46 protein-coding genes (1 of these 46 running past the window's edge) are annotated in these 57,671 nt (G+C 45.2%); 21 read left to right on the top strand and 25 right to left on the bottom strand.

The window, feature by feature from the left end; translation table 11 throughout:
* Window positions 1-663, top strand: partial view of a 3'-5' exonuclease gene (locus JHD45_RS17110; RefSeq protein ID WP_233407898.1) — the 3' portion only. 75 nt of this gene lie to the left of the window's left edge; only the last 663 of its 738 coding nucleotides appear in the window; its start codon lies beyond the left edge, outside the window; the stop codon is at window positions 661-663.
* Window positions 664-720: 57 nt separating this feature from the next.
* Here JHD45_RS17110 and JHD45_RS17105 read toward each other — a convergent pair whose 3' ends face one another.
* The 7 genes from JHD45_RS17105 to JHD45_RS17075 all read right to left on the bottom strand — a co-directional run bounded on the left by JHD45_RS17105 (window position 721) and on the right by JHD45_RS17075 (window position 9,888).
* A complete protein-coding gene (locus JHD45_RS17105) occupies window positions 721-1,803 on the bottom strand; it encodes a LacI family DNA-binding transcriptional regulator (RefSeq protein WP_199477715.1) in 1,083 nt (360 codons plus the stop codon).
* A 168-nt stretch (window positions 1,804-1,971) separates the two neighbouring features.
* On the bottom strand, window positions 1,972-3,594 hold the full coding sequence (locus tag JHD45_RS17100; protein WP_199477714.1) for an alpha-glucosidase family protein: 1,623 nt from the start codon (window positions 3,592-3,594) through the stop codon (window positions 1,972-1,974).
* 93 nt (window positions 3,595-3,687) lie between these two features.
* Entirely contained in the window at window positions 3,688-4,788 is a 1,101-nt protein-coding gene (locus tag JHD45_RS17095; RefSeq protein WP_199477713.1) for an ABC transporter ATP-binding protein, read from the bottom strand.
* Between the two features lie 90 nt (window positions 4,789-4,878).
* On the bottom strand, window positions 4,879-6,021 hold the full coding sequence (locus JHD45_RS17090) for a carbohydrate ABC transporter permease (protein ID WP_199477712.1): 1,143 nt from the start codon (window positions 6,019-6,021) through the stop codon (window positions 4,879-4,881).
* 1 nt (window position 6,022) lies between these two features.
* Entirely contained in the window at window positions 6,023-7,033 is a 1,011-nt protein-coding gene (locus JHD45_RS17085; RefSeq protein WP_199477711.1) for a carbohydrate ABC transporter permease, read from the bottom strand.
* 106 nt (window positions 7,034-7,139) lie between these two features.
* Window positions 7,140-8,501, bottom strand: coding sequence for an ABC transporter substrate-binding protein (locus JHD45_RS17080; protein WP_199477710.1), 1,362 nt, complete (start codon window positions 8,499-8,501; stop codon window positions 7,140-7,142).
* A 415-nt stretch (window positions 8,502-8,916) separates the two neighbouring features.
* A complete protein-coding gene (locus JHD45_RS17075; RefSeq protein ID WP_199477709.1) occupies window positions 8,917-9,888 on the bottom strand; it encodes a carbohydrate kinase family protein in 972 nt (323 codons plus the stop codon).
* 282 nt (window positions 9,889-10,170) lie between these two features.
* Between JHD45_RS17075 and JHD45_RS17070 the strand changes: the two genes are divergently transcribed.
* Window positions 10,171-10,944 carry a response regulator gene (locus JHD45_RS17070; protein ID WP_199477708.1) on the top strand — a complete coding sequence of 258 codons (774 nt, stop codon included), beginning with the start codon at window positions 10,171-10,173 and terminating at the stop codon, window positions 10,942-10,944.
* Window positions 10,937-12,385, top strand: coding sequence for an ATP-binding protein (locus JHD45_RS17065; protein WP_325097333.1), 1,449 nt, complete (start codon window positions 10,937-10,939; stop codon window positions 12,383-12,385). Before JHD45_RS17070 ends, JHD45_RS17065 begins: the two co-directional genes overlap by 8 nt.
* Here JHD45_RS17065 and JHD45_RS17060 read toward each other — a convergent pair.
* The 3 genes from JHD45_RS17060 to JHD45_RS17050 are packed head-to-tail and all read right to left on the bottom strand — an operon-like array spanning window position 12,382 to window position 15,995.
* Window positions 12,382-14,067 (bottom strand): EAL domain-containing protein, encoded by a 1,686-nt coding sequence (locus JHD45_RS17060; RefSeq protein ID WP_199477706.1) that lies wholly within the window; start codon window positions 14,065-14,067, stop codon window positions 12,382-12,384. The genes JHD45_RS17065 and JHD45_RS17060 overlap by 4 nt on opposite strands.
* Before the next feature lie 25 nt (window positions 14,068-14,092).
* A complete protein-coding gene (locus JHD45_RS17055; RefSeq protein WP_199477705.1) occupies window positions 14,093-14,521 on the bottom strand; it encodes a response regulator in 429 nt (142 codons plus the stop codon).
* Complete coding sequence (locus JHD45_RS17050) at window positions 14,514-15,995, bottom strand: sensor histidine kinase (RefSeq protein ID WP_233407897.1); 1,482 nt, start codon at window positions 15,993-15,995, stop codon at window positions 14,514-14,516. Before JHD45_RS17050 ends, JHD45_RS17055 begins: the two co-directional genes overlap by 8 nt.
* A gap of 512 nt (window positions 15,996-16,507) precedes the next feature.
* Here JHD45_RS17050 and JHD45_RS17045 point away from each other — a divergent pair.
* From JHD45_RS17045 to ushA, 5 genes are all read left to right on the top strand, one after another.
* On the top strand, window positions 16,508-17,758 hold the full coding sequence (locus tag JHD45_RS17045; protein WP_199477703.1) for an ABC transporter substrate-binding protein: 1,251 nt from the start codon (window positions 16,508-16,510) through the stop codon (window positions 17,756-17,758).
* A gap of 69 nt (window positions 17,759-17,827) precedes the next feature.
* Window positions 17,828-18,751, top strand: coding sequence for a carbohydrate ABC transporter permease (locus JHD45_RS17040; RefSeq protein WP_199477702.1), 924 nt, complete (start codon window positions 17,828-17,830; stop codon window positions 18,749-18,751).
* Window positions 18,741-19,625 (top strand): carbohydrate ABC transporter permease, encoded by an 885-nt coding sequence (locus tag JHD45_RS17035; protein ID WP_067011548.1) that lies wholly within the window; start codon window positions 18,741-18,743, stop codon window positions 19,623-19,625. The genes JHD45_RS17040 and JHD45_RS17035 overlap by 11 nt, the downstream gene beginning before the upstream one ends.
* A gap of 67 nt (window positions 19,626-19,692) precedes the next feature.
* Complete coding sequence (locus tag JHD45_RS17030) at window positions 19,693-20,802, top strand: ABC transporter ATP-binding protein (protein ID WP_199477701.1); 1,110 nt, start codon at window positions 19,693-19,695, stop codon at window positions 20,800-20,802.
* A 188-nt stretch (window positions 20,803-20,990) separates the two neighbouring features.
* Window positions 20,991-22,607: a bifunctional UDP-sugar hydrolase/5'-nucleotidase UshA gene (gene ushA, locus JHD45_RS17025; protein WP_199477700.1), complete on the top strand. Its 1,617-nt coding sequence runs from the start codon at window positions 20,991-20,993 to the stop codon at window positions 22,605-22,607.
* A gap of 83 nt (window positions 22,608-22,690) precedes the next feature.
* Here the strand turns inward: ushA and rph are convergent, their stop codons facing one another.
* Window positions 22,691-23,413 carry a ribonuclease PH gene (rph, locus tag JHD45_RS17020; RefSeq protein WP_067011554.1) on the bottom strand — a complete coding sequence of 241 codons (723 nt, stop codon included), beginning with the start codon at window positions 23,411-23,413 and terminating at the stop codon, window positions 22,691-22,693.
* Between the two features lie 182 nt (window positions 23,414-23,595).
* Here rph and JHD45_RS17015 point away from each other — a divergent pair, with 182 nt between their 5' ends.
* The 5 genes from JHD45_RS17015 to JHD45_RS16995 all read left to right on the top strand — a co-directional run bounded on the left by JHD45_RS17015 (window position 23,596) and on the right by JHD45_RS16995 (window position 30,158).
* Window positions 23,596-24,462 carry a YicC/YloC family endoribonuclease gene (locus JHD45_RS17015; protein WP_199477699.1) on the top strand — a complete coding sequence of 289 codons (867 nt, stop codon included), beginning with the start codon at window positions 23,596-23,598 and terminating at the stop codon, window positions 24,460-24,462.
* Window positions 24,463-24,644: 182 nt separating this feature from the next.
* Window positions 24,645-25,181: a DUF6795 domain-containing protein gene (locus tag JHD45_RS17010; RefSeq protein WP_199477698.1), complete on the top strand. Its 537-nt coding sequence runs from the start codon at window positions 24,645-24,647 to the stop codon at window positions 25,179-25,181.
* Complete coding sequence (locus JHD45_RS17005; protein ID WP_199477697.1) at window positions 25,182-26,345, top strand: lipase family protein; 1,164 nt, start codon at window positions 25,182-25,184, stop codon at window positions 26,343-26,345. It begins immediately after the preceding gene.
* Between the two features lie 271 nt (window positions 26,346-26,616).
* The gene (locus JHD45_RS17000) at window positions 26,617-28,776 is read left to right on the top strand and encodes an ATP-binding protein (protein ID WP_199477696.1); all 2,160 of its coding nucleotides are present in this window, start codon (window positions 26,617-26,619) and stop codon (window positions 28,774-28,776) included.
* Window positions 28,776-30,158, top strand: a complete 1,383-nt coding sequence (locus JHD45_RS16995) for a hypothetical protein (RefSeq protein ID WP_199477695.1) — start codon at window positions 28,776-28,778, stop codon at window positions 30,156-30,158. Before JHD45_RS17000 ends, JHD45_RS16995 begins: the two co-directional genes overlap by 1 nt.
* Here JHD45_RS16995 and JHD45_RS16990 read toward each other — a convergent pair.
* Both JHD45_RS16990 and JHD45_RS16985 read right to left on the bottom strand, forming a co-directional pair.
* Window positions 30,129-31,673 (bottom strand): DNA cytosine methyltransferase, encoded by a 1,545-nt coding sequence (locus JHD45_RS16990; protein WP_199477694.1) that lies wholly within the window; start codon window positions 31,671-31,673, stop codon window positions 30,129-30,131. The two genes, JHD45_RS16995 and JHD45_RS16990, sit on opposite strands and share 30 nt — an antisense overlap.
* Window positions 31,674-31,837: 164 nt before the next feature.
* Entirely contained in the window at window positions 31,838-32,137 is a 300-nt protein-coding gene (locus JHD45_RS16985; protein WP_199477693.1) for a hypothetical protein, read from the bottom strand.
* Window positions 32,138-32,633: 496 nt separating this feature from the next.
* Between JHD45_RS16985 and JHD45_RS16980 the strand changes: the two genes are divergently transcribed.
* Window positions 32,634-32,993, top strand: coding sequence for a hypothetical protein (locus JHD45_RS16980; protein WP_199477692.1), 360 nt, complete (start codon window positions 32,634-32,636; stop codon window positions 32,991-32,993).
* A 586-nt stretch (window positions 32,994-33,579) separates the two neighbouring features.
* On the top strand, window positions 33,580-34,668 hold the full coding sequence (locus tag JHD45_RS16975) for a methyl-accepting chemotaxis protein (RefSeq protein ID WP_325097332.1): 1,089 nt from the start codon (window positions 33,580-33,582) through the stop codon (window positions 34,666-34,668).
* Between the two features lie 91 nt (window positions 34,669-34,759).
* On the opposite strand, the gene JHD45_RS16970 is transcribed toward JHD45_RS16975, so the two are convergent.
* Window positions 34,760-35,623, bottom strand: a complete 864-nt coding sequence (locus tag JHD45_RS16970; RefSeq protein ID WP_233407896.1) for an AraC family transcriptional regulator — start codon at window positions 35,621-35,623, stop codon at window positions 34,760-34,762.
* Between the two features lie 36 nt (window positions 35,624-35,659).
* Here JHD45_RS16970 and JHD45_RS16965 point away from each other — a divergent pair, with 36 nt between their 5' ends.
* Window positions 35,660-36,862, top strand: coding sequence for an MFS transporter (locus tag JHD45_RS16965; RefSeq protein WP_199477690.1), 1,203 nt, complete (start codon window positions 35,660-35,662; stop codon window positions 36,860-36,862).
* Window positions 36,863-36,882: 20 nt separating this feature from the next.
* On the opposite strand, the gene JHD45_RS16960 is transcribed toward JHD45_RS16965, so the two are convergent.
* Window positions 36,883-37,743, bottom strand: coding sequence for an AraC family transcriptional regulator (locus JHD45_RS16960; protein ID WP_325097331.1), 861 nt, complete (start codon window positions 37,741-37,743; stop codon window positions 36,883-36,885).
* 240 nt (window positions 37,744-37,983) lie between these two features.
* Here JHD45_RS16960 and JHD45_RS16955 point away from each other — a divergent pair, with 240 nt between their 5' ends.
* On the top strand, window positions 37,984-39,996 hold the full coding sequence (locus JHD45_RS16955) for an LTA synthase family protein (protein WP_199477688.1): 2,013 nt from the start codon (window positions 37,984-37,986) through the stop codon (window positions 39,994-39,996).
* A 144-nt stretch (window positions 39,997-40,140) separates the two neighbouring features.
* On the opposite strand, the gene JHD45_RS16950 is transcribed toward JHD45_RS16955, so the two are convergent.
* From JHD45_RS16950 to JHD45_RS16940, 3 genes are all read right to left on the bottom strand, one after another.
* Window positions 40,141-41,772: a methyl-accepting chemotaxis protein gene (locus JHD45_RS16950; RefSeq protein ID WP_199477687.1), complete on the bottom strand. Its 1,632-nt coding sequence runs from the start codon at window positions 41,770-41,772 to the stop codon at window positions 40,141-40,143.
* A gap of 127 nt (window positions 41,773-41,899) precedes the next feature.
* Window positions 41,900-43,735 (bottom strand): sensor histidine kinase, encoded by a 1,836-nt coding sequence (locus JHD45_RS16945; protein WP_199477686.1) that lies wholly within the window; start codon window positions 43,733-43,735, stop codon window positions 41,900-41,902.
* 30 nt (window positions 43,736-43,765) lie between these two features.
* Window positions 43,766-45,979 (bottom strand): EAL domain-containing protein, encoded by a 2,214-nt coding sequence (locus JHD45_RS16940; RefSeq protein WP_199477685.1) that lies wholly within the window; start codon window positions 45,977-45,979, stop codon window positions 43,766-43,768.
* 449 nt (window positions 45,980-46,428) lie between these two features.
* Here JHD45_RS16940 and gmk point away from each other — a divergent pair, with 449 nt between their 5' ends.
* The 4 genes from gmk (at window position 46,429) to JHD45_RS16920 (ending at window position 50,025) form a co-directional block, all read left to right on the top strand.
* The gene (gmk, locus tag JHD45_RS16935) at window positions 46,429-47,052 is read left to right on the top strand and encodes a guanylate kinase (protein WP_199477684.1); all 624 of its coding nucleotides are present in this window, start codon (window positions 46,429-46,431) and stop codon (window positions 47,050-47,052) included.
* A gap of 58 nt (window positions 47,053-47,110) precedes the next feature.
* Entirely contained in the window at window positions 47,111-47,335 is a 225-nt protein-coding gene (gene rpoZ, locus JHD45_RS16930; protein WP_199477683.1) for a DNA-directed RNA polymerase subunit omega, read from the top strand.
* A 62-nt stretch (window positions 47,336-47,397) separates the two neighbouring features.
* Window positions 47,398-49,512 (top strand): RelA/SpoT family protein, encoded by a 2,115-nt coding sequence (locus JHD45_RS16925; RefSeq protein WP_199477682.1) that lies wholly within the window; start codon window positions 47,398-47,400, stop codon window positions 49,510-49,512.
* Window positions 49,513-49,638: 126 nt separating this feature from the next.
* Window positions 49,639-50,025, top strand: coding sequence for a RidA family protein (locus JHD45_RS16920; protein ID WP_199477681.1), 387 nt, complete (start codon window positions 49,639-49,641; stop codon window positions 50,023-50,025).
* 116 nt (window positions 50,026-50,141) lie between these two features.
* Here the strand turns inward: JHD45_RS16920 and JHD45_RS16915 are convergent, their stop codons facing one another.
* The 7 genes from JHD45_RS16915 to arnB are packed head-to-tail and all read right to left on the bottom strand — an operon-like array spanning window position 50,142 to window position 57,535.
* On the bottom strand, window positions 50,142-50,540 hold the full coding sequence (locus JHD45_RS16915) for an EamA family transporter (protein ID WP_199477680.1): 399 nt from the start codon (window positions 50,538-50,540) through the stop codon (window positions 50,142-50,144).
* Window positions 50,537-50,860 carry an SMR family transporter gene (locus tag JHD45_RS16910; RefSeq protein WP_199477679.1) on the bottom strand — a complete coding sequence of 108 codons (324 nt, stop codon included), beginning with the start codon at window positions 50,858-50,860 and terminating at the stop codon, window positions 50,537-50,539. Before JHD45_RS16910 ends, JHD45_RS16915 begins: the two co-directional genes overlap by 4 nt.
* Window positions 50,857-52,512: a lipid IV(A) 4-amino-4-deoxy-L-arabinosyltransferase gene (gene arnT, locus JHD45_RS16905; RefSeq protein ID WP_199477678.1), complete on the bottom strand. Its 1,656-nt coding sequence runs from the start codon at window positions 52,510-52,512 to the stop codon at window positions 50,857-50,859. Before arnT ends, JHD45_RS16910 begins: the two co-directional genes overlap by 4 nt.
* The gene (gene arnD / locus JHD45_RS16900; RefSeq protein ID WP_199477677.1) at window positions 52,493-53,410 is read right to left on the bottom strand and encodes a 4-deoxy-4-formamido-L-arabinose-phosphoundecaprenol deformylase; all 918 of its coding nucleotides are present in this window, start codon (window positions 53,408-53,410) and stop codon (window positions 52,493-52,495) included. Before arnD ends, arnT begins: the two co-directional genes overlap by 20 nt.
* 6 nt (window positions 53,411-53,416) lie before the next feature.
* Complete coding sequence (gene arnA / locus JHD45_RS16895; protein ID WP_199477676.1) at window positions 53,417-55,396, bottom strand: bifunctional UDP-4-amino-4-deoxy-L-arabinose formyltransferase/UDP-glucuronic acid oxidase ArnA; 1,980 nt, start codon at window positions 55,394-55,396, stop codon at window positions 53,417-53,419.
* 1 nt (window position 55,397) lies between these two features.
* A complete protein-coding gene (gene arnC, locus JHD45_RS16890) occupies window positions 55,398-56,384 on the bottom strand; it encodes an undecaprenyl-phosphate 4-deoxy-4-formamido-L-arabinose transferase (RefSeq protein WP_067011633.1) in 987 nt (328 codons plus the stop codon).
* Window positions 56,385-56,389: 5 nt separating this feature from the next.
* Complete coding sequence (gene arnB / locus JHD45_RS16885) at window positions 56,390-57,535, bottom strand: UDP-4-amino-4-deoxy-L-arabinose aminotransferase (protein WP_199477675.1); 1,146 nt, start codon at window positions 57,533-57,535, stop codon at window positions 56,390-56,392.
* Window positions 57,536-57,671 lie beyond the last annotated feature (136 nt).

Raw genomic sequence — 57,671 nt, 5'->3', positions numbered from 1 at the left:
CGGGACTGGGCTAAAGAGGCACCAGAAGGGCCTCTCAAACGTTACTATGAAGCTGGCACCATTCCCATGGATACACCCTTAAAAGACGTGCCTATGCTGGCTTTGGACCTAGAAACAACCGGTTTAGACTCGCATACGGATGAGATTATTAGTGTGGGCAGTGTGCCAATGGATCATCGTATTATTCGCTGTAATGGCTCGGGCTACTGGATGGCAAAACCAGAATGCTCCCTTAATCCAGAGTCAGTGACCATTCACGAAATTACGCATACAGAATTAGAAGAAGCGCCCCCGCTTCATCATATTTTCGAAAACATACTTGAGACCCTTAGCAACAAAGTGGTGGTGGTCCATTGTGTCGCCATCGAACGACAGTTTTTGTTGGAAGCCGCTCTCAAAATATACGGTTTCCCGCTGTATTTCCCTGTCCTAGATACCATGGATATCGAGCGCCGTTATCATACAAAACTCCCCTGGTGGAAACAGATTCTGGGGAAAAAGCCGTCATTACGTTTAGACGCTTGTCGCCAATATTACCATTTGCCTCGCTACAAGGCGCACCATGCATTAACGGATGCCTTATCCTCTGCGGAACTGTTACAAGCGCAGATCGCCTATCACATGGACGCAACGAACGACCCGATCTCAAAGTATTGGCTTTAGTCGCCATACGTCCTTGTTAAGACTCACTCTCGACAAGGACGCGATGAAACATAACATCTATGCGGATAACGAGCGAGCCAAGGTTTTTGGGCAACTTTCACGGATAATCAACTCCGTTTCCAACACCACATCTTTGGTTTCTCTGAGCCCCAAAAAGACTTGTGCAGCAATTCGCCCTTTCTCCACGGTTTGCTGATGCACAGTGGTAATCGAAGGATGAAAGTTCTCACTTTCGGAAATACCATCGAAGCCAACAACCTGAAGATCTTCTGGTACTCTTAAACCCATTTGCAACGCCGCCTGTACCGCCGCAATGGCAATACGATCACTCATGCATAAGAGTAGCTGAGGACGGTCCGCCATTGTCAATGCTTCGCGCGCCGCTTGATAAGCCATCTTGTGGGTATTTTGCGGAATATTCCATATGCGCTCATAAGGCACGTTTAAACCATGCTCATCGAGGGCATCAAAATAACCACGTAAACGTTGAATCGAAATCGATGCGGACACATCAAATAGCTCATCCTCTTGTGCACGACAGACACGATTCGTATCTAATAAGCTCAAACCAAGAATGGCGACACTCTTAGGACGATGAGAGAGGGCATGAACGGCAATCTCGTAAGCCCCCTTATAGTTTTCAACATTGACCGAGGTGGTGCCTGGAATAAAGCTATCCACGGTAATAATGTTTTTGTTGGGCATTAACCAAGGCGCATTACTGCATTGCTGAGGTCTATGACCATACACGACGAAGCCGTCTACCATAGACGATTGCATACGACTTTGTGCATCTTGAGGTTCGTGATCATGCACAGATAATAACAACATATTGTAGTCATTATCCTGAAACACTTCGGCCATGCCTTGCAAAAATTGATTCGCCACGGGATCTGTTAAGCTATAACTTAAATAGTCCGACAATACGATACCAACAATCCCAGTACGCCCCGTTCGTAAACTACGCGCCGCCGCATTAGGGCCAAAATACCCCATTTTCTCGCAGGCTTCGAGAATACTATCGCGAAGCTTGGCTGATAACTGATCAGGGCGATTAAAGGCATTAGAAATCGTGGCAGTCGAGACGTTTAGCGCCTTTGCCACATCCTTTAGCGTTAATTTTTTTAATTGTTTTTTCATACAACACTCTCAAGACACTGGCCTATCGTAATGCACAACCGGTTAATACCCCGGCTCATCACCTCCCATTCGCCGTCCTTCAGATAAAAAAGACGGCGCTACACAGTAAAGAGGTAAGGCACGCAAAGGTCTTATTTTATTATTGTTATTTAACATTTACCCCTTATCTTACTGAGATACCACAGCGTAATACGCTTGATACGCTGGCAAGATTAACGTATTCCCCTCTAACGAGGAAACAAAACCATGACCTTCCAGAGTCTGCTTGACTGCCACAGATAACTCACCCATCTGGGCCTGTCCCGTCATATTCAACACCACCAAAACACGTTGTCCCTCGTATTCACGAATCAGGGCAATCAAATGATCATTTTTGAGATCCGCCAACTCAAGCTCGCCATTGATCAACGTGGGCTGCTTTTGACGCCAATGAATCAACTGACGCACCTTATGTAACAAGGAATCTGGATCCGCTTCTTGCTCCGCCACACTTAACGGAAGATGGCGCTCTTCCACTGGTAACCAAGGCTCAACGGTCGAAAAACCACCTTGGTTAGTGTTCTCCCATACCATTGGTGTGCGGCAACCATCACGTCCTTTAAAAACAGGCCATAGAGGAATGCCATATGGATCCTGAATGCGTTCAAAAGGGACTTCCGCTTCCGGTAAGCCAAGTTCTTCCCCTTGATACAAACACACACTCCCCCGTAGAGATAAAATCAACGCCATGGCAATTAAAGGATAAGCTTTTTGATCTTCATTTGCCCCCCAACGTGTACAAGAGCGCACCACATCGTGATTGGATAAAGCCCAACATGGCCAACCATCTCCTACAATGTTTTGCATATTGCTCAATACACCCCGAATATAATCCGGTGAATGAGGCTTATTCAACAAATCAAATGTATATGCCATATGCAGTTTATCACCGCCTGACGTATATTCGGCCATCCGTTTTAGAGGAAAGTCATCACCGATTTCCCCAACCGTTGTCGAGCCAGGAAATTCATCCATCAAGGCGCGCAAGTCTTTTAAGAAATCCAGATTCTCAGGGCGACTTAAATCATAAACATGACGCTGGTAAGTGTATGGGTTATCTTCTGGCGCCCCCATGGTTTTTGGTTCGCCCGCTGGCACAGGCGGATTATCTTCCAACCCTTGACTGTGGAAATAGAAGTTAACCGTATCCAAGCGGAAACCATCGACCCCAAGCTCCAGCCAAAAACGCATGCAATCCAAATGCGCTTTACGTACCTCCGGGTTATGGAAGTTCATATCAGGCTGAGACTCCAAAAAGTTATGCAAATAATATTGCAAACGTCGGCTGTCCCATTTCCATGCACTTCCCCCAAAAATCGATAGCCAGTTGTTTGGTGGGGAACCATCAGGCTTTGGATCAGCCCAAACATACCAATCCGCTTTTGGATTGGTTTTATCCTGACGACTTTCCTCAAACCAAGGATGTTGGTCTGATGAATGACTGATCACCTGATCAATCATCACTTTCAGATTTAATTCATGGGCGCGATCCACCAAAGCTTTAAAATCGGCTAGCGAGCCGAACATCGGATCTATATCGCAATAATCAGACACATCGTAGCCAAAATCTTTCATTGGCGACGTAAAAATAGGCGATAACCAAATCGCATCCACACCAAGAGATGCCACATAATCCAATTTGCTGGTGATACCAACCAAATCGCCAATACCATCGCCATTGGCATCCATAAAACTACGTGGATAAATTTGGTAAATAATGCCGCCTTTCCACCAATTCAAATTCCGAGTCATGTCCTCTCTCCGTACCATATAAAGTTGTCTGTCATGCTTCTCCCTCAGCCTCCCGTCCTAAAAACAGGTTCCGCTGAGGCAACGAGCCTAGAACTAGCCTAAACGTGCGTAGGATTGCTCTTTATCATTGAATAGATGCATTTTGTCAGGCGCAGCCGCCAAATGAATTAAATCACCACGCTGGGAAATTAAGGTACCAGGCTGCTTGGCAATGACCATTTCCTTGCACCCTTTCACTTGCAAATGCAGCAGGGTTGCCTCACCCAGCGATTCAACAAAGGCGACCTCTCCAGAAATAAAGCCTTGCTCTTTGCTATCGACCACCCTTAAATCTTCTGGTCGAATACCAAAGAAAGCCTCTTTGGTCTGCTCACTCGCTTCGGTCACAATGGGAACCTCTACGACTTCAGAAGAAGACAGAGACACACGGGTGGATTCGCCAGTTTTTTCAATACGGCATGGCACAATATTCATGGATGGAGAACCAATAAATCTCGCGACAAACACATTGGCAGGATGTTCATACAACTCCAGTGGTGAACCAACTTGCTCAATGTTCCCACCAGATAATAAAACAATACGATCTGCCAAGGTCATCGCCTCAACCTGATCATGAGTCACATAAATCATGGTTGAGTCAGGCATATTGTCTTTCAAATTGGCAATTTCCATACGTGTCGCCACACGTAGAGCCGCATCCAAGTTCGACAAAGGTTCGTCAAACAAAAATACCTGTGGACTCCGAACAATGGCTCGACCAATCGCCACACGCTGTCTTTGCCCACCGGACAAGGCTTTTGGCAATCGATCTAAATAAGGGGTCAATTGCAACATTTCCGCAGCTTTTCGCACCTGTTTATCAATGTCCGCTTTACTTGCTTTGGCGATCTGCAAACTGAACGCCATATTATCGTAGACAGACATATGTGGATACAAAGCATAACTCTGGAAGACCATCGCAATACCACGTAGCGCAGGCGGAACATCATTCATCACCTTGCCATCAATTTCTAGCGTGCCACCAGAAATATCCTCTAAACCAGAAATCATCCTTAATAAGGTGGATTTACCACAGCCAGATGGGCCAACAAAGACGATAAACTCGCCTTGTTTAATGTCCAGATTAATATCGTGAAGCACTTCAACCTTGTTGGAGTAGATCTTTTTCACATGGGTTAACTTTACATCAGCCATGAATACTTGCCTCAATTAGAATTCGAAACTTGGGTGAGGAGTACACTCAACTCACCCGCTCGCTTATTGTTATTAGGTTGTGCGTCTTGGTTATTTCACCGACCCTGCTAGCAGCCCTCGTACTAAGAAACGCTGTAGCCCAAAGAACACACATAACGGAATAATAATGGTAACGAATGCAGAGGCGGTAAGAATGCCCCAATCCCCTCCTAGAGACCCCATTAACTGCCGCAATTGAGCCGTTAACACAATGTGATCAGGACTGGTACCAAGGAAAACCATCGCCACCAACAAGTCATTCCATACCCATAAAAACTGGAAAATGGCAAAAGACGCGAGGGCAGGAAAGGACAAAGGCAAAATAATTTTCCTAAAAATATCAAAGTCCGACGCACCATCCACCCGAGCAGATTCGATGATCTCTCGAGGCAACCCCACAATGTAATTGCGCAGCAGGTAAATCGCCAAAGGCAAACCAAAGCCCGTGTGAGCCAGCCATATCCCCACATAGGTTTTCGAACTCACCCCAAACAGATCCCCAATCCAGTTATAACTTTTTAGCAAAGGAATCAATGACATTTGCAACGGCACAACCAACAAACCGACCACACAGGCGACTAAAATAGCCCGTCCAGGAAAGCGCATCCAAGCCAAGGCATAGGCCGCAAACGCCGCGATCAAAATAGGAATCACCGTGGCAGGAATGGTAACCGTCAGGGAGTTGATAAACGATTGCCCTAACCCATCGGCCCCCAACACCTCTTTGTAATTACTTAAAGTAAAGTGTGGTGGCATTTCCGCCGTGTAGAAAATACGTTTGCCATTTCGTCCGAGCCACTTGGTCGGTGACGACAACACATAATCCCCATTGGACATGACTTGCATGGTTTGACCATTGCGAATCGATACCACTTCACCCGCTTTATAGGCTTGTGGATGCAAAGAGCTATAGCCAAACTTTGAAATCTTGCCAGATTGCCCATGCAAAATATTGCCTTTAATAACAAAATGATCACCCTCTTGCACTTGGCTCGATGGTGGCTCAGCCCGGTCTACAACCATATGAGTAGAAGCTGATAATGCGGTCCACCAGCCAGACACTGCCAATTGATCTTTATCACGCAATGAGGAGATAAATAACCCAGCCGTCGGGATGGTCCAAAGAATCACTAGAAACAGCACAGTGGCATGCGTCAAGTAAATCAGAGGTGAACGTTTTGATGAACGTATCATATTAATGCCCCTCCATTTCTTGATTGGCTCGACGGATGTTCCATACCATAATAGGAGTCACCAGTACCATAATCACCAGGGCAATCACGGCACCACGGCCAAAGTCACCACCCCCGCGGAACATCCAAGTGAACATTTGATTCGCAAGCACTTGCGTGTCCCATTGTCCGTTGGTCATGGTCAGAACGATATCAAACACCTTGAGTACTAAAATCGTAATGGTCGTCCAGACAACGGCGATGGTTCCCCAAATTTGTGGCACCATAATTTTAAAGAAAATTTGTATCCCGTTAGCGCCATCTAAAACGGCAGCTTCGATCGTCTCATCAGGGATACCTCGCAGGGCAGCAGACAAAATCACCATAGCAAAGCCCGTTTGTATCCAGATCAAAATTACCATTAAAAAGAAGTTGTTCCAGAATGGCATAGAAATCCAGTTTTGTGGCTCTCCACCAAAAAACACCACGATGGCATTAAGCAAACCAATTTGTGTATTGCCAGCACTTTGATAATCGTAGATAAATTTCCAAATCACCGACGCGCCAACAAATGAAATAGCCATTGGCATAAAAATCAATGTCTTCGCAATATTTCCCCACCAAATCCGATCGGTCATCGACGCAATCACTAACCCTAAAAAGGTAGCCGATGTTGGCACCACCACGAGCCACATCATGTTGTTACGGAACGACTCTAAAAACTCGTCGTTGCCAAACAGCCAAGAATAATTCGATAACCCTACAAACTCTTTGCCTGCACGACCATAGAAGGACAAAATGATCGAGTCGACAACGGGGTAAAACAGGTAAAACGTTAAAAAAACAATCGCAGGGCCCAAAAACAACCAAGGCCGAATACGAGTCGTGATTCGCAGATTCCGTGCAACAATATCAACAGCGCGGTTTTTGGTCGGAAAGAGTTTATCCAACAAAAAGTTAGAACCGTAAAAATAAAAGGCACATACTGATACGCCTATTACCATGTACACTAATGCGGAAGCGAGCTGTTCCATAAGATCTCCAACAATCACAGGAAATTCGAAGCGAGCCTTTCGACGTCATCATTAAAACGTGTCGCCTCAAAAGAGGTCGACACGCTTTATGCTAATCATCGATAGATCAGTTCTTTTTCAATGCATCCCAAGTTTTCTGTATATCATTGGCAACGTCTTTAGCGGATTCGCCATTGACGTAATTGACCATACCTGTCCAGAAAGCCCCTGCACCAATTCGTCCTGGCATCAAATCCGACGCATCAAAACGGAAAGTGGTTGCATCCAACAAAATTTTCCCTTCACGGCGCTCGGTATTATTAGAATAGACAGCTGGGTTTGCCTTCAAATCTGCCGATAAGAAGCCACCCTGAGCCATCCAGATTTCTTGGGCAATCGGTGAACGTAAGAAGTTCACGAAATCGTGTGCGCCTTTCGAATTATTAGTAATGGTGGCTAAAGTACCCGCCCCTTCAACAGGTCGACCAAGGTCTTTTTTAGAGGCAAATGGTGGGAAGTAGAAGAAGTCAGCATCCACTCCAACTTTCACGTCTTTTGGAAAAAAGGCCGTCACAAACGACGCTTGTTTTACCATGTAACATTGTGGTGGAGAGGTAAATAATCCTTTGGGACTATCTCGGAAATCAGTCGTTCCGACCGCCGAGGTACCGCCATAGACAAACTTATTATTTCGGGCAAACCAGCCAAACTCTTTAATCGCATCAACGATACGTGGATCATTAAATTTCACTTTATTGGTTATCCAACCGTCATAAACGGAAGGTGGCTGCATTCTCAATAATAAATCTTCCACCCAATCGGTTGCTGGCCAGCCTGTAGCTGCGCCGGAGCCCAAACCGATACACCAAGGCGTACCACCATCGGCAACAATTTGCTTAGTGAGTGCTTTTAGCTGTTCCATAGTTTTAGGAACCTGATAGCCTGCGTCCGCAAAATTATCGGGGGAATACCAGACCAGTGATTTCAAATCCACGCGATAGAACACGCCATAAAAATGATCCTTATGATCTGGGCCTTTGAAGGTGGCTAATTTCACCCAAGATTTACCTGCTGCGTAATCCTTTAACACCCCTTCTTTGGCTTTTTCACTAAGCGGTGTCAAATACCCCTTAGCGGCTAAGTCTGCGGCCAATCCAGGCTGGGGAAAGATGGAAACATTCGGTGCGCTGCCGCCTTGCGTATCAATCACAATCTGCTGCTCAAACGAGTCAGAGCCATCATATACAACATCAGCCCCTGTCGCCGCCTCAAAATAGGCAATAACGTTTTCGAATTTGGTTTTTTCATCCCCTGTCCAAGGGCCAAATACGGTAATTTTTTTACCCTGTAGATGTTCTGATTTCAGAGCATCGTAACTAGCCCAGTTAAAACGGGGATCTTTTCCGGGCGGAATAATGAGGTCTTGGGCGAAAACAGAATGGGCAGAGAAGGACAACGCAAGCGCTGCTGCTAAAAGCGATTTTTTCATGTGGACTCCTTACAGGCATGCTCGGACGCTTCCTAATGCAGGCCTTTGTTTTTATTATCGTAAGTCTATGCTGTATTAAAAACGATCTTCTATAAGGATTAAGAAGATATTTGATTATTCACAATAAAGAACCCAGATTCAAGCGCTCTACTTGCTTAATATTGTCTTAATCACAAGTTCACGCCGAAAAAAGTCCAGAGGCTTATTTTTAAAACATTTATATGAATTTAAGCTGAAAACTCACTATTTCATCAAAAAAACAATACTTTTTGTATGAAAATCAAACAAATAAAGACAACCGCCATCACTCTAATCTTGCACATTTATTGACAAATTGGCATAAAAAAACGCGGCATGCCGCGTTTTTCTAAATCGTTTAACCCAATGGCCTAAAGAGTCGTTTTTTCTTCTTTTTTTAAGAGAACATTGCCAAACGAGCTTGTGCCTCTTCAAAAGAAGGTAGTGAGGGATAAGCCCCCAGTTTGGTGACAGAATCTGCACCACACGCCGCCGCAAAACGGATAATATCCAATAGAGCCTCTTGGCTTAATCCCGTCAGGCTGGAACGATCTGCACATTGTTGGGACAGTTGATAAAGCAAGCCACCAACAAACGCATCACCGGCCGCCGTGGTGTCCTTTACATCCACCTTAGGAGTGATGATCTCCCCTTGTCCATAAGCTTTCGTAAAATAGCGAATGGGATTTCCCCCATCGGTCAACACAAACAGCGACACGCCAGCCGTAAGGGACTCATCAATCAATGCCAAGGGGTCTGACGCCAAGACAGCCAGCTCTTCGAGGCTGGCCTTCACCACATCGCCACTTTGCATCCAGTCAATAACGCGCTGAGTGTTCACTTTATGATCTTGCCATAGATTGATGCGCAGGTTCACATCAATACTGACGATCCAATTCGCCTCTCGGGCCATACGGACACCCGCAAGCGTTGCTTGTGTAATCGCGTCTTCCGTTAACGTATTGGAGCAAGTGTGAAACACACCTTTACCGGCAAACCACGCCGCATCAAAGTTGTCTTCACGAAATAAAATATCCGCAGAAGGGTGGCGATAAAACTCAAAACTGCGCTCACCAGACTGATCCAAACTCACAAACGCCAGTGCGGTTTTAGCCTCTTTCGTCATCAACATACTACTGGTATTCACACCATAACTGTCTAAAGAGTCTTTCAAAAAATGACCAAAAGCATCGTCGCCTACTTGACCTGCAAAATGGCTATTCCCGCCTAAACGAGCGACCGCTACCGCAACATTCGCCGGAGCGCCACCTGGGTACTTGGTAAAAGATTCCAGCTCACCCGATTGGGTCGCACCGTTGGAAAGGAAATCGATAAGGGCTTCGCCAAAGGCCATTACTTTTGTTGTCATCTTATTATTCTCTCTTTAATCAGAAATGCTCTGTGTCTATTACCACCACCGTTTTGTCATGCCAATGCATCACGGGTAGCTATATTTTGCAATCAATCGCCATGATGTAACACCCCATGACCACCGCACTGGCGAGAAAGTATGACGGCGAGCCCCTATTAAATCAATTTAATTTATTTAATTATCTGTACGAAATCCGCTAATTTCGCTAATTGGTTCCCTCAGCCTTTCTTGCTAGACTGAAACATTGCTGTTTATTTTTCACTATTCTTGAGAGTCACCATGACAAACACCAAATCCATTTATGTTGTTGATGACGATGACGCCATTCGTACCTTGTTAAAAACGTACCTCGAAAAACAACAGTTTCAAGTGTTTACCGCCGAATCAGGTGAAGCCTTTCTGGCAGACTTTCATCAGCATAGCCATGTGGATCTGGTTGTACTAGATATTATGCTCCCGGGCCAAGACGGCTTTTCCGTCTGTCGATCGCTCAGAGCACTGTCCCATGTTCCCGTGATTATGCTCACCGCTAACTCAGATGAAATGGATCGCATTATCGGGCTCGAAATGGGAGCCGACGATTACCTTGCCAAGCCCTTCAATCCACGAGAACTGCTAGCCCGCATCAAAGCCATTTTGCGGCGCATGGAACACGTTGACGTCATGGAACAAGAGAACGTTGCCCAGCGCTACTACCATTTCGCATCCTTTACCTTAGATACCCTTTCCAGAGAGCTGTCTTTTCAGGGCGAAAAGGAATCCTTATCTGGAGCGGATTACAATTTGCTAATGCTCTTTTTAGCCCACCCTGGTGAAGTGCTGACCCGCGAACAAATCGCCGAAAATACCCGAGGCCGAGAAAGCGCCCCATTGGATCGTTTTATCGATGTACATGTTAGCCGTTTGCGCCAACGCTTAAGAGAAGACGCTCGTCACCCGCAATTAATCAAAACCGTGCGAGGTCAGGGTTACATTCTGACCGCAAACGTCCTCAGCACAGACAGTGAGTCCAGTACTCTTTCCAGCATGGCCTTATCGGATGCTAATGATTAAAGCTCGCCTGAAACGCTGGTCCCAATCACTCACGGGGCAAATCTTAATCATCATGGCATTAGGAGTCGCCAGCGCCCAGTTTATTAGCTCAACCATTTGGCTAAAACAGGTAGAGTCAGATACCCAAAAGAACATAACGGAAGTGGCCAAACACATGGCCTTTCGTATTGCCGCCACCGTCAGTTACTTTACCTCGTTACCACAGGCTTATCGCCATATCGTGATCGATCAACTGCAATCCATGGGCGGCACACGTTTTTTTGTTACCCTCAATCATGAAGAAATCCGCATTAACGCGTTACCCGACACCACCTTAAAAGACATTGTCAAAAACCAAATACAAGAAACCCTTATTAATCAACTGGGCATTCGCAATGCCAAGATTGCCTTTTCCAGTCCAACGGACCTGCATGTTATTAACAATCACACCCTATTGACCGATTTACCCGATCATTGGGGAGCCCACAGTTTATTAATAAAACCACTGACGCCACCGATCATTGTCATCCAAATTCCGATCAATAAAGGGAAAAACTGGCTTTATCTCGCCACGCTCATGCCTGCGCCTTACTTTTTAGAAGGCGGCTCAGTTCTCAGCCCTGAACGACTGTTTTCCATGGCCATTTCCGTGATCACCGTCCTCATTTTAAGCTTATTAATTCTCAGACGATTGACACGCCCATTAGCCATACTGGCGCGAGCGGCAGAGCGCTTTGGGCAAGGGGACGCCAAACCGATAGACGAAGTGGGCAGTATCGAAGTGCGTAACACCGCCCATGCCTTCAACGACATGCAAGCACGCATCCAGCGTTATTTAAATGATAGGGAGCGCTTATTTGCCTCCATTTCTCACGATTTAAAAACCCCTATTACACGTTTACGTTTACGGGCAGAAATGCTGGACGAAGACGACACCCGTGACGCCATGATCCGTGATCTTGAAGATTTAGACATGCTGGTCAAGGGCGCCTTACAGAGTGTGAAAGAAACCGATATTCACGAAAACCGCGTAGAGATCAACATTCTCAGAATACTGAGGGACATACAAAGCTCAGTCAACAGCAGAGAAACCAAGGTCACCATCAGCGGCGAACTGGCATCACCTTATATAGGAAAGCCATTGGCCATCAAACGCTGTTTAGGAAATCTGATCGATAATGCGTTGTACTATGGCAAGGTGGCGCAGATTATCCTTGAAGACAGCGAGGAAGGTTTAACCATTCGTATTTGCGACCAAGGTCCAGGCATCCCTATTGAAAAAATTGATAAAGTCTTTCAACCCTATACACGCCTTACCTCTGATGCTAATAGCCACCCTGGCGGCATGGGATTAGGCTTAAGCATTGCTCGCAATATTGCCCGTGCTCACGGTGGCGAGGTGACATTAATTAATAGAGAGACAAAGGGGTTGGAAGCCATCGTTTGGCTGCCGAGGCACTAAAAAAACAGACGATTCAATTCTTGAGCACACATAGGCCGATGAAGGAAAAAGCCTTGACCGATTGTACAGCCATAGCCCACAAGCGCATCCAATTGCTCTTGAGTCTCAATCCCTTCGGCGATCACCTCTAGTGACAACCCCTTAGACAGAAAAATAATCGCTTGCGTAATGGTGGGATCCGACAAATCCTTTCCATGACCACCAGAAACAAACCCTCGATCAATTTTAATACTATTAATGGGCATGGCCTTTAGATAGCGCATTGAAGAATAACCCGTACCAAAATCGTCAATAGAAATGCGAATCCCCGCTTGACGAATGTCTTCTAGCAAACTCATATTGACCGCACTGATGTCAATAAATGCGTCTTCAGTAAGCTCTATTTCCAGCATGTCTGGTGGTAAGTTGTAGCGTTTCACCGCATCCAAAAGATAGCTTTTAAAACTCGGCGACTTAAGCTGTCTTGGGGAGACATTCAGCGCAATCACGGGGCAAGCATCATGACTCAACCACAAATGCAATTGCTGACAAACGTGATCGATCACCCACTCTCCAAGGGGTACAATCAACCCCATTTTATTGGCAGCAGGAATAAACTCATTTGGCATGCGCATGGAGCCATCCGCTTGCGGCCAACGAATCAAAGCCTCAACCCCCAATAACTTACCTGTTCTAAGGTCTAATTGGGGTTGATAGTACAGTTCAAATTCATTGTTTTGAATGCCTAACCGAATCTCCTTCTCCAGAGTAATCGCCTGTTTTAATTTCAGCTGCAGCTCGTCAGTGTAAAAAGCGTATCGCTCGAAAGGATTTTTTTTACATTCATACAAGGCCATATCGGCTTTTTGCATCAGCGTGGTACCATCCGAGCCGTGTTTTGGATACATGGCAACACCCACACTGGCCGACACATCCAAACTGACCGTGCCTAACATCGCCGGTTGCATCACCTCACTCAACACTTTTTCCACAGCGATTATAACACTGTCATCATCCTGTATATTTTCGAGTAACAGCGTAAATTCGTCACCACCAATACGCGCTACAACATCATTGTTGTGCACCACACTTAATAATCGATAGCCCACCAGCGTCAGGAGCAAGTCACCAATATGATGACCAAGGGTATTATTCACCTCATTAAAACGATCCAAATCGATGAAAATCACCGCAAACTGACTCTTATTTCTTTCTGCTTTAGCAATCACCAGTTTAATATGCTCTTCAAACAGAATCCGGCTCCCCAGCCCAGTTAAGGGATCCCGCTTAAGCATCTCTGCAATCTGTCGCTCTACTTGCTTACGTTCTACGGCATGACGAATGCTTCGTTCTAGTAAACCTGCGCTGATTTCGTCTTTAGGTATGAAGTCCGCCGCTCCCTGCTGCATCAGAGCATCATCCAACTCAATATTCGAATGCCCCGTCATCACAATCACCGGAGTGTCTAGGCCAACTTTTTTGGTGTGCTTCAATAAATCGATGCCAGTATGTCCGCCTAAAAAATAATCTAATAAAACAAGGTCATACTGTTGAGTTAATAATAAATCAATGGCTTCATCAAACTGCTGAGTATGAGTAATCTCATAGGAAGACCGTTGGCTTTTATTTAAGCACTCTTTTAACAAAATAAAATCTTGCGGGTCGTCTTCAATTACCAATAACTTCAAGACTTGTCGTTTCATGAGATTATTCCCCGATTTGAAGCCATCAATGTTTTTTAAACAACCAAAAGTGATATATAGAATTCATAATTTTCTCTAGCTCTCTTATATTATCTGGCTTATAAATATATGAATTCGCACCCATTTCATAACTTTTCTTAACATCTTCATGGGCATCTGATGTCGAAAAAATCACCACAGGCAACTGGCTAAAGGACTGAGTCTTCCTAAGTTTTGACAAACACAAACGCCCATCCATTTTGGGCATATTCAGATCAAGTAGCACCAAATAATTCGTCTGCTCATCAACCGATTCATGATGAGAATACGGTGTTTGGGACACTATAAAGTCTAGCAACAATTCGCCACTTGGAAAGGATAAAAACGAAACGGGTAAACCTATACGTTTTAATGCGGTTTTCACTAAAACAACGTCTTCTGGGTCATCATCGACCATAATAATGCAATCATTCATTGAGTTGCTCTTCCTGCCTTATTAAAGGCAATTCAATATAAAAAGTACTTCCTTCACCTTTTACTGAATCTGCCCAAATCCGCCCCTGATGACGGATAATAATTTTACGACAGATGGCCAAGCCCATCCCGGTGCCTGGATATTGATCTCGCCCATGCAAACGCTTAAAAACTTCGAATATCTGCTCTGCATATTCACTTTCAAAACCAATGCCATTGTCTTGAATCGTCAAAAGATACTTACTTTCTTGCTGCTCCCCGCTAATCACAATCTTAGGCGCCTGATTCGTTTGACGATATTTAATGGCATTCCCTATCAGATTTTGCATCACTTGACGCATCTGACTGGCATCCACTTCGATACTCATCAAAGGCAACACCGTGATCTCAGCTTGATTTTCTTCCACGGTCAATTGCAAATCCGCACAGACATCCTCAATCAAAGCGTTTAAATCTGTCTTCTCAAAAGAGTTCGCCATTGACGTCACTCGGCTATAAGACAACAAACTGTCCAATAAGGTTCGCATGCGTTCCGCCGCATCCACTACGTATCCAGAATATTCTTTTCCCTCTGCTGTGAACGTACCGTAATCTTCCCCTTGTAATAATCGAGAAAACGCAATGATTTTACGCAACGGTTCCCGTAAATCATGGGAAGCAATAAAAGCAAATTCTTGTAATTCTCGGTTCGAGTTTTCGAGTTCATTATTACGGCTTTCGATAAAACGCTGATATTTTTTGCGTTCACTAATATCCACAATCGTTGCCACAATTTCTTGGTCAAAACTGCCTTCAATCGGGTTTAAACCAATTTCCACAGGCACCTTATGACCATCCAAACAAACACCATAAAGATCCTTACGATCCCCCATCATTCTCTTGGTAGGGGCTTTCACATAATTATTTCGATCCCCATAATGTTGAGGACGATGCTCTTTTGGAACCAGCTCTTCCACTGATAAACCCACCATGCCCCCCTCAGGGTAACGAAAAATACTTTCTGCTAAGGTATTGGCTTGAGCGATGGAGCCATCCTTACGCACCACCAACATGCCATTAGGCGCCGACTCAAAAATACTCTGCATGCGTTGGCGCATTCGGTTAGCGGCTTCAATTTCCTGTTCCAGCTCTTTTTGAGTCGCTTCTAATTCGGGTGTGGGCTGGTCGCCTTGCGGCTCAAAATCGGCTTTATCTGGGCTACCAAAAAAGACCGAACTCAACACTGAGCGGTAAAAATACAATGCCGCCAAACCCGCGATGACAAACACACAGTTCAAGACTAGATAAACCGTCATTGAGATGGAATCAGAAACAACAGCGCCAAGAAAAGAAAGACACGCTTGAGCGAATAAACAAACAGACAACGCCAAACAACTCAACCGAGCTGTTGTCGCTTGTTGTTTCGCGATGCAAAAGAAACAAAATGAAGCAAACACGCAAAAAAGACACAAAATAACCCCACTGAACAATTGCATGTGAGGCCACCAAAGGGGAGAAGCATGCTCCATCCTATATAACGTCTGTTCCATATAACAATCCATACTCCAAAAGACAGCCAATATCCACCATAGAGCAGCCTCTAAGAGACTCGTCGTACCAATCCTCTAGCCACTACTCCTTTCCTTTTTCAGTATAGTCAGGCGCGAGAAAAATACAGTACGACAGACCTTCCGTTCAACAATCGGACAATCTCCGAAGCTCATCGTGGCGAAAGGACAGACGATTCCAAAAACACTTATCCTTTCTAACATATAAATCTTTGCCAACAAAGTGCACACAATGGACAAATGCAAATCACCTTATGCAAGACTTTGTTACATTAGGTTGCTCTATTTTACCACTTAGCTTGTCAAGCTTTGCTAAATTGCAACTCGAGTTAGTATAGAAACGATCCGTCTGACATCTCTGTACTCTCAACGACATATAATAAAGACAACTTACCGAGCAAACTGTTCGGGCACCATAACAATAACAAAGGTTAATTATCATGAAGAAAATTGCTTTAGGCCTAACCGCAGTTGCACTTTCTCTTGCTGCTACCACCAGCCAAGCTGGCCAAGTAGAAGTACTACATTGGTGGACATCCGGTGGCGAAGCAGCCGCTATCGATGTATTGAAACAAGAGATGAAAGAGCAAGGCGATACATGGAAAGACTTTGCCGTAGCGGGCGGTGGCGGTGAATCGGCCATGACGGTGTTAAAATCTCGCGCTATTGCTGGTAACCCACCTTCTGCCGCACAGATCAAAGGCCCCACTATTCAAGAATGGGGGGATCTAGGCTTCCTAGAAAACATCGATGACGTGGCTAAAGCCGGTCATTGGGATCAACTTCTGCCACCTGTCGTCAGCAAAATCATGAAATACGACGGCCATTACGTTGCCGTACCGGTTAACGTTCACCGTGTTAACTGGCTTTGGGCCAACCCTGAGGTCTTCCGTAAAGCAGGCGCCTCCATCCCAACCACTTGGGATCAATTCTTTGTTGCAGCAGACAAAATCAAAAAAGCAGGCTACATTCCACTGGCTCATGGTGGCCAAGCATGGCAAGACGCCACACTATTTGAAGCCATTGCCCTATCAGAAGGCACCGACTTCTACAAAGCAGCGTTCGTTGATCTAAAAGACGATGCCCTGAAAGGCCCCAAAATGGTTGACGCCTTAACGAAATTCAAAAAAATGCGTCAATACGTCGATCCTGGCTTCTCAGGTCGTGACTGGAACGTCGCCACTTCTATGGTCATTAATGGCAAAGCGGCCATGCAAATCATGGGAGACTGGGCGAAAGGTGAATTCACCGCGGCGGGCAAACGACCAGGCATCGACTACGTCTGTCTTCCTGCACCGGGCACAAGTGGTCAATTTACCTTTAACATCGACTCACTCGCCATGTTTAAAGTCAGTGGTAAAGATACTCAAAAAGCACAGCGTGACTTGGCTCGTTTGGTCATGGAACCAAAATTCCAAGAAGTCTTTAACTTGAAAAAAGGCTCTATTCCAGTTCGTTTAGGCATGCCTCGTGACAAGTTTGATGCTTGTGCTGATTCCTCTATGGACGCTTTCAACGCGGCCTCAGCAACAGGTGATCTCGTCCCAAGTATGGCCCACGGCATGGCAGTGAACTCCATGATCCAAGGCGCGATGTTTGATGTCATCACCAACTTCTTCAACAGCGATTCAATGACACCAAAACAAGCGGCAGACAAGCTAGCACGCTCGGTTAAAGCTGCCAGCATGTAATTGACTGCTCGTGAGGCTAACCCCCTAGGTTAGCCTCTTTGTTTCTTCCTTTGTCGTGACGTATTAATTATGAATACTAACACTCCCCACTCTGGGTCTAAGTCAGCTCGCCCTTCAGGCTTCAGTCTTACCGACTGGATGCCGAAAATCGTACTGGCCCCCACCATGGTCATCGCCATTGTCTGCATCTATGGCTACATGATCTGGACGGCCGTGCTCTCTTTTACCAACTCTCGTATGTTGCCGTCTTATAAATTTGTCGGCTGGGAACAATACGAGCGTCTGTTTAACAATGACCGCTGGATGGTCGCCCTCACTAACCTAGGCATATTCGGCAGCTTATTTATTCTGATCTGTTTGTTTTTAGGCGTGATGCTAGCCATTTTTCTCGATCAGAAAATTCGCGCTGAAGGCGTGATCCGTACCATTTATCTTTACCCTATGGCGATCTCTTTTATCGTCACAGGTACCGCTTGGAAATGGCTATTAAACCCAACCAACGGTATCCAAAAGCTGATGATCGATATGGGCTTTGTCAATTTTAAATTCGATTGGCTCATCAACCCACACATGGTGGTTTACTGTTTGGTCATCGCTGCGGTCTGGCAAGCCTCTGGCTTTGTAATGGCGTTATTTTTAGCTGGCCTTCGTGGCGTCGACGGCGACCTTATCAAAGCCGCTCATCTGGATGGTGCCAGCACTTTTACCACCTATCGCCGTATTATTTTACCGTCGCTTAAACCAGTATTTTTCAGCGCCCTAGTCATCCTTGCGCACATCGCAATCAAGAGTTTCGACCTAGTACAAGCGTTAACTAATGGTGGGCCTGGCTATGCATCCGACTTGCCGGCAAACTTTATGTACACCTATACCTTCTCGCGCAGCCAAATTGGTATGGGCTCTGCCTCTGCCATGGTCATGCTAGGGTGTATTTTGGCGATTCTCGTTCCTTATTTGTACTCTGAATTACGAGGTGAGCGCAGTGAAAAATAATGTCGTTGGTCGTAAGACGTCTGGCGTAGATAAAGCCCTACGCATTGCCTTGTACGCAACATTAATTCTGGTGGCAGGCTTCTATTTGATGCCACTGGTCGTCATGTTGATTACCTCCATGAAAGACGCCGAAGAAGTGCGTAATGGCACCCTATTGTCTTTGCCCAGTTATATCCACTTCGATTCCTGGGAAAAAGCTTGGTCAAGTGCCTGTACTGGCAGCAGCTGTCATGGGATTTCACCCTATTTCATGAACTCCTTTAAAATCGTTATCCCCGCAGTGGCTATATCGACGATTCTTGGTGCCATCAACGGCTACGTCATTTCACTATGGCGCTTCCGTGGTAGCAACTTATTTTTTGCGGCCTTGCTATTAGGGTGTTTTATCCCTTTCCAAGTGGTGCTTTTACCAATGGCACGCACATTAGGTTGGCTTGGCATCGCCAGCTCCACCACGGGATTGGTGTTTGTTCACGTGGTGTACGGTGTGGCCTTCACAACACTGTTCTTCCGTAACTTCTACCAATCGATTCCAGGGGAATTGATCAAAGCGGCACGCTTGGATGGTGCCGGCTTCTTCACCATTTTCTATCGTATTATTTTACCGGTTTCCACACCCATTATCGTTGTCACCGTGATTTGGCAATTTACCCAAATCTGGAACGACTTCTTATTCGGTGTGGCCTTCTCTGGCTTTGAATCACAGCCTGTGACCGTTGCCTTGAATAATCTAGTTAATACCAGCTTTGGTGGTAAGGAATACAACGTGGACATGGCCGCTGCCGTCATCGCCGCTTTACCAACGCTTATCGTGTATGTATTTGCAGGAAAATACTTCGTCCGCGGTCTGACTGCGGGGGCGGTCAAAGGTTAAGAACGATGCTCGCACTTATTCATTCTTTCACCATGCGAGCGATTCACAGAGAATTTGGAGCAACAAGATGGCAAACCTAACCATAGACAACGTAAAAAAGAGCTACGGCAAAACAGAAATTTTAAAAGGCATTAACATTGCCATTGAAGCGGGCGAGTTTTTGATTCTCGTCGGCCCTTCTGGGTGCGGTAAATCCACCCTGATGAATTCCATCGCTGGGCTGGAAGATGTGACCGAAGGTCGTATTCTCATCGCGGACAAAGATGTCACCTACACCAGCCCAAAAGATCGTGACATCGCCATGGTGTTTCAATCTTACGCGCTGTACCCCAATATGACAGTGGCACAAAACATCTCTTTTGGCTTAGAAATGCGTAAAGTGCCAAAAGAAGAACGCGATGTGGAAATTCAACGGGTAGCAGAACTGTTACAGATCAGCCACTTATTGGATCGTAAACCAGCGCAACTGTCCGGTGGTCAGCGTCAGCGTGTGGCTATGGGCCGAGCCTTGGCCCGTCGTCCGCAGCTGTATCTATTCGATGAGCCGTTATCGAACCTAGACGCCAAATTGCGTGTGGAAATGCGTACCGAAATCAAAAAGCTACACAAGAAACTTGGCACCACCATCGTCTACGTGACCCATGATCAGATCGAAGCCATGACCTTGGCCGACCGCATTGCAGTAATGAAAGATGGCGAAGTGCAGCAATTGGGTACACCGCAGGAAATCTACGATAATCCAGCAAACTTATTTGTTGCGGGCTTTATGGGTTCTCCTGCGATGAACTTTATACCGTCGAAAATCGTCGAGCAGAACGGTGTACCGATGCTAGAGCTGAATGCCAGTGAAACAACAGCCTTGCCTTTCCCTAACCCAGACTCATTAAAAGCTTATGTCGGCGAGACGGTGCTACTTGGTTTACGCCCTGAAATGATCACCGAACCCCAGCCCCACAAAGAAGGCCAAGCGTTCGTCGTAACCACTGGCGTAGAAGTGGAAGTCACCGAGCCAATGGGCGCCGACACCATGATCCTCACGCGCATCAACGACGCCGAGATCAACTGTCGCTCGAACCCAGCCTACCCAGCCAAACCTGGGGATGTCATCAACATGATGTTCGATACCTCCAAAGCCGTGGTATTCGACGCGAAGTCAGGCAGGCGCTTAGACGTTTAACCAACCTATATAAGGGACCCCGTCATTGTATTTTGCCAACCTTCGGGTTGGCTTTTTTATAGCGTGACGGTGCATTAACAAGACCTTTCATTTACAAGAGAAAGAGGCAAACTTTTCACACAAACTCTCGAACTTACCACCGATATAAGCTACCTTTCTGGCAAGCGAAAACTCAAAGGAATGGCTAAATGAAACAGTATCGTCGATCTCTTAATTATTTCCTGATCAGCCTGCTTACCCTCGTCATGGTAGGTTGTGCAAGCCTTGCACCTACGCCACCAGAAAAACCCGATTGGCAGCCGGGCAAGATCTATCATCTGACCATTTTACACACCAACGACCACCACGGTCGCTTCTGGCAGAATGAGCAAGGCGAATATGGCTTAGCTGCCCGCAAAACCCTTATCGATAATATTCGCGAAGAAGTCGCGCTAAACGATGGCTACACCATGCTACTATCCGGCGGCGACATTAATACAGGCGTTCCAGAGTCCGATTTACAAGACGCCGAGCCAGATTTTCTCGGTATGCGCATGCTTCACTACGATGCCATGGCCCTAGGGAATCATGAATTCGACAATCCCCGAGCGGTACTGGAGCAACAGCAAAAATGGGCAGGATTTCCCTTCCTCTCCGCCAACATCATCGATAAAAAAACGGGCAAACCACTGTTTCAGGCCTATAAAATTTTCAAAGAAGGGGACCTAAAAATTGCCGTCGTCGGATTCACCACAGACGATACCGCCAAGCTTGGTAACCCAGAATATCTCAAAGGCTTGGAGATCAAATCCCCCATTGAGGTGGCCAAAGCTTTGATCCCAAAACTGCGTAAACAGGCGGATCTTATTATCGCCATCACTCACATGGGCCATTATAAAAATGGCAGCCATGGCGGCAATGCACCTGGTGACGTGTCCTTGGCTCGGGCGGTACCCGGCATTGACGTGATTATCGGCGGTCATTCTCAAACCCCTCTATTCAAACCCGACGTACAAAATGGCACCTTGATTCTACAAGCTCACGAGTGGGGTAAATACGTGGGGCGCCTTGATCTAACCTATGAAGACGGCAAAATTACGCACTCTTCCTATAAGCTCATTCCAGTGAACTTAAAGAAAAATACGTCAGACCAACACAGCAAAGACCGATTGATTGAGGATGACATTCCACAAGACCCAGACATGATCAACTTATTGACCCCTTATCAAGAAAAGGGCGAACAAGCGCTCAATACCCAAATCGGTAAGGCAACTGGCGACTTTATCGGGGATCGACACCAAATTCGCCATGAAGAAACCAACTTAGGCAACTTAATTGCCCGCGCGATGAAAGAAGCCGCCCACGCTGACCTCGCAGTAATGAACTCAGGCGGCATTCGTGACAGCCTCCCAGAAGGTGCTATCACCTATAAAAGTGTGCTGAAAGTCCAACCTTTTGGAAACACCTTAGCGTATGTCACGCTTAACGCCGACCAGCTCACAGACTATTTATCGGCGGTGGCCAGTATGCCGCCAGGCACTGGGGCCTTTGCCCAATTCCAAGGGGTATCACTCACCCTGAAAAGTGGCAAAGCCACCCACATACTCATTAACGGTAAGCCACTTGAACAAGGCCGAACCTACCGCCTTGCCACCAACAACTACTCCGCCAATGGCGGTGACGGCTACCCGAAACTCACTGATCTACCAAGCTATGTCAACACAGGCGACAGCGATGCGGACCTATTAGTGCAGTACATCAAACAGCACTCACCGCTGAATCCAGACGATTACGCCCCAACAGGGGCCATTCAACGGGAGCCATAGCCAATAAAAAAACCAGCCCCTGATAGGATGCAATGCAATCTATCAGGGGCTGGTCTTATTCAAAATATAAGCCGTGCTAACGCTTATTTTTTCTCAAACAATACATCCCGTTGCAGCGCCATGATTTCAGAAATACCTTTACGCGCCACCGCCAACATGCCCATCATATGCTCATCACTAAAGGCTTCGCCTTCGGCCGTTCCTTGAATCTCAATGAAACCTCCTTTGTCGTTCATAATGACGTTCATATCGGTTTCGGCATTGGAATCTTCTAGATAATCCAAATCGAGTACGGGCACACCTTGATAAACCCCCACGGAAATGGCCGCAATTTGTGCCACAATGGGGTTTTCTTTTACTTTTTTCGTTTCCACCAACACGCGCATGGCATCGGCCAATGCCACAAAACCACCGGTGATAGAGGCCGTACGAGTGCCGCCGTCGGCTTGAATGACATCACAGTCAATGGTGATTGTATTCTCACCTAATTTTTTCAAATCCACCGCGGCACGCAAAGAGCGACCAATTAAACGTTGAATCTCAACCGTGCGACCGCCTTGCTTGCCTCGTGCGGCTTCGCGGTCCATACGGCTGTGCGTAGAACGAGGCAACATACCATATTCTGCGGTAATCCAACCTTGGCCCTTGCCTTTCAAGAAACGAGGCACGCCATTGACCACTGTCGCAGTACAAATAACCTTAGTATCGCCACATTCGATCAACACCGACCCTTCGGCATGTTTAGTAAAGTTGCGTGTGATCTTCAGGGAACGTAACTGATCTGCTTCTCTTCCGCTTGGACGCATATTTGCTCTCTCTGTCATAACCATTTTTAAAGACCCAATTATAATGATCTTAGATAAAATTGCGCCCCCAGTGATGGGAAAAACCAACAATCTACGAAACTGTCGAAGCAGAGCCCGTTAAGCTACAATAAGCCCTTCGTTTTTCTCTTTATTTCTTTTTTATTGATTGTTAGGTACTCAAGATGACAGCAAGCATGACCGCTTTCTCACGCCAAGAAGCCGTATTCGATTGGGGCTCCATCAGCTGGGAAGTACGCTCAGTGAACCAACGCTACCTAGAGCCCAGTTTTCGTCTACCGGAAAACTTCCGCGAGCTTGAGTTTGCTTTCCGTGATGTGCTGCGCAAAAAAATCAACCGAGGCAAACTAGAATGTCAACTGCGCTTTCAAGGCGTCGACAAAGCCGCCACCAGCTTGAGCATCAACCCAAGCAACGCCCAAGCCTTAGCGAAGGCCATCGACACACTTGGCACCTGGTTTAAAGACCTCGATCCAGCCAATCCGTTAGACATCTTAAAATGGCCGGGCATCCTCAGCGAAGAAGGCAGCGACTTTGAAGCCATCAAAAAAGCCGTCGTCGAACTCTTTAACCAATCGGTCGACGAGCTTATCCAAGTACGACTTCGCGAAGGCGCACAACTCAAAGACATCATCGAACAGCGCCTTGATGCCATTGATACCATCGTCGAAGACGTCAAAGCCAAACTACCAGAGATTCTAGCCGCGCAAAAACAAAACCTACTGGATAAACTGGAAGCCGCCAAAGTCGACCTCGACCCCATGCGCGTCGAAGCAGAAATCGTGTTACTGGCGCAAAAAGCCGACGTCGCCGAAGAACTGGATCGCCTCGCCACCCACACCAAAGAAGTCCGTCGTCAGCTACAACAAAACGGCCCCATAGGCCGCCGACTCGACTTCCTTATGCAAGAACTCAACCGCGAAGCCAACACCCTTTCCTCAAAATCCATCGTCGTGGAAACCACCCAAAGCGCCGTGGAATTGAAGGTGTTGATTGAGCAAATGAGAGAACAGATCCAGAATATTGAGTAATTTTTACACATTGCAAGATAGAACCATGACTCGCTCTTTTGTTAGTATGCGTTAGCCCTATATGCTAAAGGAATGTATTCATATCTAAGGATGGATAGCTCTCTTTGTGACTTAATCAGCCCCTCCTTATATCTCTATACGCTTTAGCAAAATCTTAAAAAGATTAATAAGGAAGCAAAGCTATGGTCAGCTTTTTTGGTTTAAAACGCTATGACGTGGAATTGTCGCCCCCAGTAAAAGGCAGAATTACAGATAACGGTGAGCCAGTCGTTGGAGCTGAAGTCGTACGCGAGCTTTTCTACGCTGGCTACGATAAAAAGAATGCTCTATTTGACTATTCAACTACTAATGATAATGGCGAATTTGAGTTTGATGAGAAAATAGTTAAATCACGATCACCAGGAGACATCTTTGGCCAGAATAGTATGGTTTTTCAAGATATATATATTGAAAAAAAAACAGAGAAGTTAAGCGATGAAGATAAGTATTATTGGCTCTGGTGCACAAGAAAAAGTTGGCCTTCAGAAGATCAATTAAATAAATTAATGCTTCACCTAGAGGCAGACCTTCAGAATAAAGAAATACAACATGAAGTTGATCTTTCTAAAAATGGTGGTAGATCTGATCAACCAATTATTAGTCTTTGTTACTTTAAAGATGAATCAATAAAATCTTATTATAAAAGTAAAGTTGTAGAAAATTATAATGAATTGAAATAAATGTTTAAAGGATTAAATATGAATACCCTAACCCCTTGTATAGCATCAAGAATTGCTCAACTTTCCTATACTGTAGAAAGATCCCCTAAAACATTAATATTACCTGAAATCATAAAAAAACATTTTAGCTTCAATATTAACAATATTAAAAAAGGAAGCTCTGGTGGCTTTTTTTGGAGACAAGAAACTGGTTTTGCCTTAATAGGAAAAGGCCATAGCGAACTATATAATAATGATCATGTTATCGCGATTAGAGGAACCAATACAAAAGCGGATGCCATCACCGATATAACCTGCCATTGTAAAAATAGTGACTCTGGCATGCCAGTTCATAAAGGCTTTCAATCTACTTTTGCTTCTCTTAGGGAAGGCATCGCTAGTTATATGAAACAACCAGAGGTTCTAAATGGTAATGGGGCCATCCATTGTGTCGGCCATAGCCTTGGCGGTGCAGTCGCCACACTGGTTGCAGATTGGATTAAAGCAACCTATGACAAAACCGTTTACCTATATACTTTTGGCAGCCCTCGCGTTGGCAAAAAAGGCTTTGCAGAAGTTAGTGGCGGACGTATAGATCAAATATTTCGCTGTGTGCATGCGTCCGACCCTGTTACTAAAGTTCCTGTTTGGCCCTTTGTACATACACCTAATAGCGGTCAAGAATATACAGCATTAAGAGCAGTGAACATTAGTCCAGCAACACACTCAATGGCAACGGCCCCTGGATATATTAATACAGCAGATCATAGCAGTTGGAGCGATATCTTCAGCCAGAAAGGCATGTCGGTTTATCAGCGTGTTAGGCTCAACTATGAAGACCGTCTAAATGCCTACTATTCCACTCACTGGGCCGATAAAATCACTGCCGCACTACTAACGCTATTGCATGATGGCGGCTTCACTGCCTTAGTGAGTTCTTTACAAACCGGGGCAGCCGCCATCGGTACCGTATATGACTTAATGGCACAGGCAGTAGTAAAAATCGCTTCCATGGTAGGCTTTGAAGATCAAGTCAGAGGGTTATTAGCACATATGATCGTCTTCTCAGGGCTCGCTGTTGGCATACCAACCAAGCTTACTTATTCTTTTATAAAATGGGTATTTGAAAATACCATCGCTAGACTACTTAAAGCAGCCAAAATTGCATTGCAATCAATTGCTTAATAGCCAATCAGTCAGGCCTAGCCATCTAACTCTGTTGGTCTGACTTACCTCTCTAATAAAAGTGCAACCACAAAGCAAACATCCTATCTTCGAAACTGTCAAAGAACTTAGAGACGGCAAGTTATGATTGAACAAAGGAGAGAACAGGTCCAAAATATTAAATGAATACTATTTAAAATAATGCATGTATAAGTTTCAATGCTGCTCACCAAAGTAATCCAAAAACTCTGCTTGTATTCAGGATAAGAAAACTCGATTTCGAGAGGTGTAAATGGAAGATATTAAGCCACTAATTAGGCCGTTTAGAGCAAATGCTCATTTGCTCAAACTACTTGGCGATGAGTTGATCGGTGATGATCGCTTAGCTGTATTCGAACTGGTAAAGAATGCTTATGATGCTAATGCTACAAAAGTAGATGTCACGTTAAACCTAGAGAATGATAACCCTAATATCATTATTTGGGATCATCATGGTTCGGGAATGACTGAAGATGACATTCTCAATAAATGGATGGAAATTGGCACAAACAGTAAACGTAGTAAGAACAGAGTTAGAACTCCTGCCCCTTTAAACCGCCTTCCTTTAGGTGAAAAAGGTGTTGGCCGTTTAGCTGTCCATAAACTTGGTAAAAAACTCACTATCAATACACGAGCGGAAGACTCTCAAGAGCACCAAATCACCATTGATTGGCCAAAATTAATTGGTGAAGCTCAATACATTGAAGATACCAAAGTAACCATTACGCCTCTGAACACACCTAAATACTTTGAATCGGAAACAGGAACTAGAATTGAAATTGGAGACCTCAATAATACACACTGGACTCGTGGCGATTTAAGACGCTTGAAGCGCCTATTAACTAGCCTTATATCTCCATTTAAATCTGTCTCTGACTTTGATGTAAAACTAAGTGTTCCTGGAAGAGAAAATGACGTCTCAGATGTACTTGAAGCTCAAGACATCCTTGATAAAGCAATGTGGACGTACGATTTTATTATCGATGAAAATGGCAAATTTTCGTCTACCTATGCTTTCAATCCACCAAGAACATTCAAAGAACTGGCATCATCGTCCTCTGAGACTCAAGATGAGGCACTAGAGCTTCTAGAACCAAGTAAGGAAGAGGAACTAGCGCGCGATCAAGCGATTCGTGAGTCGTTATTGCTAAAACAAGAGGACTTGCAAGGGATTGGGGCAATATCTGGTACATTTTATGTCTTCATGAAAACACCAGCTGTACTTAACGCCATTGGCTCACCTCAATTCGTAAAAGAATATTTAAAGGAGCAGTCCGGTGTACGCGTATATCGTGACGGTATTCGCGTGTTCAACTATGGTGAAGGTAAAGATGACTGGTTAGGCTTAAATGCTGGACGTATAAATATGCCTGGTCAAAAGATTGATACAGGAATGGTTATCGGCGGTATTGACTTGAATCTTGAAGATAGCGATGGCCTTAAAGAAAAGACTAACCGAGAAGGTTTCGATGAAAATGATACGTATAAGCGCTATCGCTGGATAGTGGCTAGCGTAATTGAAGATTTTCACCTCAAGCATAGACGAGATCGAGAAGCGCTTGATCTTTACCTTAAGGGGGATGTTAAAGATGCCTCGCCAGCAACATCTCGTTTCGCTGAAAATATTGAAGCAATCAAAAAGACAATCAAGACACATAACCTTGAGGAAAAAATGGGAGGGAAGGTCGCACAAATAGAATCTGATTACTATCAGATGCGTGAGGTTACCTTAAGCTCCGGGATTGCAGGTATCAATTTAGCGGTTATCTTCCACGAAGTAGAAAGGGGAGTAGATGAGCTAAATGAGTCAATTCGTCATGCTGATGACTACGACATTCTGCTAAAACGTGCAGAGCACCTAGCGGAATTGCTCGAAGGTTTCGCCCCCTTACTTCGACGAAACGAACAAAAAACTTTTAACATCAAAGCGCTTACTCAAAAGATAATGCAATTGAATAAGCACCGTTTTGAATACCATAACGTTACATTTTCATGTCCAATCAATACTGATGAGTCAGAATCATTTGAAGTGACAGCACCATTTGGCTTACTTCAAGCAACATTAACCAATCTAGTCGATAACTCTATTCATTGGACAAGTTTAAAGGCAGAGAAAGAAAACAGCGGCTTTAAACCAGCTATACGTATAGATAGTCTACCAAACTGGTTTAAGGAAGGACCCGCGCTAGTAGTAATGGATAACGGTCCTGGCTTTAGCTTAACACCAGAGGAAGCAAAACAACCTTTTAAAACATCAAGACCCGGAGGAATGGGGGTAGGTCTGTATTATTCAGATAAAGTAATGGAAACCATTGGAGGTAGTCTTTTGATCTGTCACCCCGATGATTTAGAACTGCCTGAGCAATACCAAGGAGCTGCTGTAGTAATGTTATTCAATAAGGAAATGAATTAATGATTAGTTTGCCTAGTATTGTGCTTATCGACGATAGCAAAGACGATCTGAATATGCTGCAAGATAGCTTTACTCGTATGGGCTACCCATGTCTCGCTATAAATTATGATGGTAATGATCCTAATAATTTATCAGGTATAAACCATGTCAATTTAGATGTTATCAGACCACGGATTGTCATTTCTGACTTAAACCTACAAGAGTTAAGCCATCTTAATGCGAAGCAACTAGCGGGGCCAATCGAGAATATTCTTAGAGCATTACCTCTTGATGGCCCATTTATTTTATATTTCTGGTCACGTAATGCTTCTACCGTAGAGCCCGTTCTAGATACTATTTATGATAGAAACAATGATATTCCTTACCCTATCTATTGGGGAATCCTAGATAAAACTCTGTTTAAATCTGGACAAGAGGATCTAACTGAACGAGTTAGAGCTCTTACGAAAGAAAGTAGCGTATTCGCCGCTTTGTGTGGCTGGGAGTCACGCGTATCTTCTGCAGCACAAAAAACTACAGATTCGTTATTCAGTTTAGCTCGTGCCACTGAGCCTAAGAACCTACTTGATTTCCGAACTAGAACAACTGACAAGCTACAATCTATGATAGCGGTAATTGGTAATGAGGCTATCGGTGAAGAAAATGCCGCTGAAGAGCCAGAAACTGCAGTTGAACTAGGTTTAGCTCCAGTTTTACATGACCATATAAGCTCTATTGGAAATAATAGTAATGCTTCTGGATGGAAAGATGCAGCTCCATCTTTAGGAGCAAAAGCACATCTTGATGAAGAAATAGCTACTAAACTTAATTCATTTTGTCATATTGAATGTGTTAATCATGATTATCCTAAAGGATGCCGTGGGGTATTTCTTGAAATAGCAACTGATATTAAAGATGATCCTAAAAAACGAGAGAAACTAGAGTCTCGATTAGGAACAGACCTAAAGACTATTATAGAAGATGAGTTTTTAGAACAAATTGTAAAAGCAGCTAAAAGGCCTTTGGTAAGAGATGCAACCAAGTTGGGGTTTGTAGAGATTTCTGCTGAATGCGATCAAGCTCAGAAAAAGACAAAACTACATCGCTATGTAATTGCAGCACTGACACCACTAAACTATACGCTTGAAGATACAGAATCATTTAATCTGTATGGAAAACAGAATAAGAAATCTCATAATGGCATTTATCGCGTTCCGGACATAAGTATTGATGGCACTGATTATATGCTTCAACTTTCTTTTAAATATCAAATCGGCACACTTCCACACGATAACTCATGGTTAGGAATACCTTTACTCAGGCTTAGAGATCAAATAATGGTCGATATTTCATTCAACTGTGCACAGTACATCTCACGACCCGGAATAATTGCTTTTAAGTAGCCCCATTACAACCCTACCTATCTGCTGTGCCAAGAACGGTGGCACAGCATTTCCAACCTGCACATACTGCTGCGTTCGATTTCCTTCAAATAAGTAGTTATCTGGGAATGTCTGCAAACGTGCCGCTTCTCGTACTGTTAAGCTACGACACTGTTTTGGGTCATAGTGAATAAAGTAGTGACCATCCTTTGAGATATGGCTTGTTACAGTCGTGGCACATTTATTAGCTGCTTGGGTTCTAAAGCGATCCGCGTGGCTACCTGATTTCCAGTTTTCGTGCTTGGGGGCTAACTCTTCTGGAAAATCTCGGGATTTTGGCGATATGCCACCACTAAGTTGTGTGAAGGCTGCACTGTATGCGTATCGGAGTAAGTCACTGTCCATATGACCCCGAGTTTCATGATTTAGTACGCAGCTTGGTGCGTTGTTTCGATACCAATCAGCAAGGTCTTTTGGCACTTGAGCAAGCGACGCTATTGGCTGAGAGGCTGACCGAGCCAAGTTTGTAAATGGCTTTAAGTCTAAGCAGCTTGCTCCATCAAATTGTTTTTTCAGTAAAGCTTTTATCTTTGTTGAGTTTTGGGAAACGACTTTTTCCCAAGCGGATAGCTCGTCTTTACGCTTAGAGAAACCACTACGCAGCTTTGGTAGGTCATTGATGACTTGTTTAACAGATACTTGCGTATCTGAGGGTATCAACGTACTTGGCACTTTATCAATATCGCTGCGTACACCTAGTAGAATGACACGATGGCGGGCTTGAGGTACACCATATTCTTCGGCCTTGATAAGGTAATCGCTTGAGTCTTGATAAACTGGATTATTGGGATCCGTCGCCTCGACAACCAATGAATAAATTTTGTATTCAGGGCTAGCGATGTTAGTAGCACGCCCAGGGCTTCTTAAGTCATCGAGAATACTTGGAAACATAATCTCACCGCCGACTTTAGCGGAAAGGATACCTCTTACATTTTCCATGACAAAGACATCAGGTTGCGCGATAGAAAGTACTTTAAGGTACTCTCGATATAAAAAGTTGCGATGATCGTCTTCGGCTTTATAACTTTTATTCCCTGCGTTACGGGAACGACCTGCCAATGAGTAGGCTTGACATGGCGGACCACCGATAACGATCTTGGGACAGTTTCCGTGAAGCTTTACTAACTCAGCAATACGTTCATGAATAACCTCGTTATCAACCCCAAGTGCTCGTGGGCGATAAAGGGTTTCAATTGCAGCTTCTTCTGCTTGTACAGGATATCGACTAAAAAGCTGCTGCCGAGTGATACTACCAGATAGATATTCGTTGTAACTGGCTAGCCCATCGTTTAGATCTTTAATTTTTCGATAAAAGGCACGCGTTGTAAGAGTTTTATGGGCAGAAACTTCTTTCTCTACTGAAACACCTATTTTGAAGAATGAGTTACCATTTTCATCCTCGACTGAAGAAAATCCTTCCCCAAGACCTCCCGGCCCTGCAAAAAGGTCAATGACTAATGCTTCTTTAATCTTCATTCGCCCAACAGCTTAAACTTAAAAATCGATCAATCATACTCGCAAAAAAAAACGAGACAACATTACATACAAAAGCTAGCTGATGTAGGTAATTTCTTTGTATACGTATCCACTTTACTTAAAGCGAAAGACTCCGAAAAAACCACCATCACTTCCAAGGTACATTAGGATCCAAAATACCCTATCAACTCATCAACATGCTCTGACCGAAAAAGATCTTCTTTTGATGAGTCGCAATAAATCTCTGGAGACTCATCATCCCCTTCATTGATCGCAGGACTTATGGCGTATCTTGGAGAGTTTTCGTTCTCTCGGTATTGCGGACTCTGATGTTCAATCCAAAGAAGATAGTAAGCTTCGTCCTTCTTAAAATAAAAAGACGCACATACATCGTTTGATGAAGTATTGTTCACTAGCCGCACCGGCAACACATCTGAGTTAAAGCCAAGCTTTAATATTTCCATTGCTCCCCTTCCTGGAAAACTGTATATACATACAGTTTAAATCATTCTTTTGTAAAAACCAGGGCCTTTTTTACACATCAAGGAAAATTACCACTCCTCGTCAAACACTGTAATGCTTATAAGGCCGTAATTCCAAAGATATGGAACTACCCTATAGAACAAGCTCTTTGTCGTATCAATATGAAGCAACCTAGAGACGATGTTGGACACTTCGTTTTCCCGTTATTTTAACTTGGCGTTTAAAATAAAAGGCGAACATTATTTAACTTAAACCATCTCTACAAATTAAAGCCATTAGTCAATATTTGTGTTCTATAGAAGGCCAATTTAGCATAGCAATTTACCCTATTTGGTAAACATAACATGGAACAAGTCCGGTCCCCTTTGGCTAATGGCTTCTGCAAGCAATGTTGTTGGGGAGTCTGACGGTTCGTCATTGCGAAGTACCACATTCCAATCGATATTCAGCCCTTCTTGAGTGGCTTTAGCGGTCGTTATGGGCTCTGCCAATATGTCGGCGATTCGCGCCAAGTCATTAAAAATGGGGGCGCTGTTTATTGATCTGGTTGAGCAACGACTTAGTCGATTCGGCTTTGACATTGCGTCTTCAAAAGATGAATCCATTCGTGGCAGTCAGGTGTCTTTAGTGCACGATCAAGGCTTTGCCATCATGCAAGCCTTGATCGCTCGCAATGTGATTGGTGACTTTCGGGCACCAAATATCCTTAGGTTTGGATTCACACCTTTGTATCTTCGCTACGTCGATATTTGGGATTGCATTGAAGCATTGGAAGATATCATGGAGCAAAAAGAATGGGATCGACCTGAGTTTAAAAAGCTGACGGCGGTGGCCTGATTTATTCATCCAAACAGTGTTTTCAAAATCTGGCAGCCCCAAACGGGGCTTCCAGAACCCGTCATAACGTTAATGTATTGACGCCCTTCCCACCGAAATGTTCACGAATATTTGCAATTAGAATAGCGGTTAAGGCAAGTGATCGGATCTGCCCGCACTTCTTTCTCATATCACGGACATTGCAAATAACACCGTCAAGGTGAATAATCACTTATATACCAAGTGTTTGCAGACTCGTTACCTAGCCTAAGCGCTTCCTTCGTTGTTCAACGTGCGCAAAACAGGTCAAACGACTCTTCCAAAACACGCTACATTCCAGTATAAATTGATAATATTAAAAAAATATTACAATGATATAGCACAATAAATGAAAGTCTTTCTCAAATAATAAAAATAATGCTTAAAAATTAATGTTCACATTTACCAATAAAAATCTGTTAAGCGCTTTCCCTTTATAACCGTCATATAGTTGAGGGGTCAAAAGAGACCTCCTCGTTATGTGCATAATGAGCCTTTTCGGCTTTAACACTATTCGCTTGAGGATACCGCCATGTTTTGGAACACATCCCGAAAGAAACATCAGGACATGAACAATGAGCTTGAGTTATTAAAAGAGCGCAATGAGGCGTTAAACCAAGCATTACGAGAAAAAGATCAACAGATAGCAGAGTTGTCAGCACAAGTCTCGCCAACCAATGCATCGATTTCAAAAGACATTTTAGCGGGGCAAGTAACGTCCTCGGCAGATCAATTAACCATGCTAGGGCAACGGGTTCAGCTGATTTCAGAGGAACTTTTTGAACCCATGAGTGAGTGCGCAGGCACCAGCGATGAGCTTGAGCACAGCTGTACTCAGTTAGCGGGATTGAATGCTTCCATTGTTGAGATCTCCAGTAAAGCGACCAATAGCCTAGAATCCGTAAAAGAGCTGAAATCCCTGGCCGTCGAAATCAATAACTTTGCCAGCATCATCAATAAAATATCCGAGCAAACGAATTTATTAGCGCTCAATGCGGCCATTGAAGCGGCTCGCGCCGGTGAATCCGGACGAGGCTTTGCCGTCGTAGCTGACGAGGTCAGAGAATTGGCCAAACGCTCTAGAGAATCCAGCGAAGAAATTAGCGAACTGGTACAACGCATTCAAATCAGCACCGAAGAAGTAGAAGAAAGCATCGACGACTTAAGCAAACGAACCGAATCCCTTCACAACACCTCTTCTACCGTGACGCGCTCTTTTGAGCAGTCTACCGAGCAAACCAGCAACATCATTCATTCTGCCTACAAAGCCATGGCCTATGGCCACCTCTCTTCTTGCATATTAGAAATGGTAAAACTGCAACACCGATGGTCGGCAATGTACCTCAATAATCAAACGCCCTCCCCTGATGAATTCGATCCCCGTAAGAGCCAGTTCGGCCAGTGGTATTTTGACGGTGAAGATAATGAGTACGACTTCCGAAACAATAACCACTTCAAACAAACGGGACACGACCTAACGGCACTCTTTCAACAGGGCCAATCCCTGTTTGAAGACGCCTTTCAGCAGCAAGCAAGCAATACACATCACCAAGTCTACTTAGATAAAATCCATACCATGGATTCAACTATTAGCAATATTCTCAAAGACTTAGACGCAGTGACCCAATACTTGCTTCAGAAAGTTGAAAGGCATTAACCTTTAAAAAGATGTCTCAAAAGCGAGCAAGCCCAATCGTTTCAAGACAGACTTTTCCCCTTAAATGAGGGAGTGACGCCCTGACACAACGTCACTCCCTCCCCCATCGCTCGATCCGATATTGTCTTGGTGATTTGCCCAGTGCTTTTTTAAAGAAGGTAATGAAGGCGCTGACGGAGTCGTAGCCAAGTTCTTCGGAAAGGGTTTGGATGGGCATGTTGGTAGCGAGTTTTTGTAAGGCGAGGACAATATGGAGTTGGCTGCGCCATTGGCCGAAGGTGAGCTGTACGTGGCGTTTGATCATGCGCGCTAAGGTGCGTTCGCTCATGGCAAAGTCACTGGCCCATTCACCTAGGGTGCGTTTTTCGCTGGGTCTGGCAATAAGCTCTAGAGCGAGTCGGTTAAGTATCGGTTCGTCGGGTATGGGAAAATCAAATTCTTCTCGCTCTAGTTGGATCAATTGATCGAGTAAGACGTCAATCAGTCGGTCGGTGGCGGGATCCGTTTTGTCATCATCTTGTTGTCTATGTAGGTGCAATATCAGTTCACGAACCAGAGGCGTCACCGTCAGGGTGCAGGCGGCCTCAGGTAAAGCTAAATCGGTGCTGTCGACAAAGAGCATACAGACGTCAGCATGGGGGGAAATCTGATTACGATGCATCACATTGCTGGGAATCCAGACCGCACAGCGGGGCGGTACGAGCCACATTTTGTCTTCTATAAAGCTGGTGACAACCCCCGTTAAAGGGAGGACTAGCTGCGCTTTTTGGTGCTGGTGCCAAGGGGTTTCTTCGCGATGGGGCACAGATTGGGAGCGCAATACCAAAACACGATGAGGATAGTGATCGGCAAAGCTCAAATCGGTGAAGGATTCAAAAATGGTTTTGTCTGTATTTCGCAATTTATTGTCCAAACGTCTCAATTCTGCAAGCAGAGTAACCCATATAATAGCCAATCAACAATCTTTCCCTCTCTGCTTTTGAATAGACACATGAAACGATTACAACGCCTAGCCCAGCACGATGCGGCCTTTTTACTGTTATTTATTTTTTTGGTGGCATTAAACCTGCGCGGACCGGTGACGGGGTTACCCCCCTTGTTAGACAAAATCAGTGCCGATCTGCATTTAAGTAGCTCCCAGTCTGGTTTGCTCACCAGCTTGCCATTGTTAGCGTTTGGCTTTTTTGCCCCAGTGGCGTCTTGGTTGACCCGTCATTTTCGGATTGAGCGTATTTTGGCTTCAGGCGTGGGGTTAATCGCCATTGGCATGATCATCCGTACCTTTGGCTCGATCAGTACCTTGTATATCGGAGCCATATTTATTGGTGCAGGGATTGCCATCGGCAATGTGCTGTTACCGAGTTTGCTAAAACGTGAGTTTCCTCATTATGTGGTTCAACTGACGGCAATCTACGTATTGATGATGAGTATCGGTGGCTTTTTGATGTCGAGCCTTGCCGTGCCATTAAGTTTGTATGCGGAGCAGCCTACTTTCGATTTGCCTATGAGTGGCTGGTCGTTTGCTCTAGGCTGTCAAAGCCTGTTGATTCTGTTGCCTTTGGTGGTGTGGTTTAGTTGTAAAATTACCCAACACCAAACACCCCAAGCTAATCCGGTGGATATTTCAACGTCCGTTTGGCGCTCTATTACGGCTTGGCAAGTGGCCAGCTTTTTAGCGGTAAACTCGTTGTTGAATTACGTTGTCGTGGCGTGGGTGCCGACTATTTTAATGAGTCATGGTTATAGCGATGCAACCGCCGGACTCTATCAAGGCTATTTGCAGTTGGCCGGGGCCATGCCTTCGTTGATTTTGGCGCCATTTATCCATCGTTTAGGAAGCCATAGACGATTATGCTTATTGGCCACGGGGTTAACGACCTTAAGTCTGGCCGGCTTGTTGTTCGCGCCCAACTGGTCTGGCCTGTGGTCGGTGTCTTTTGGGTTTGGTATCAGTATGGGCTTTATTCTAGGCTTGTCGTTTGTCAGTTTAAGAACCCACAGTCCCAAACAAGCCGCGGCGCTGTCTGGCATGGCTCAGTTAATTGGCTATACACTGGCGGCGATTGGCCCGGTGTTGATGGGTGCCCTTTACGACTGGCAGCAAGCTTGGACCGCGCCACTTTACGTCATGCTGATGATTGGCTTGATTTGGATGGGATTAGGCTGGATGGCAAGCCCCAAGCACAATGGCTAAATTATCAGTATCAGCAACATCTAAATTAGTGGTAGGTAAATATCAGTGATCAGCTCGTGTTCGGCAACGTCTGCTAAGGAGTTCAAGAAGGCGAAAAAACAAGGGGCATCGCGAAGCTCTTCACCACTGTTTGGTAACCACGCCCCATAAAGGGTTCGAACACTGTCATCAAGGTTGTCCCGAGAGCCTAAGTGGCGCAATACCGCGCAGCGCCCACCCGCAATAACTTTTCTGACGATGCCTTCGTCGTTCTCAATAATCGGTTGCGTTACTTTAACGGCAAGGTCATAACGAAAATCTTCCGGGGCCACTTCTTTTGGGTCGTTGTACACTAGACCAAACGAACGACCTTTTAGTAACGGGTTGATGCCAATGCGTTTCAAACTGGCTTGAAAGGCAGAAGACGAGGCCACTATCTGGCCGAACGGCCCACGGTGCTCGTATACCGCTACAGGGGTTTCGGTAAATTCGACAATATTCACCTGCGTGGATTGCTCCATCTGATTGTCAGTCACTGGACATTCCTGCCGCCAGTTGAGCCAATTCGGCTCTTGGCGAAACGCCCTCGGTGACTGACCAAAGGTTTTTTTGAAGGCTCTGGAAAAGGATTCGGGATGATCAAATTGCGCGTCCATGGCAATGTCCACAATGCGCTTTTCAGGGCGAAATACCAACTCATAGGAGGCCCGTTTCAAACGCAATTGCTGGATGAATTTAAATACATTGATACCCATGTATTCAGAAAATTGTCGATGGAAATGATGCTTTGAGAAATGCGCGACCTCACTTAATATCTCCACCGTTAACACCTCATCAAGATGCTGATATATATACTGACACACCATCTGCATACGTTTTTCATAACGCGCCTTCGCATCCACTCCCTCACTCCTTCGATTGATCATCACCTACTGTTATAAGCCACTGTTATGGTAAGAAGTATGCCGTATTTTGATACGTCATGCCCGATCAAAATAGTACCGCTCATTTTGCGTAATTTTCGCTTTAAATATGCAAGAAGCAAGATTTTCGCTACGGCTAGCGACTTTTTATCTCGGCACTGTCCATTTATTGAGTGGTATAATCGGCCCTTATTTGTGTATTTTAGGATAGTCACAACGATGTATCAGAGTCGAATGCGGCCATTATTGGTCACAATAGCGATCCAAGTCATTTTTATCGCGTTAGTATTAATGACGGGGCGTTATTTTATGCTTCACTATTTCGCCGTCCCTGCTGAGTTAGCAAAACACAGTGACGATGTTACCCGCATGTGGTCCATTGGGGTTCGCTACGACTTGCGTATTGGCGGTCTGTTCATGTCGCCTTTTTTGTTAGTTGGTTTCTTATTCTGTGCGAATCGATTCACATGGCGAGTGCTGAAGGCCATCAGCCCCTATTTGATGGGGCTCATTATGTTTCTTGTGGTGATGGTCACTATCAGTAACTTTTACTACTACCAGACCTACCATAACCATTTTGATATTTTCGCTTTTGGTATCGTCAATGATGACACGCAAAACGTCTTACTGACTATTTGGCAGGACTACCCTGTTATTCGCGCAGTGCTGTGCGGTTTGCTATTGGCTTTTATCTCCTTCCGTCTTGCCAAACACACCCTGCGAGATAAAGCACGACAGCATTGGCACACGGGGATTTTTATTATTTACCTGCTCATTGCCACCATCGTACTTGCCATTGCGTCCCGAGGTAGTGTCGGCACCTTTCCTTTACGCCGTGGTAATGCCCAGGTGTCCCAGTTACTGATTCTGAATAAACTGTCGCCAAATGGTTTTATGGCACTGGATTGGGCCATTAATGATAAAAAGGCCGACGAGTCTTTCGCGCCTGTCAGTCATGAACGCGGAAAAGCCTTAGAGGCACAACTAGGCATTAGTGGGCTGGATGCACGGACTCCAGTTAACCCTTGGTTAGCACAACACAAGCCCAATGTGGTAATGACAGTGATGGAAAGCTTCGGTAGTAACATGCTGGACTTTGATGAACCTGGAGTGAATGATTTGCTCGGCCATCTGCGTCCACACTTTAAAGAAGATTTTGTTTTTAAACGCTTTTTATCCGAAGACAATGGCACAGCCCCCTCTCTGGCCGCGATGCTGTTCCACAGCCCATTTGAAAACATCAGCCACAGTTCGGAACAAAAAGTGACGCTGCACGGCGTACCATTCGATGTGTACAAAAAAGCCGGCTATAAAACCATTTTTATTTCCCCGGGCAACATGGCGTGGCGTAATTTGGTGAACTACTTACCAAGACAAGGCGTCGATGAGGTATATGATCAAAATACGCTAATGGAAATGTACCCACAATCTGCCTCAGAATTGGGAGCGTGGGGCGTACCGGATGATTACGCTTTCCGTTTGGCAGAAAAATTACTCAGCGAAAAAAGCAAAAAGCCGCTGTTTATTACCATTTTGACCATTACCAACCATCCCCCCTATGAGACACCGAAACGCTATCATCCCGCGCCCTATGCCCTCACTCCTGAAGTGCTAAAACACTCGGCGGATACTAAAGCGTCGCAAAAAAATATACTGGAAACCTACCAGTTTGCGGCGGATGCCTTTGGTCAGTTTGTCAGCGCAGTAGAAGCGTCTCCGGCTGGCGACCATACTATTATCGCCAGCACTGGGGATCACCAGATGCGGCGTCTGAATGCCTTCTATCCACAAGAGCAAGTGCTTGATCGTGCGGTGCCATTCTATCTGCATGTCCCCAAGTCGATTCTTGCCCATACGAAGTGGACGTACGATCCGAATCGGGTAGGTTCTCATAAAGACATCTTCCCAACACTGTACAATCTCAGTTTATCGGATACGCCCTATCAAGCCATTGCAGGTCGAAATATGCTGGCGCCAGTGGACGACCCGAGCCGTGCGTTTGGCTACAACGTCACCTTATGGATCGATAAAAACGGTGCCTACCCGATGAGCGGTAACCCTGCTTTTTATCCGTGGGCTACGGCCACTGGGCTACGAACGAAAACCAAGAGCATGGTACCTAGCGAGCAACAGCAGGAGCGCCAAAAGGCCTTGCCTGAGTTATTACGCTGGCAATTAAACTCACAGGTTAAGGGGTTTACGGATAAGAGCAGCAGTCCGATTAAGCACTAGAGAATGCCCCTAAAAGGCATTTAAAAACCCCCAACGACATATAAGTCGCTGGGGGTTTTATATGACAAGGTCATTAAATTAACCGCTGGGTATCCTATATTCCCAAGCTCTATCTTTCTCAAGCTCAGTCTTTTGCTAAGTCCCTTATCTTAGTCGAAAGCGCGAAGACACTCGGCTTAAGCTCACACTGGCTTCTTTCAGTTCTTCACTGAGTCGCTCAGTGTCATGGACGCTGCGGTGAATGTCCTGAGACACTTGGTGGATTTCATTGATACTGTGCGTCAACTCTTTCGCCACAATCAATTGTTGCTCGGTGGCAGCCGCAATCATCTGGCCCATACCATCAATGGTTGTCGAAGAGGCCATCACATGTCCAATGCTCTCTTGACTACTGCGGGCTTTTTCTAACCCTGAACGCATTTGAGTTTGACTGACTTCCATTGTGCTAACGGCTTGCTCGGCATGGTTTTCAATCACCTCAATGGTCTTGTTGATCTCATCAATAGAATCTTGCGTTTTTTGCGCCAAAGAGCGGATTTCGTTCGCAACAACAGCAAAACCTCGTCCTGCCTCACCAGCTCTGGCGGCTTCAATGGCGGCATTTAGTGCCAACAAGTTGGTTTGATCCGTGATGTTACGAATGACTTGAGAAATCATTTCGATCCCAGCGCTGTCTTCTTTCAGCGCTTGAGTGACCTCAGACGCTTGCGAAATCGCATTAGACAAAGATTCGGTTTGGTTCAAAGAGGCTTGAATGACTTCTCGGCTATTGGTCGCATGCTCTTTCACATCGGCGGCACTTTGCGCGGCGGTCACCGTATGCTGGGCGACATCAGCAAAGCTGCTCTGTAATTGAGACATAGCCGATGACACTGAGCTGATTTCACTTTTTTGCTGATCCAAACGTATTGTGGTGCTGGACATCCGTTCTAGCATGGTTTGACTGATGTGCTCGACGGTCTGCGTGTTATGTTGCACTCCTTCAGCAAGTCGATAAATGCCTTGTTGCATTTGATCAAATGAATGGGCGGCACGACCTAACTCATCGTCAGCAAATTGTGTTAAGTCCAGACGAGTGCGCAAGTCACCGTTTTCAACCGTATTCATTTGCTCAATCAGCAGCCCCAAAGGTTTGTTCACTTTGCGAGTCAGCAAGACGCCAAACACCATCAAAAACAACAACACAATCCCCCCGACCATCGCTTCAGTAAAGATAGCCCGCCCCATGGATCGGGACTCATCTTCTTTCATCTTGAGACCTTGCGTTAGTAACTGTTCTTGTAACTCACTAAGAGAGTCCACAATGATGTTAAACGGGTCGAGCATTGGCCCTAGCATTTCCACTCGAGCTTTATCGATTTTCCCTTGGTCAATTAAAGAAAGGTAGTTGTTTTGCATCCCCCGGTACACATTAATGCGAGACTTCACCGTTTCCATAAAGGCTTTCATGTCAGGTGTATCCGCTACTGTACTGAAACGATCCAGTGACGCATCAACCTTCTCATCATTTTCATCGATGGTTTTTTGAATGTCTTTATGTGCACTGGCACTGGTTGTTAGCCCATAATCCAAGGCAAAGCGCCGATAGGTGACGGTGTAAAAGCGCAAATCCGAGAGAACGGATTGCACTTGTAAGTTATGTGTGACCAAAGTGTTAAATTGATCGCGAACGTTACTGATCACGACAATAAGATAGAAGCCTAAAGCCAACACCATGGTAATGGCGACACCAAAGCCCCATTGCATGGCTCTGGCAATGGATATTCTTGATAACATAATCGCTTCCCCTCGCGACGTTGATAATGGGAGCGATTATCAAGAAACCTTATAGATTATGAAATGAAATTATAAAAATTGCTTTTATAGTTTTTTTATATCATGCGTACAAATTGACACAAACGCCTCATGTCTCTTCCCCAGTCAACCCAAAGGTGAGAGTAAAGCAGGTTCCCTTGCCCAACTCTGAGGTAACATCAATACGCCCTTTCAATAATTTATAAACCCATTGACGCACCAAATACAGCCCCAGTCCTGTGTGCATACGGGAACGGCCAGTCGTCACGAATGGATTAAAGAGCGTTTCTTTCATCTCTGGGGCAATGCCTTTGCCATTGTCTTGCACCATCAAGATGAGCAGCCCGGCCTGACAACGCGCCTTGAGAAGAATCGTCCCCGTCATATTTTCATCAAACCCATGACTTAATGCATTATCGACTAGGTTTTGTATCACCTGCGTTAATACGCCTGGATGGCTTTGCAGACGAATGTCTTGAGGACAGTCTACCTCAATTTTAATATTAGAATGTTGTTTTAGACTCGGACGAAAGGTCGTCATAAAGTCGTTTAATACTTGATGCAGTTGGAAGGAAACACTCTCTTGTGCCGCTTGGTTGGACGTTAGGCGTTTGAAACTTGAGACGAGCTCAATAGCTCGCATCAGGTTCTTTTCCGTAATCTGCAGTGAATGAATCATCGAACGGTAGTTTGAGTGAGCGAAATCAGCTTCGTCTCGCGTCAACAGAGCTTGTAAAGAAGACAATGCCATCTTAGCACCACCTAATGGGGTATTCATTTCATGGGCTAACCCAGCCACCATCATGCCTAAAGAGGAAAGTCGACTGTTTTCAACCAGTTCATCTTGCAATAAAACCAAGCGCTGATTGGCCGTATTGAGCTCTTTATTGGTATTTTTTAAATGGACTTTTTCACTTTCCAAGGCCAAAAGCAGTGCTTGGCGTTTGTAATAGGCTTCTATTTGCCACCAAGCCAGACCAGCTAACACCACAAAGCATAAAAAACCAATCACAAAGGTATAAGCGAGCAAAGTATGACTCTTGACCATCAAATTTTGTGGCCAAGAACGGGCGATGAAATATAAGTAGCTGGACTCATCTTGCGTCACCGACGATGGGTCCTCGTCTGTCAGAACCTTCATGCCACTCCAGACTTGCTCTGCATAGATGAAGCTGGCAAAAAAGCCGTCAGTCGTCAAGGTGTTCCATGCCTTAGGGTATCGAGATGACATACTTTTTTCTAATGATAACGAATTCAGTGTCTGAGCCCATTCAAGCGGTTTCTCTTGGCTAATCAGCCATTCGCCTGTGGGACTCACCACATCCAAAAAGACACTGTTATTGGCTAAAGCTCGCAAACTGTCAAACAAACTTCGTAAATGGTAATTCACCACCAACATCCCTTTATATTGCGGTTGCAGCATAATCGCGGCCCTAACGGTCGGTTCAATGGGCGTGACAATCTGACCATTTTCAATATTGAGATCGATGGGTGAGATATAAACATGATTTCCTGTCGCCCTCTTGGCTTGTTGGAAATAGTACCGATCCGCTTTACTCTGAAGGTATTCTTCTTTAACTACCGATAATGCTCCGTTCACCCGGTTCACTCGGATGCGCTCTTGCCCATCCAGACTCAGCCAACGCACTTGAGAAATCAGGGGAGACATATTCGCGAATTGAGAAAAAGTATCAATCACCGACTGACGCCATAGCGGCGTATTATTTGGATCAATCGACGATAATTTGGCTTCCACACTGTTGCGTAGAAACAATGTGACATTTTTTAAATGCCCTAATTCTCGATTAAACAGGCTACTGCCCCGGGACAAAATTTCCGTCTCGTCTAGACGAATCTGGCTAATATATTGGGTTTTTAATAATTCGTAGTTACGCCATGCAATCACGATAATAATGAGCAGAATAAAGGCCCAACAGGTCAGCAAATAATAATTTTTTTTCGTCCCCCACCTCATTTACTGTTGCGACGCCATATAACTTTTTGCCCAACTCACCACCTGAGAGATGGGCAAAGGAGGGCAAAACAAATACCCTTGCCCTTCATGGCAACCTAATGTCAGCAATTTCTGGTATTGTTCTTGCGTTTCAATGCCTTCCGCGATGACCTTCAGATCGAGAGAGCAGCCTAAGTCGATGATCATTTTAAGTATTTTTTGATCTTTCTCGGAGTAATCCATGTTCCAAACAAAGCTGTGATCCACCTTCAATGTGGAGACGGGTAAGGAGGATAGGTACGCTAGGGAGGAGTAGCCCGTACCAAAGTCATCCACATTAATGCGAATACCGCAGTTTTTCAGGGACTCCAGACGTGGAAATAACGATACTTTTTCTTGAATAAGTTGAGTTTCGGTAATCTCTAATTCAATTAAATTTGGCGGTACTTTTTCTTGTTCTAACAGCGCAATCAACCGATCAAAATAATCCGCTCTTAACAATTCACTCCCCGCAACATTCACAGAGATGGGCAAATGAATGGCATTTTCTTCTAAAAATAATACCGCACGACAAGACAAAAGCATCACCCAATGGTCCAGTTTGCCAATCAAACCACAGCTTTCTGCGAGGGGAATAAACTGATCAGGAGGAACGAAATGCCCATCTTTATGTTTCCAACGAGCCAAAGCCTCAAACCCCACTAAACGTCCGTCTTTCAAAGAGACTTTAGGTTGTAAAAAAATACTGATCTCATTATCAAGGATAGCTTGGCGCAAATCATTTAACAGGCCATAACGCCTAACCATGGATGACGCCAGCTTTTCATTGAAAACCAAAAAGTGACGACCATTTTGACGAGCATGCTCTACAGCGCACTCTCCCGCGTTAATCAGTTGCTCTGGGGTAAAATGGGGAAAATCTGCTAGTTTCACCAGCCCTGCAATCATGTCCACGGTATGAAGGCTGCTTTTAAAGTTAAAACACGCATGTACTATCGGAGTCAAAGACGTTTCATCAAACGTAGGATAACGCCGAATCAGAATGGCTAAGGTATCCCGTTCGGTAAGTGCGATTTCAACCCCTTTAGTAAAGTGCTCACACAGATGTAGATACAGCATCTGCATGAGTTGCTGTCCAAACGCCAAACCAAATGCGGTCTGCTTATGAGCAAAGTCGTCCACTTGAAACATCACAAGCTGCGCACTCTGCTTATCCAGTTCAGACATATGGCGTAACTCTCGCGCTAACCAGTTTTTATTGTACATACCAGACGAGATATCGAAGTAAGCTAACTCGGATAACTTTCCATGCAGCGCCACATTACGAAAGCCAACACTGATGTTTTCACTCATGACCTTCAGTAACGTCGTCTCATTACCTGCAAGGCGACGCGATAACGTAACGATGATAATGTATTCATCGTCTCCCAGCTCTTCATTGGCAAAATACAACACGCACTTATCCTCAAGAAACACATGAGAGCGTGTTTCAAATGCCTGCTTCATGCCCGCCAATAGCGCCTCATTCTGAGAAATACGGTTTAAAGGCTGGTGCAAAAAGGATTCAAACTCACCACAGGCAGCAATCACTAGGGCCTGGTCAAGATGCAGACGATTCTTCACATTAGAAGCGCAAACTACACAGCCTTTATGGCAGGGAAAGAGTTGGGTGATTTCTTTTTGAACGGACTGAATGTAGGGAATCATATCCTGTCGTTTGGCCAAACGTTGTGTCGATTCCACCAAGAACTGCAAGCCTTGGCGCGCTTCACGCAGGGTATTAAGATGATGCCAAGTGCGTAAATTACTTAATATAATGGTTTGCAAGTGATCATGAGTCAGCTCGGATTTGCTCCAGCAGTCATCAATATCATACTCATTCATAATGTCTTTAACCGGTGCCATGCCGGGTTGACCCGTTAGCAACACGACTCTGACTAAATGATTCCCCAACTCTTGACGAATAGTGTTGACCAAACACAAGCCCGCTGTGTCGGTTTCCATCACTACATCCAGAAGAATCACACTGATATCTGAATGCTGCGCTAACAATGTTGCGGCACTGACAGCCGAGTTTGCGGTCAGTATTTGAACCCCCTTACCATTGAACTTCAATGACGACATAGGAGTCAGCAACGCCGCTTGATAATCCAGATCGTCCTCTACGGATAACACTTTGTAATAAGGTAATGTTTCCTGAAAAGTAGAGGTTAGGTCATTATGTAAGGCACCCATTAAACAGTCCTTGTTCAAGACACAAAAGTAGTGGCACTAGAAAAAGCATAGACGGCAAATGATGATTGTCCAGCGTGAAATGCTTAACTTTTGTACAGTAAAGCCAGCCATAGTCTTTATTAAAAAGACTCTATGCCACTCTCTAAACGCTGTGGCGTAAAAAGCTCATCGCGCATTTGAGAAAACAAAAAATCTCAAGTTCAGCACTCACGGTAACAAAAAATTATGGATAAATCGTACACAATAGGCCTAGAAAAGAAGCTTCTATGGTATAGTACTTTAAATTAGGTATGGACAAGTTATGAGACGTGAGATGGCTCTGACAGAGTCCTAATGACAGACACTCCTGTAAGCACTCTGGTCGTTCCAAAACACCCTATGCGAACTTTCCTTAACCCATTGATTCCTTAATCCATTTAAACCGAAAAGAAGAGTTTCTATTACCTCCTATGGAACAACATACTGGAAATTTATTTATCTTGTCAGCCCCCTCTGGGGCCGGAAAGTCGTCTTTATACAAAGCCTTATTAAAGGCAGACGACAAGGTGCGTATCTCGGTATCTCACACAACCCGAGCACCTCGAACAGGAGAAGAGCATGGCCGCGAATATTACTTTACCAGTGTAGATGAATTTAATGTCATGATTGAGCAGAAGGCGTTTTTTGAACATGCTCAAGTCTTTGATAATTTTTATGGCACCTCAAAACAGTCTGTTTTTGATATGCTAGAGCAAGGTTTGGATGTCATTTTAGAAATTGACTGGCAAGGGGCACGACAAGTTCGCAATTTATATCCAAATGCCATAGGCTTGTTTATATTACCACCGTCTTTAAGCGTACTGGAAGAAAGGCTAAAAGGACGAGGAACCGATTCAGAAGAGGTCATTTCTCGCCGTATGAGCAAAGCGGTCAATGAAATGTCTCACTATCAAGAGTACGACTTTGTCATCGTTAATGATGATTTCGATAGCGCTTTAGCGACCATGCAAGCCATTTTTATGGCAATGCGCGCTAAAACCCGTCTAATCGAACAAAAAAATGGCAATCTCATTAATGACCTCTTGTCATTATAAGAAGCCCTTAAGTAGAATGACATATATATAACTAGATAACCGCACATTAGAGGTCAATATGGCTCGAGTTACCGTAGAAGATTGTTTAGAGAACGTTGATAACCGCTTTGAGTTAGTGATGGTGGCATCCAAACGTGCACGTCAGCTTGCCACTGGTGGAGAAGAGGCGAAAGTTGCCATTGAAGACGACAAAATGACCGTTGTTGCACTGCGTGAGATAGCTGAAAATTTGATCAACGCACATAACGTTGATAAGCAAAAGCAACCTATCCACGAGTTCTAGAATTTATGGTGTCGCTCATACCACTGCTGTCGTGCTTATTATTTGCTGTTGTGAGGTGAGCGATGTATACCATTGAAGAATTAGCGCTGACCCTAAGTCAGTATTTACCCTATGAGCAAGTTGCTCAAGTAAAACGCGCCTACTATTACGCAGAACAGGCCCATGACGGCCAATGGCGTAAAAGCGGCGAGCCTTACGTTACTCATCCTCTTGCTGTTGCGCAGATCCTTGCTGATCTTCGTATGGATTGTGACGGCCTGACGGCGGCCCTGCTTCATGACGTGATTGAAGACACGGGGATTAGCCGCGAAGCCTTAACCGAGCAATTTGGCGAAGGCGTTGCCAGCCTCGTTGATGGTGTTAGTAAACTAACCCACCTAGAATTTAACAGCCAAATCGAAAAACAAGCGCATAACTTCCAAAAAATGGCCATGGCCATGGCGGATGACATTCGCGTTATTCTTGTCAAACTGGCCGACCGACTCCACAATATGCGCACGCTAGATTCCATGCCAGCCCATAAAAAGCGTCGCATCGCCCGTGAAACATTGGATATATACGCCCCTATTGCCAATCGACTTGGTATGTACAATGTGCGTGTCGACTTAGAGTCTCTTGCGTTCCAAGCTTACTATCCTATGCGGGCTCGCATGCTACAGCGTGCCATTCATAAAAAATATGGTCAACGCACCAAAGACACGGAAAAGCTTGAAGACTTTATTCGATCTGAGCTGGCAGCCGATTACATCGAAGCGACCATTAGTGTCCGCGAAAAACACATCTATAGCATCTACCAAAAAATGGATAAAAAACACCGTTCTTTGGGGGAGATCATGGATGTTTTAGGAGTTCGTGTTGTCACGGATCGCCACGATAGTTGTTACCGCATTCTAGGCGTGATTCACTCTCTTTTTAAACCGATTGAAGGGCGTTTTAAAGATTACATTGCCGTCCCGAAATCCAATGGCTATCAATCGTTGCATACCACGGTCTTAGGTAGCAATGGTTTGCCGATGGAAGTGCAAATACGAACCGAGGAGATGGATCTAGTTGCCAACAATGGTATCGCCGCCCACTGGGCGTATAAGTTCAGCGGTAACTCAGCGATCCCAAGTAATCATGACCGTGCAACAAAATGGGTAAAAAGCCTACTAGAAATCCAACAAAAAGCAGGCAATGCCATCGAATTTGTCGATAACGTGAAAAGTGACCTCTTCCCAGACGAAGTCTATATTTTTACACCGAATGGTAAAATCATCGAATTGCCTTCTGGTGCCACGCCTGTCGACTTTGCGTATGGCGTCCATACTGAAATCGGTAATTCCTGTATTTCCTGTCGTATAAACCGTCGCTTAGCCCCCCTGAGTACTCAGCTAGAAAGTGGGCAAACGGTCGAAATCATCACCGCCAAAAATGCTCAACCCAATGTGGCTTGGTTAAGCTTTGCGATTACCGGGAAAGCACGTACCAATATTCGTCATTATTTGAAAGGTAAACAACGCGAAAATGCCATTTCCATCGGCTATCGATTGTTAACACGCTCTCTCAATGCATTTAAAACCAACATTGAAGACTTAACCAAAGAGCAAATAGCCCAGGTTTTAGATAACTATCAACTTGCCTCTATGGATGACTTATTGGAGTCGATAGGCAAAGGCCGACACGTTGGTTACTTAGTCGCACGACAATTATTCCCCGACTATGATGAAAACACCTTGGTGACACCAAAATCCTTCAAGGTGAACGGCTCCGAAGGCATGCTGATTTCTTATGCGAAATGCTGCTCGCCCATCCCTGGCGACCCTATTGTCGGCTATGTCCAAGTGGATAAAGGGATTATCATTCACCATTTAAACTGCCCCAATATTCAGGACCATCTATCGAGTCCAGAACGCTTCATCCGCATGGCATGGAGTAAAGATATTGAAGAAGAGTTGAATATCAGTCTGATCGTCAGTTATGTTAACGAACGTGGTGCGGTCGCCAAAATCGCCAGCTCGATCACAGACACGGATTATCAAGTGTCCAACTTAGACATTATTGAACGGGGCCGTATTAGTCGACTACGATTGAATATCACTATTTCAAGTCGTGTCGGCTTGGCCGATGTGATGCGCCGTATCAAGGCCGTGCGCTGTGTTGAAAAAGTCTCTAGAGAAACCATCGTTGGTCGTTGAATAAGGTGAGACGTCTATTTCTCTCACTCTTTATTCAAATAAAGTAGAATACAAATAACGCTTTTTAAACCGTCTGCGGCTTCACTCATGCCGCAGTTCCACTCATTTTGAAATGGAATCGAAAACATGGCAAAGCAAATCATTCATACTGAAAATGCACCTGCGGCAATTGGCCCTTATTCACAAGCCGTTCGTGCTGGCAATACTGTTTACCTGTCTGGTCAGATCCCGTTAGTCCCAGAGACCATGGAAATCATCAGCGAAGACATCGTTGAACAAACCACTCAAGTCTTCAAAAACTTACAAGCTGTGTGTGAAGCCGCTGGCGGCTCCCTGAAAGACGTGGTGAAATTCAATATTTTCATGACAGATCTGGGTAACTTTGCCACAGTGAACGAAGTGATGACGCAATTCGTTTCACAACCCTACCCTGCTCGTGCCGCAATGGGCGTTCGTGCCCTACCAAAAGGCGTACAAGTAGAAATCGAAGGCATTATGGTATTAGAAGACTAAGCGTCTTGTTTATGACCCTAGCCGGCTAAGAGCTAGGCTAACATCAAATGCTCAATAGCACTAAAAAAAGACGCCACGGCGTCTTTTTTTAGTGCTATTGAGCGAAATGTATTTCCCTAATGCGCCCTATGACCAGGTTTGTAGGTAATCAGACTGACCCCGAGCATGATCAACACACTGCCCAGCAAGACAACTAAGGATAATGGCTCGGCAAACACGAAGTGAGCCAATAATGTCACCAACACATAGCTGATACTTAAACATGGATAGGCCACCGATAGGGGGATTTTTTTCAATGCCAACATCCAGCAGCCCAGTGACAGTCCATAACACATCAGGCCAAAAAACACGCGGACAAGGTTAGAAAGATGACTTTGCAACAACGCAACGCCGTTCCCCTCCGTCAGGAGCCAATTGAGGGAAACCACAGGCATGCCGCTCATACCGGATTTCATCAACAACTGTGCGAGGGTCACCAGCAATAGGCTTGCAATGATCGCGAACCAAGACCTCATGCATAGCCTCCCAATAGGCTTACCCCAAGGATGATGCAGAGCACACCACACCACTGGCGAACACTCACAGTTTCTTTGAACCACCAGCGCGAAGCCGCCATCACCAACACAAAGTTCAAGCTCAACATAGGGTAAGCAATACCAACTGGGAGACGCTGCAACACCAGCAACCAAAAGACTGCCCCCAAGCCTAAACAACCAATAATCGCCAATAGCCACCAGACTTGATGGCTATGATCAGTGCGGGTCGCAACGCTTTTTTGCAACAGCTGACCAATACAAGTCAGCAGTAACGTCAGCGCCATTAACACCACTATCATGGCTGTTTCGCGTACACTAGCAGGTAAAACCTTCCGGCATGATACTGTTCCGTCGGCACTGGCAGTCTCGCTAACAATTTCGCACTGTCTTTATCAGTCTCCAAAGCTAAAACAACTTGTTGAGATTGACGTTTTTTCGGCAAATCATCGCGGAATTCCTGGTAGGTATAACGACGTTTTTTGCTACTGTGATCCAAACCATAGCTCAATTCGCCCGTGCCATTTAGCAGGTCAATGTCACTGCGTTTTAATTCCCAGCCAATTCCTCCGATAAGCGCAACAGAGTTACAGAGTACCCAAGCATCTGGTTGCACTTTTTGAACATACTGACTGAAAAAGACCTCTGGCAATTTGCTGTTTACCACCTTCATAGGCAAAGCTAGCGGAAGCAAAATAAACAATGCCATGGGGGCCAACGCCAAGAGCATGGGAGCTCTCTTGATGTTAATAAGACCCAACAAGGGAACCAAAGCACAGCCAAACAAAATCGCCATGCCAAGCCAAAAGCGCATTATTTCATGGGGGCCATAGCCTTCTACCTTGCCAACCACATTGAATTGCATTAGCAACAATACGAGACCAAATCCACCAAATCCTAAGGCATTTCCCCACACAGAAAATTTAATCGCTCGATGCTTTTCCTTTAACAACTCAACCAAACCACAACCCATCAAGATGGCCAGTGGCATCATCAAGGGCGCAATATAGGTGGGTAGTTTGCCTTTGGCGATGGAGAGCAATAAGAACGGCAAGACAAAACAAAGCACTTGATACAAGAAGAAGTGTTTATGAGTCTTATCAGTAAAATTGCGCAGAATCGCTTTAGGAGCCAAAAACGTCCAAGGAAAAACCGCCAACAACAATACAGGAAGATAAAACCAGAAAGGCCTGAGGTGCTGGGCATTTGAGGCATCAAAACGTCTAATATTTTCATTCCAGAAAAAGAAGTGCCAGTAATCAGGCGCCTTAAGTGCGACGGCTAAACTCCAGGGTAACGCAACGAGAACGGCAGCTAAAATCGCCAACAAGCCATAAACAAGTACCTGCTTAAACTGGCGAGTCAGGATCATAAAAGGTACAAGCGCAATCACTAATAGTGCCAGCCCGACAAAACCTTTGGTTAAAAAGACGGCTCCACCAAACGCACCAAACAGCAAATAGCGCCATGCTAAAGCCTGACGAGTCTGTGCTTGGGTCGCATAATAGAAACTCGCAAAAGATGCCGCCATCCAAAAAGTTAACTGGCCATCTAGTGCATTATAAGTCCCCACCCCAAACACCAAAGGACAGGACAAATACACCAACGCAGAATAAAACGCTTTGCGCTGATCTTTCAGAACAATTTTAACAAATTGGTAAGTAATCAGCGCCGCTAAACCAATGGACAACGCTGGCATAAAACGGGCTGCAAAATTCGTGTGACCAAATAGCAACTGGCTGATGTTGTTCATCCAGTAACCAAGAATCGGCTTTTCAAAATAATGCAGGCCCATAAAATGCGGCACCACCCAGTTACCACTGGCGAGCATCTCTCGGCTGATTTCCGCATAGCGGGTTTCATCAGGCATCCACAGTGGGTGCCAACCAAGGGGTAACAAATACAATAACGCAAAACCAAATACTAAAATCCATTTATAGGGAACTGGGCGCATACACTTCCTCGCTCTTAGAGTCTTGCCAACCAACCCAACCTTCGCGCCCGAATAGACTGTCTCGCTTCACGTCAGTGACGATGTTTGCAGGCTGTTCTGCCAATAAATCCGCTAACGTCACAGGTTGCCATTGGCGTGCTTTAAACATCGCTAATAATTGCTCGAACTGTTCTGTCATCACAATGCCTTCCACTTCCGCATGAATCGTATAAACGGGAAACGGCTGTTTTTCCAGAGCATCGCAGATATATTGATTAAATCCGTCCATATCGCAAGCCGTTCCAACGACTTCGTCAAAGGTCGGTACGGTGACAGGGATTTGAACCGTCCCTGCTTGTCCATTTTGCAAACGTGGATAGAATGCCTGGCGTCCACGGCAATCACTGTTGTAATCGAAATGAAAACGCTCTTTTAACTCAACCACACGAGCATCCGCACGCCATCCAGGCGCAGCACTACAACGCACCGCTTCACCTAAGATATCACCTAAACGGTCATACCCCTGCTGAAGGTGGTCTAACATTTTGGCATCAGACCAGCGCTGAGTATTCAATTGCCACCCATGATGATCCCAAGCATGCAAACCAATTTCATGACCTTGTTTTTGCGAGTCTCGAATGGGCGTCGCGGCATGTTTACCAATCACCTTACCAGGCCAGCAAGTACCCGCCAGTAAGATGTCCAGCCCATACAAGCTTGCCGCATTGGAGCGCAACATTTTAATCAAAAACTTGGGTTTGATGAGACGCCATAAATGGCGCCCCATGTTGTCTGGCCCAACGGAAAAGAAAAAACTCGCTGTAATATCATGCTTATCGAGTATTTCTAATAACTTAGGGACACCGACTTGCGTGCCTTTCAGCGTGTCGACATCTATTCGTAAGCCAATTTTTCTCATTGAAAATTAGTCCTGAGAAACCGTCGATTGAATGAAAAAGTCGAGTGTTTTCTCAATGGTTTCATCCATGTGAATCTCAGGATGCCAATCCAACAACTTGTTGGCATTTTCAATGCTTGGACGACGATGAGAAACGTCTTGGTAACCATCACCATAGAAGCTACGGCTTTCAATCGCTTTAAAGCCAGCAAATGGAGGGAAATTGCCACGCAATGGATGCGCTTCGAATTTTTCCAACAAGGTTTGCGCCATGTCTTTGATGCTGGCTTCGTTATCTGGGTTACCAATGTTGATGATCTGGCCATCGCACTTGTTGTCGCGGTTTTCAATAATGCGGAACAAGGCTTCGATGCCGTCCTCAATATCTGTGAAACAACGTTTTTGCGCTCCACCATCAACCAATTGAATAGGCGTCCCTTCGATTAGGTTCAAGATCAATTGCGTGATAGCACGAGAGCTACCGATACGCGCTGAATCCAAGCTGTCTAAACGAGGGCCCATCCAGTTAAAAGGACGGAATAGTGTGAAACGTAAGCCATCTTTTGCACCGTATGCCCAAATAACACGGTCTAGAAGCTGCTTAGACACAGAGTAGATCCAACGCTGCTTGTTAATTGGACCAACGATTAGGCGAGAGGTATCTTCGTCGAAACGCTCGTCATCACACATACCATAAACTTCAGAGGTAGATGGGAAGATGATGCGTTTGTTGTATTTCACACAGTAACGAACGATTTTTAAGTTTTCTTCGAAGTCCAATTCGAACACACGAAGTGGGTTACGGGTATACTCAATAGGGGTGGCAATCGCAACTAGAGGAAGGATCACGTCACATTTCTTAATGTGGTATTCCAACCACTCGCTGTGAATGCTGATGTCCCCTTCTACGAAGTTGAAACGCGGATGATCCATCAAGCGATCAATCGCGCTTGAACTGATGTCCATACCGTATACTTCGTAACCATCGTCTTTAAGAAGACGTTCGGTTAAGTGGTTACCGATAAAGCCGTTTACGCCTAGGATCAACACTTTGACACGTTTTTTCGCCGCCAAGGCCAAACTCGCTTTTGGCCCAAGACGCATGCCTTGCGTTAAACTCATTTCACGTGCCAATTGCGCGCCGCTTAGGAACAAACCTTGCTCAGATTGACCAGTTTCAATTTGCAGAACGCCACTACCACAGGCTACTTGGAAAGGTTCGGTGCTCAAAACCGTACCAGCGGCTTGTGTGGTTTCTTGAGAGACGATTTTCGCTTCCCAAACAATGATTTTGCGATCACCGATATAGCTGAATGCGCCTGGGTAAGGCTGTGCAACCGCACGGGTTAGGTTATAAAGCGCTTGCGCACTCTTGCTCCAGTCCAACTCACCATCCGCAGGGGTACGACGACCAAAGTAAGTGGCATCCGCATCGTTTTGTGGCGTAAAGGTTAGCGTACCCGCCACGAGTGCAGGCAATGTAGTGGCAAGCAAAGTTGCTGCTGCCGCGTCCATTTTTTTGTGTAGCGTGTAAGCCGTATCCACTTGTTCAATGTCGACGGTTTGCTGGCCGGCAATATCCCCTTGATCAGGGCGAGCAGTCATTTTATGAAGCGTGACGCCAGTTTGCGTTTCACCGTTCACCAATGCCCAGTTAATCGGCGCACGACCACGATATTTTGGCAACAAAGAGCCGTGTAGGTTGAAGGCACCCAATTTCGCGCAATCCAGCAGTTCTTGGCTTAACATGTCACGGTAGTAGAAAGAGAAAAGGAAGTCTGGTTCCATCGCTTTGATGCGCTCAATCCATAATGGATGGTTCACTTCATGAGGCGCGAACACAGGCACATCATGTTTAGCACATAATTGAGCGACCGAAGCAAAAAACTGCTGTTCATTGGGGGAATCGGTATGAGTGAACACAGCTTGGATTTCAATGCCCGCTTCAAGTAGCTGGCTAATTCCGGTGCATCCAATATTGTGGTAAGCAAAAACAACGGCTTTCATATTATTCTTTCTCTTTTAAAAATGGCGAAGTAGAAGATCCTGAACGGACTATTTTCTGAATAAAGTAACGAGGGCGAGCGCGAACATCGTTGTACATTCTGCCAATGTATTCACCCAACAGCCCCATACCAATAAATTGCGCGCCAACAAAAATAAACAGCACAGCAAATAAGGTAAACACACCATCGCCCGCCCAAACAGGGCCTTGAACGAGACGTAAAATAATCAATAAAAAGGCGAAGAAAAAACCTGCGCCAGCAATTAATGACCCCACAATGCTCAATAGACGTAGTGGCGTGGTTGTCATACAAGTAATGAGGTCAAACATCAAGTTGATCAGTTTCATCACACTGTATTTTGAATCGCCAAATTCACGCTCGGCATGATCCACATCAATCTCTGTGGTCTTTCTTGCAAAGCTATTGGCTAAAATCGGGATAAAGGTGCTGCGTTCGTGACATTGCAACATCGCATCAATGACGTGGCGGCGATAAGCGCGAAGCATGCAGCCATAATCGCTCATTTGCACTCCGGTGGCACGGCGCACACCGCCATTGATAATTTTCGAAGGCAATGTACGGAAAAGCGAATCTTTACGGCGTTTACGCACTGTCCCAATCACATCATAACCTTCGTCGGCTTTAGCAACCAAACGAGGAATTTCTTCCGGCGGATTTTGTAAATCCGCATCCAAGGTAATCACCAGATCCGCATCAACGATTTCAAAACCGGCCATAATGGCCGCATGCTGACCATAATTACGGTTCAGCAAGACACCCACAATATGACTATCAGGTTGGTCAGACGCCTCTTGAATCAGTTGGGCTGAACGGTCATGACTGCCGTCATCAACTAAAATAATATCGTAGTCGCGATCTATAAGACGACAAGCACTGTCCGTACGTCGGATTAATTCCGGCAAGCTCTCTTCTTCGTTATAGACCGGAATAACGATGGCGACATTCGAAATGTCTGTTTTATTATGCACTTTTGTTATTTCTCCAAAATGTCATTAATAGCATCCAGAACTCGTTGAACATCCTGCTCCGTCATATCTGGAAAAAGCGGAATGGAACACAATCGGCTTGAATTCCATTCTGTATTTGGCAACGAAATCTCAGGGAAACGTTGACGGTAATAATGTTGTGAATGCACAGCACGAAAATGGATGCCAGAGCCAATATTACGTTCTTTCAACTCTGCCATAAACTGCTCGCGAGTAAGACCACATGTCTCAGGGTCAATACGCACGATCATCAAATGCCAAGCATGAACATGAGGGTAATCTACCAGTGCCAAAGGCTTAAGAGGCGTTTTTTTCAGGCCTTCAAGGTAGAAATTTGCTAAATCCGCACGCTGTTGATTTAACTTAGCCAAACGGGCGAACTGACCTAGCGCCAACGCCGCATTCATATCCGGCAAGTTGTATTTAAAACCTGGGATCATGACTTCTGCCTGAGGCTTACGACCCTGCATTTGACGATCAAATGCGTCGACTCCTAAACCATGAAAACGCAGCATTCTTAATTGTTCAGCTAAGGCATCGTCATCAGTGGTAATCACACCACCCTCTGCACTGGTAACATTTTTAATCGCGTGAAGCGAAAATATTGCCGTGCCAGTCTGGCCAATTGGCGTACCATGATAATAGGTACCAATGGCATGGGCAGCGTCTTCCACCAAGGGAATATTGTGCTGTTTGGCGATGGCGTTAAGTGCATTCAGGTCAACGGGAGCACCAGCGTAATGAACAGGAACAATGGCTTTCGTTTTTGCAGTAATCGCTTGTTCTAACGCATCAGCTGTCATCATCAATGTGTCTTTATCCACATCCACAAATACAGGAGTCGCCCCCAATAGACAGATAATGTTGGCGGTCGAAACCCAAGTTTGTGATGGCGTAATCACTTCATCGCCAGGACCAACCCCCAAGGCTAAGAGCGTCAAATGCATGCCTGCAGTGGCTGAAGAGATGGCAATGGCATGCCGACAACCTAAATAATCACAAAAAGCCTCTTCCAACGCATTGGTTTTAGGACCTGTTGTAATCCAGCCAGAAGATAACACTTCTGCAACGGCGGCAATATCATCCTGATCAATAGCAGGACGGGAAAAAGGCAAAAACTCTAACGAAGGCATTCCTGAGCTCCACAATAGAATTGCTTAAGAAAATATCAGTCCATATACAATATAATCGGCAAGGACTCTTTATAACGCATTTATGGTCAATAAATTATGAAAAAATGGTCTAAAGCGCAATTATAAAACAAATAGT

It is taken from the genome of Marinomonas spartinae, assembly GCF_016461715.1.
GTDB lineage: Bacteria > Pseudomonadota > Gammaproteobacteria > Pseudomonadales > Marinomonadaceae > Marinomonas > Marinomonas spartinae_A.
This window is presented reverse-complemented; position numbering and strand designations above follow the sequence as displayed.

Excerpts from the sequence above, each read along its gene's own strand:
- JHD45_RS17105 (WP_199477715.1), bottom strand. The coding sequence starts at position 1,803 with ATGAAAAAACAATTAAAAAAATTAACGCTAAAGGATGTGGCAAAGGCG.
- JHD45_RS17100 (WP_199477714.1), bottom strand. The coding sequence starts at position 3,594 with ATGACTCGGAATTTGAATTGGTGGAAAGGCGGCATTATTTACCAAATT.
- JHD45_RS17095 (WP_199477713.1), bottom strand. The coding sequence starts at position 4,788 with ATGGCTGATGTAAAGTTAACCCATGTGAAAAAGATCTACTCCAACAAG.
- JHD45_RS17090 (WP_199477712.1), bottom strand. The coding sequence starts at position 6,021 with ATGATACGTTCATCAAAACGTTCACCTCTGATTTACTTGACGCATGCC.
- JHD45_RS17085 (WP_199477711.1), bottom strand. The coding sequence starts at position 7,033 with ATGGAACAGCTCGCTTCCGCATTAGTGTACATGGTAATAGGCGTATCA.
- JHD45_RS17080 (WP_199477710.1), bottom strand. The coding sequence starts at position 8,501 with ATGAAAAAATCGCTTTTAGCAGCAGCGCTTGCGTTGTCCTTCTCTGCC.
- JHD45_RS17075 (WP_199477709.1), bottom strand. The coding sequence starts at position 9,888 with ATGACAACAAAAGTAATGGCCTTTGGCGAAGCCCTTATCGATTTCCTT.
- JHD45_RS17070 (WP_199477708.1), top strand. The coding sequence starts at position 10,171 with ATGACAAACACCAAATCCATTTATGTTGTTGATGACGATGACGCCATT.
- JHD45_RS17065 (WP_325097333.1), top strand. The coding sequence starts at position 10,937 with ATGATTAAAGCTCGCCTGAAACGCTGGTCCCAATCACTCACGGGGCAA.
- JHD45_RS17060 (WP_199477706.1), bottom strand. The coding sequence starts at position 14,067 with ATGAAACGACAAGTCTTGAAGTTATTGGTAATTGAAGACGACCCGCAA.
- JHD45_RS17055 (WP_199477705.1), bottom strand. The coding sequence starts at position 14,521 with ATGAATGATTGCATTATTATGGTCGATGATGACCCAGAAGACGTTGTT.
- JHD45_RS17050 (WP_233407897.1), bottom strand. The coding sequence starts at position 15,995 with ATGCAATTGTTCAGTGGGGTTATTTTGTGTCTTTTTTGCGTGTTTGCT.
- JHD45_RS17045 (WP_199477703.1), top strand. The coding sequence starts at position 16,508 with ATGAAGAAAATTGCTTTAGGCCTAACCGCAGTTGCACTTTCTCTTGCT.
- JHD45_RS17040 (WP_199477702.1), top strand. The coding sequence starts at position 17,828 with ATGAATACTAACACTCCCCACTCTGGGTCTAAGTCAGCTCGCCCTTCA.
- JHD45_RS17030 (WP_199477701.1), top strand. The coding sequence starts at position 19,693 with ATGGCAAACCTAACCATAGACAACGTAAAAAAGAGCTACGGCAAAACA.
- ushA (WP_199477700.1), top strand. The coding sequence starts at position 20,991 with ATGAAACAGTATCGTCGATCTCTTAATTATTTCCTGATCAGCCTGCTT.
- rph (WP_067011554.1), bottom strand. The coding sequence starts at position 23,413 with ATGCGTCCAAGCGGAAGAGAAGCAGATCAGTTACGTTCCCTGAAGATC.
- JHD45_RS17015 (WP_199477699.1), top strand. The coding sequence starts at position 23,596 with ATGACAGCAAGCATGACCGCTTTCTCACGCCAAGAAGCCGTATTCGAT.
- JHD45_RS17010 (WP_199477698.1), top strand. The coding sequence starts at position 24,645 with ATGGTCAGCTTTTTTGGTTTAAAACGCTATGACGTGGAATTGTCGCCC.
- JHD45_RS17005 (WP_199477697.1), top strand. The coding sequence starts at position 25,182 with ATGTTTAAAGGATTAAATATGAATACCCTAACCCCTTGTATAGCATCA.
- JHD45_RS17000 (WP_199477696.1), top strand. The coding sequence starts at position 26,617 with ATGGAAGATATTAAGCCACTAATTAGGCCGTTTAGAGCAAATGCTCAT.
- JHD45_RS16995 (WP_199477695.1), top strand. The coding sequence starts at position 28,776 with ATGATTAGTTTGCCTAGTATTGTGCTTATCGACGATAGCAAAGACGAT.
- JHD45_RS16990 (WP_199477694.1), bottom strand. The coding sequence starts at position 31,673 with ATGAAGATTAAAGAAGCATTAGTCATTGACCTTTTTGCAGGGCCGGGA.
- JHD45_RS16985 (WP_199477693.1), bottom strand. The coding sequence starts at position 32,137 with ATGGAAATATTAAAGCTTGGCTTTAACTCAGATGTGTTGCCGGTGCGG.
- JHD45_RS16980 (WP_199477692.1), top strand. The coding sequence starts at position 32,634 with ATGGGCTCTGCCAATATGTCGGCGATTCGCGCCAAGTCATTAAAAATG.
- JHD45_RS16975 (WP_325097332.1), top strand. The coding sequence starts at position 33,580 with ATGAACAATGAGCTTGAGTTATTAAAAGAGCGCAATGAGGCGTTAAAC.
- JHD45_RS16965 (WP_199477690.1), top strand. The coding sequence starts at position 35,660 with ATGAAACGATTACAACGCCTAGCCCAGCACGATGCGGCCTTTTTACTG.
- JHD45_RS16955 (WP_199477688.1), top strand. The coding sequence starts at position 37,984 with ATGTATCAGAGTCGAATGCGGCCATTATTGGTCACAATAGCGATCCAA.
- JHD45_RS16950 (WP_199477687.1), bottom strand. The coding sequence starts at position 41,772 with ATGTTATCAAGAATATCCATTGCCAGAGCCATGCAATGGGGCTTTGGT.
- JHD45_RS16940 (WP_199477685.1), bottom strand. The coding sequence starts at position 45,979 with ATGGGTGCCTTACATAATGACCTAACCTCTACTTTTCAGGAAACATTA.
- gmk (WP_199477684.1), top strand. The coding sequence starts at position 46,429 with ATGGAACAACATACTGGAAATTTATTTATCTTGTCAGCCCCCTCTGGG.
- rpoZ (WP_199477683.1), top strand. The coding sequence starts at position 47,111 with ATGGCTCGAGTTACCGTAGAAGATTGTTTAGAGAACGTTGATAACCGC.
- JHD45_RS16925 (WP_199477682.1), top strand. The coding sequence starts at position 47,398 with ATGTATACCATTGAAGAATTAGCGCTGACCCTAAGTCAGTATTTACCC.
- JHD45_RS16920 (WP_199477681.1), top strand. The coding sequence starts at position 49,639 with ATGGCAAAGCAAATCATTCATACTGAAAATGCACCTGCGGCAATTGGC.
- JHD45_RS16915 (WP_199477680.1), bottom strand. The coding sequence starts at position 50,540 with ATGAGGTCTTGGTTCGCGATCATTGCAAGCCTATTGCTGGTGACCCTC.
- JHD45_RS16910 (WP_199477679.1), bottom strand. The coding sequence starts at position 50,860 with ATGATAGTGGTGTTAATGGCGCTGACGTTACTGCTGACTTGTATTGGT.
- arnT (WP_199477678.1), bottom strand. The coding sequence starts at position 52,512 with ATGCGCCCAGTTCCCTATAAATGGATTTTAGTATTTGGTTTTGCGTTA.
- arnD (WP_199477677.1), bottom strand. The coding sequence starts at position 53,410 with ATGAGAAAAATTGGCTTACGAATAGATGTCGACACGCTGAAAGGCACG.
- arnA (WP_199477676.1), bottom strand. The coding sequence starts at position 55,396 with ATGAAAGCCGTTGTTTTTGCTTACCACAATATTGGATGCACCGGAATT.
- arnB (WP_199477675.1), bottom strand. The coding sequence starts at position 57,535 with ATGCCTTCGTTAGAGTTTTTGCCTTTTTCCCGTCCTGCTATTGATCAG.